The sequence below is a fragment of the Desulfosporosinus sp. I2 genome (assembly GCF_000960765.1).
GTDB lineage: Bacteria > Bacillota > Desulfitobacteriia > Desulfitobacteriales > Desulfitobacteriaceae > Desulfosporosinus.
This window is the reverse complement of the sequence record NZ_JYNH01000002.1, coordinates 57,672-115,342: the sequence shown is the minus strand read 5'-3', so window position 1 is coordinate 115,342 and position 57,671 is coordinate 57,672. Positions and strand designations below refer to the sequence as shown.

Here is a 57,671-nt window from a genome sequence, read left to right as displayed (position 1 = left end):
TAAAAAGAAAAAAAGTATCCCCAAAAGAGAGGATACAAGAAGGAAAAATCTTATCGTAATCGCGTAACTATACGCGTAACTATACAAGCTATATTTAATTTATTTCCTAAGGCTGAAACCCTTGGTATATCTGGTGGGCGATACTGGTCTCGAACCAGTGGCCTCATCCGTGTGAAGGATGCGCTCTACCGCTGAGCTAATCGCCCAAACTCGAAGCACGAGGTTCGAAGCTCGATGCTCGATAATAAACTCAGGAATATGATCTAACACCTTCGAACCTACAAAACGCATTTAAATGTTCTTCCACGCAATTCGAACTTCGAGCTTCGCACCTCGAACATCGAAAATGGTGGGCCCACTAGGATTCGAACCTAGGACCAACCCGTTATGAGCGGGGGGCTCTACCGCTGAGCTATGGGCCCTCAAAAAATTAAAAATGGCTCCCCGAGTAGGACTCGAACCTACAACCTACCGGTTAACAGCCGGTTGCTCCACCATTGAGCTATCGAGGAATGCTCTTGCACGGGTTATTATACGTAATTCATCCTCTATAGTCAAGTCTTTATGAACATATTTTTTCAAATTCTCATCTATTTCTCATCTATAGGGGAGTCCTGGTCACTTATTCTAGGTAATCTTTCAGTTTCTTACTGCGGCTCGGATGACGTAATTTTCTCAGTGCCTTAGCCTCAATCTGACGAATTCGCTCACGTGTCACACCGAATTCTTGTCCGACCTCTTCCAAGGTCCTTGTCCGTCCATCATCAAGCCCAAAGCGCAATCTAAGAACTTTCTCTTCACGCGGGGTCAATGTCTCAAGAACTTCTTCCAATTGCTCTTTTAAAAGAATGAACGATGCGGCCTCCGCTGGTGCTGGTGCATCCTCATCAGGAATAAAATCACCCAGATGAGAATCTTCTTCTTCTCCGATCGGCGTCTCTAAGGAAACAGGTTCTTGGGCAATTTTCATAATTTCCCTTACACGCTCAACTGGGATATCCATCACTTTGGCAATTTCTTCAGGAGCTGGTTCTCTCCCCAATTCCTGTAATAGTTGCCTCGAAACTCGGATCAACTTATTAATGGTTTCGACCATATGCACTGGGATCCGAATTGTCCGAGCCTGATCAGCTATAGCACGGGTAATCGCTTGGCGGATCCACCATGTGGCATACGTACTAAACTTAAATCCTTTAATATAATCAAACTTTTCGACAGCCTTAATCAGCCCCAGATTACCTTCTTGGATCAAATCTAGAAAAAGCATCCCCCGTCCCACATACCGTTTGGCAATACTAACCACCAGTCGCAAATTGGCTTCAGCTAATCGGCGCTTAGCTTCCTCGTCGCCTTGCTCCATTCGTTTTGCCAGTTCGATTTCTTCATCCGCTGATAGCAGAGGAACTCGACCAATTTCTTTAAGGTACATGCGAACAGGATCATCAATGCCTACCCCTTCAGGCACGGAAAGATCCACTTCAGCTTCTTCTTCGACCTCATCCTCCGCATCCTCTGGGATATCATCGTCGTCGTCATCTTTACCCTTTTTCAAGATTTCCAGTTCAACTTCACCAGGTTCTGGCACCACATCTATTCCCATTCGACCAAACTGTTGATAGATATCATCGATCTGATCCGCGGAAAGTTCAATCCCTTGGAGAGCATCCATAATCTCCCGATATGTTATGGAACCCTTCTTTTTGCCTTTCTGAATGAGGGCTTGGACGCTGTCCATTTTTTGCTCTTCGTTCACCTGTCCCCCACCTTCCCTCAGATCATTCTTTTGGGCGCCTTTAACCTTACTATTTGCCACGTTTCAACCGCTCTCCTATCTCTTTCAACAGAGCCATAGCCCCTGCCATGTCACCGGATTTTTCTAAAGTAGCCATGCGAGCTTGAAGATCTTCCACTCTTTCCTCTACCTGCGTAGAAAGAATGCCCTTTATGCAATCCTCTAAAAGTCGCTCACTTTGAGATATATCTAACTCTTCCAAGAGCAGGCTTGCCAAACAGCTTTGAACCGTTTCGTTGCCATATGCGGGCAAACCGCCATCCTGATTGAGAAAATTAAAAATTTGCTGATGTGCTGAAAGTTTCCAAAAAGATTCCCCAAGTTTTTCTATGACCCTTGGTAAAAGAACCTTATCTTCTAGTAATAAACGCAATAACATACGTTCGGCTCGATAAACCCCCAAATAGACGGTTGGTTGGGGCTGGGCAGCATCAGCTTGACATATAATGGTATCCTTAATATTATCTCTATTTTTCCCAGAACTAACCTGTTTTTGATGAGAATATTCCTGTTCTCGCTCTTTTTTGCCTTTTTTCTGTTCTTGACTTGCAATCTCGCGTTGTACCGCTTCTAAAGTAAGACCTAGTTCCAAACTTAAAAAGCGTTCATACCCTTCTCGTTCAACAGGACTGACCACTTTCAGAATGTCAGGAGCTAATTTAATGACTAATTCGGCCTTTTCAGGAATGGTCTGGGGAGGCCTATTCCGGACCAATATCCGATATTTGAATTCAACATACGTCAACGCTTGGCTTAACGATTTTCTAAACTCCTCCAAACCATAGCTTTTTAAAAATTCATCCGGATCTTTTGCTCCATTTAGGGTTAAGATATCCGCTCGAAGCCCAGCATCACGGAGAATTTCTCCCCCTCTTAAAGCTGCTTGAACCCCTGCCTCATCCGAATCATAGAGCAGCACGACTCGTTGAGCATGCCGCCTTAAAAGTATTGCCTGATCCCGCGTTAGAGCAGTACCTAAGGAAGCCACTGCATTCGGAAACCCAGCATTCTGGAGCGCAATAACATCCATATAACCCTCAACTAATAGGGCGTAACCTTCTTCACGAATTCCTTGATGCGCTCGATGAATCCCATAAAGATGATGTCCTTTATTATAGAACCTGCTCTCAGAAGAGTTCAGGTACTTAGGCAGAGAATCATCCAAGACTCGACCCCCGAACGCAATAGTATGGTAACGTCGATCGAGTATACTAAAGAGAACACGATTACGGAAACGATCATAGAACCGACTACCTTTACCTGATGCCTCTTTTTCTAAGGCCAGCCCCGCACCTACCAATTCCTGTGGCTGAACCCCTTGTTCCTGCATGTAAGTCAATAAGCCGTCCCAGCCTTCTGGTGCGTAACCAAGACGAAAATTTTTTATTGTATCAAGATCGACCCCACGTTGAGCAAAATAAACACGTCCAGGTTCTCCTTCAGGCAAGCTCAATAAAATATTTTGGAAATACCCGGTAGCTAATTCATGGATTTCTTCCCATCGCCGGCGAAGTCGATTTTCTTCCCGTTCATACGGAGATAGTTCTTTTTCAGGGAGGGATACGCCATATCGATTGGCTAAATTCTGAACACTTTCTAGAAAAGACCAGTTTTCCTTCTTCATAACAAATGAAAAAACATTTCCTCCAGCATTACACCCAAAACAATAAAACATTTGTTTCTCGGCTGCTACTGAAAAACTGGGTGTTTTTTCCGAATGAAACGGACAAAGCCCCCAATAGTTTTTCCCTTTGCGCTGTAAACTAACATATTCAGAAATTACCTCAACAATATCTGTGCGTAATCGCACTTCCTCAATTATCTCTTCCGGTATAAACTCTTCATGAAGTCGATTGTTCATTCTTCGCCTTTCGATTCTCAGCCACACATAATATAGTTTGTCAACCCATGTCCTATACAATTCTTCGCCGAGAATTCACAAAATCCTCTTTTTAAATTCTTTATTCAAGTTGTCAGTTAATTGTGGGCAAGGGACACCCTTACTGAGTATACTTAATTCTCTCTTTTTTTTAAAAATACCTGCTTTCTTCGACAATAATTTGCGCTAGTTTTTAGTTTTGCTCTCATAGACAAGTTGTTATCCCTTGGTCAAACCTTTCCCACATTTAAAAAGCATGATAGTATATAGATAATCAAAAACCCCTTACATGGTCTGTAGAGTGCAAATAATGAACCTTATGAGGAAGGTGGATACATTATGTATAAACAGCCCCTTAAATCATCGCTTATATTGATCGTTTGTCTTTTATTAGCTATCGCCTTTTTTATGGGCTTTCATTCAACTCAAACACAATCCGATAAACCATCAGATATTTCCACCACCCCAACAGCTCCAATAACCCCAACTTCTCCAGCGACAACCCCCTCGCAACCCACCCCGCAATCCGTAAACTTAACTCTTTATTATCCCAATTCACAGGCCACTGGTTTAATTGCCGCAAAGCGTACTGTTGAAGTAACGGATCAGGAAATAATCAACGCAATGTTTAGAGAGCTCGCTGTTCCTCCTGTAGGGTTGGAAAAACTACTTCCTCCGGGGACAAAACTCCTTAGCGCTTCAGTGAATACCGATGGCATGGCGACAATTAATCTATCACAAGAATTCCAAAAAAACTTTGGTGGCGGCTCTGCTGAAGAACAATTAACGTTATATAGTATCGTTAACACACTGACGACTCTTCCTAACGTTCACAGTGTCCAATTCTTACTTGAAGGCCAAATGCATCCCGGAATATTAGGTCACATAGATACTAGCGAACCCCTTAAGAGAAATGAGCGCCTTATTCTTAAGACACCCTAAAGCTTGCCCTATTTATAAAGGCTCAATAACCGTTGGAAATCACAAACAGACTGGCTAAGGCTTCCGCAAGCCTTAGTTTACTTCTGTTCTTTATAACTTATACGTTTCTTAGTTATTTTGTAAAATTTATCGTTGCCAAAATCTAAAGGCTTCACACTTAAAACGGTGTGAAGCCTTTATTGGCTCGACTAATGGAGGGACAAAAATAGCTCACTGCTTCTACTTTCGGGGAATAAATAAGCTTTGGAACAAATCAATCGCATAATTATCAGTCAGCCCAGAGATATAATCGACAACCGCTTGGGTTTTATTTCCGTCCGCCGAAATCAAAAAGTGCTCGGGTAATTTAGCTATATCTTTATAATAATACTCAAAAAGTGCTTGGACAATGTATTGCCCTTTTCGCCGTTCTTCACGTAAAGTCACGCTATTGTATACTCTCGAAAACATAAACTCTCGAAACTCCTGCATCGCGCCGTGCACCTCTACTGACTGAGCAATGTGATCGAGTCCCCGTGAAGCCTCAATCATATCAATCACCATCGTTGTAATCATATCACTCGGTTTCACGCCAAGCTTCCGTTGGACGGTTTCAGGCAAATCACTTACTGTCAGTAAACCTGCCCTTAAGGCATCATCGTAATCATGACATAGATAGGCTATCCGGTCCCCAGTTTTTACAATCTGCCCTTCGAGAGTTATGGGCAGACCTTCCCCAGTGTGAAATAAAATCCCATCAAGAACAGGCTCCGTCAGGTTTAACCCCTGACCCTCACGGGCTAAAACCTTTAAGATTCTAATCGACTGTTCATTATGCTCGAAGTGACTAATAATCCGCCGCAGAGCCTCCTCGCCTACATGTCCGAAGGGAGTATGACCCACATCATGCCCTAACGCAATCGCTTCAATAAGGTCTTCATTGAGTTGCAGACCCCGAGCGATTGTTCGACATATTTGGGAGACTTCCAAGCTATGCGTCATACGTGTGCGATAATGGTCTCCCGAAGGGGCAATGTAAACCTGAGTTTTATGCTTCAGTCGACGAAACGGATTGCTGTGCAATATCCGATCCCGATCTCTTTGAAATTTAGTGCGTATTGAGCACTCCTCTTCAAATCGTTCGCGCTTAGCCTCACAGCTCTTGGCTGCATAAGGTGATAAGCGTTCCTCTTCTTCTCTCTCGGTACGCTGTCGGATACATAGAACCTCACTCATTTTTCAACCCCCTTATTGATGCAGGTTGGGGACGGTTCTTGACTTGCATCTCTTTCTATACGTCCTCAAATTGACTATTTCACCACAATATTCTACTTATTTGCGACTTACTTATCCCTCCGAAAAGCTCCCCGAGATCTTTAAGATTGAGTGAATAATCTTTTCGAAGGGTTCGAACATCTCATTTCGTTTAAACTTATTCTTTAATAATTTATCCATACTCATTCTTTCTTCAGCTAATTTATGTTTTTGGCGCGGAACAGCCCTTCTCTTTTCTGCATCTTGTAACATATTCTAACACAAGCTATAGACAACTTCGTGTATAATTTTCGCACGGACGATTCTTGACTTTTTAATAGCCATAGTTAGTTCAAACTTTTGCCATATTTATGACACACTCTCTCAGTATTATAAGTCCAGAAGGTTATCCTCAACTAAGGCACATTCAAGAAACTAACCCGTCAGTAAGCCAGTCTATTTTGTGTGCGGTAAACATACCTTGCTTCTTACCTCATTTTTATTATTTTTGGAGTAATTTTAGGGCCCGAACCTAATTCAATGTCAACGGTGAAGGATATGATTTTCTCTTATGCGATCAAAGGAATTATTTTTCCGCCTAGGTTAATAGCACTTTTAGTATTTCTGCTTGTTGTTTTTTTAGCAAATAAATTCATTTGCGCCTGGGCCTGTCAGTTTGGAACTCTGCAGGATTTTATTTTCCAATCAAATTGCAACTCAAAGGATAAAAGAAAAGTTTACAGACAAGACCAACTAAGATCATAATTAGTTTGTCAATGAGGGTAATTAAATTCAAATAAAGGAGTTGCCTCTGATGACGAAAAATAAGATGCTAAAATATTTGAGATGGGGTTTATTAGCCTTATTCACTGTTCTTGTGAGCATTGCCGCCTATCTTCACCAAGTATTAGGAGGGACAAAGGCGCCTTCTATCCACGCACTGTGTCCCTTCGGAGGGCTTGAGAGCCTTTATCAGGTCTTCACGACTGGAAGCTTTATCGGTAAAATATTTGCAGGAACGTTGACCCTGTTTGTCATCACTCTCATTGTAGCGCTTCTATTTAGACGAAGTTTTTGCGGTTTAATTTGTCCCTTTGGTGTAATTCAGGAGTTCTTTGCAAAAATTGGTCAAAAGATCTTCAAGCGGAAATTGATAATGCCTGCTACAATCGATAAGCCTCTAAGATATTTAAAATACGTCGTGCTTGTTGTTACTGTGTTTTATGCATGGAAAACTGCGGGATTATGGATGGCGCCCTATGATCCATGGTCAGCATATGCCCATCTTCCAGAAGGATTGGCTAGTGTGTGGAAGGAATCTGCAATAGGTTTAATAATTCTGGTTATAACTGTTCTTGGTTCACTGATTTACGACCGTTTTTTTTGCAAATATCTTTGCCCTATGGGGGCGCTTTACGGAATCGTAGGTAAACTAAGTCCCTTTAAAGTGGTCAGAAAGGAAAATGTGTGTATCGACTGTGGAATATGCAATAAAGTCTGCCCTATGAATATTGATGTTCAGCACAGTTTAAAGGTTACAACGGCAGAGTGTCTAAATTGTCAGACTTGCGTCTTAAGTTGCCCCAAACCGGGGGCGCTTGAAAACCAAGAAGCCCATAAAATCATTAAACCCTTGACCGTAATTGTTCTGGTGATGGTGGTATTCTTTGGCACAATCTTTGCTTCACAGGCTGCTGGAATCTATAACCTCACTCCAGCCCCACTGAAAGCGGGAGAGTCCATTAATTATGACGAAGTCAAAGGATATATGAGTATCAAAGAAGCCGCTGAATCAACCAAAACAGACCTCAAAGTATTTTATGAAAAATTTAAGATTCCTGCAAACGTCCCTGCAGAAACAAAAATGAAAGAAATATCCACAGTCGTTACAGATTATGATTTTGATCAAGTTAAGGGATCCTTGGGAACTAAATAATCACTATCTTCCTCATTAAAAGCCCTCCCATGGTAATTTGATTTACCATGGGAGGGCTCTTTATGGTGGATTCGCTCCCTTCAAAGGGTACCGAAGTGTTCCATAACGGCTATTTTTCTTAAATCGTTAAAAGACAATGCCCATACTTTATTTCTACGTATACTTTCTAAACCTTGGTGTAAAAGGCTTAAAAAAGCTATGTCTATACTATTTCCCTGGATGTTTTATCGCAGCCTGGGCTACCACTATCATAAAGGACCAATCACTATTTTTTACTATTATGGAACACTTTTATTATCTGTTGTTCTTACTCGGTGGCTTTCAACACAACGGTCTCCTGCTTGTCATTCCATTTCAAGGTAAGTGTATAAACACTATCCTTTTGAGGTATTGCCCCATCCCCGCCAACGGTTCCGAAACCGAGAATCACGCCGCCATAGTTTGTAGAAGTATCTCTTTCTCTAAATTGCTGCGCATCAAATCCATCTGAATTCGTACCGCCGAATTCCCCAAAGGGGGACTCAAATTCATAACTAAAATTACCACGAATACCACTAGGATCCCCTTTAAACTCTAGCACCGGTTGTTTGTGACTCCAGCCGTCATAGCGTATAACACCCTTATCATCTGTCCAAAAGTGATTATAGTAATTAATAATCACTTTCCCTTTCCAGTTCTCCCCTTCTCCTTGGAATACAATTTGTTGTCCCCCATTTAAGTCGTAAAAGATAGCCTTTCCTAAATTCGTTATTACAGGCGAAATCTTCTGTGCATACTCCTCACTGGAAAATTGGCTTAAACTCATAACGAGGAGTGTATTCTTGGCACCAAAAGCTATATTATATTGCCACCTTTCTGAAAAGTTATTGGTGTTATTTCCACTATTGTTTTTCCTGTTGGTTTCTTCCCACTGATGATATGTTGTGTCCCTTTCTCCGACTGAAGCAAAGTGATAGATAAAAAGCACTCCGTCAAGATTATTAACTTTATAAATACTTGGCTCAGCCTGACCGATTTTATAATCCGCGGGGTTCACATTTGAATCGGAGTCCAATATCAAACCTGCCTGTTCGAGAGTTTTCGCAACATCTCTGGCCGATAGAATATCTTTTTCAACAGAACTTCCAGCCTTATAGCTTAAAACACCAATCCCTATGCCGGCGAGAATAATTAAAACAAGTCCTAGGACACCTGCTCCTTTAAGGCGCTTCAACCACCACTTAAATGTATCCACCTCGGGTAAGGATTCTTTTAGATCGGGCAACACAAGATCTGGTACTTTTAATTCATCACATAATTCTTGACAAGTTGGACATTCCTGTAAATGGTCATTAACAATTTCCATCGTCTTATTACTTACACTATCTTCTACATACAATGGCAGAATATCTTGAATCAATTCACATGGCTGTTTGTTCATTTTCAATCCTCCATTCCCCTATAAAGTTGTCGATAATTCATTCGTGCCCGATGAAGTGTTACTTTGACCCAGGTAACTGAATGCGAAGTAATCACAGCAATCTCTTCATAGCTTAATCCCTGCCATTCCCGTAGCCAAAGGACTTCACGATAATTTTCAGGAAGCTATCTTAGTGCTATTTTGGAATGAACTACTTCCCATCTCCTTCAAGAATGGGGTGTCTTTAAAAAAAGATACAATTTCTATGTGGTTTAAAATTGAAGTGACTTCTATCCCGACTGGTATCGTTGGTGTTTTATGGGAAGATGAATTAGATGCCCTTTTCTATAACTATCAGACGGTAGCAATCATGCTTATTTTATTTGGCACATGGTTTACAATGGAGTTAAGATAGACAGAGGATTGAAGAATGGGTAATTATGGAAATAAATATAAATAACTAAGTGATTTCTGAATAAAGAATCTTGCTTTATCAACCAATTTTGGTTATTGTAATTATTTTTGTCGAGATTGATGATGCTAAGGCTCTTTAAATATCTACAATTTTAGTATAATATCATTATTATAATTCCAGGAAGGAGGAATTACCATGGCAAGGGTTGATGTTAATCCAAATATTTTAAAATGGGCTGCTGACCGCTCAGGAAAAAGTGATTTAATCCATATTGACTTTCCTAATTGGCTAAAATGGATTAACAAAGAAAGTCAGCCTACTTTAAAACAACTCGAAAAGTTGGCTAAGGTAACCTCTACCCCTCTTGGATATTTTTTCCTTAATGAGCCACCAATTGAACGTTTACCAATACCTCACTATAGGACAATTGACGATGATCAAACATCTAATCCTAGCCCTAATCTTTTAGAAACCGTTCAAATAATGGAACGACGACAAAAGTGGATGCGTGAGTACTTTATTGATCAAGGGCATCATCCATTGAGCTTTGTTGGCGTAAAAAATGTAAATAGTAATCCGATCGAAATTGCAAAAGAAATTAGGGCAGAGCTAGGATTAAGAGATGGGTGGGCATCTAAATATCATACATGGCAAGACGCTTTACGTATGCTATTTCAAAAGGTTGAAGATATAGGAATTGTTTTAGCGGTAAATGGTATCGTTGGAAATAATACTCATCGTAAATTAGATGTGACAGAGTTTCGAGGGTTTGTACTCATAGATGAATATGTTCCGTTAATTTTCATTAATGGTGCGGATGGGAAAGCTGCTCAGATGTTCACCTTAGCACATGAACTAGCCCATATTTGGTTTGGAGTCAGTGCTGCATTTGATCTACAGGATTTGCATGCAGCTAATAATGATATCGAAAAGGTATGTAATATAGTCGCTGCGGAGTTCCTTGTACCCGAAATAGAGTTGCTCGAAATGTGGCAGAGTGCTAAGAATAAGGATCAAAGGTTTCAAGTATTAGCTCGGCATTTTAAGGTGAGTGAAATTGTTGCAGCTCGTAGAGCCTTAGATTTAATGTTGATTACCAGAGATGAGTTTTTAAAATTCTATCAAAACCGTCTTGCAGTAGAGAACCGTGAAAGTATGAGCGGTGGTAATTTCTATACATCTCAAAATTTTCGCATTGGTCGACGTTTCGGAGAGAGTGTCATAAGAGCGACAATTGAAGGAAAGCTTCTGTATAGCGAGGCCTATCGACTTACTGGGATTAGAGGAAAAACTTTTTCCGAATTTGCTGCACGTCTGGGCTTCGGAGGTGACGCGTGAGTAAATTTCTTTTAGATGCTAACATTTTTATTGAAGCGAATCAAAGGTATTACTCATTCGATATCGCTCCAGCTTTTTGGTATGCATTAGAACAGAACGCAGAAGAGGGTAAATTAGTGAGTATTGATCGTATACATCAGGAAATTAATAGATTTGACGATGGAGATGGCCTTAAAATTTGGGCTAATAATGAATTTATTAAATGGTTTGAATCAACTGATGATGAAGCAGTTTTTAACGCCTATAGTGATATTATGCAGTGGGCAATTAATCAGAATCAATTTACTGATGCAGCAAAATCAGAGTTTGCATCAGTAGCTGATAGTTGGTTGATAGCTTGTGCTAAAGCGCGTATTACACAATTGTCACACATGAAGTATATAACGGGGATATAAATGAAAAATTCCGATACCAAATGTATGCCGTGCCTTTAATATTTCATACATTAACACTTTTGAGATGCTACGCAGATTAAGTATAAAGTTTGGTTAGAAATTTTGATAATTACCGTTCGAAAATCGGATAAATTTCCTTCAAGAAAGATGAGTAGAAATAGTTTTCGATCGTATACAAAAGAGTTTTAAAATTTAAGTGCTGAATAGCATTCTCAGTTTGAGGATGCTTTTTATTATTTAAAAGGAAGATTACCATTAGGATGTCTTTATCAAGTAAACTACGTAGTTGAATATTTGTATATAATGGGTACTTCTGCTTTAATAAAGCCAAATCGCCAGTAACAAATGGGGTTGCCATAGAAGTGCCACTCATTGTGGCATATTGTTCGTTTAAATATGTACTCAAAATATTAACGCCTGGAGCACACACTTCCACTTCTTTCCCAGTGGATGACCAAAACGGTCTTTGGTCGTTCTCGTCTATTGCCGAGACAGCAATAACTGATCGAGTATATTTAGCTGGATAACTAACAGTCCCAACAATTCCAAGGTCGTTATTAATTGCACTTATTATCCCTGCGACATGAGTACCGTGACCATGGTCATCGCAAAATGATTGAGTATTATGCTCGTTATTACTAGAAGCATAGGAAGTCATTGGAAGTAACAGTGTTATGCATAGTAATAATATTGTGATTGGTTTAATATTTAGCTTTTCTTTGCTCATTTTCTTGCCCCTTCCCAATTAATACTGGGTTATATAGAAACTACAGATGGTCCAAGAACCTTGTAGTTTTGAAGCTCTCACAATCTAACTTTAAGTGCGACTTCACCATTTATCTTTTCCATCGTGAGGTAATAGTTTACTATCTCTTGGGTTTCAATGTTTTTGCTGTTATATCGACATAATTACTGCCTTTAGCTCCGCCATTTATTCCCGGTAAATATTCTTCTTGAAAGCTGCCGCCACCATAAAATCAGGGCATTGTCTCTTAATATCATAAAAGACAATACCCTCACTATTTTTGCACCTAAACCCTCAAAGCCTTGATGTATAAGGCTTTGAAAGCTATTTCTATACTATTTTTTGTTTTAATTTATTGCCCCTTGTTGCTTATGGCAGCCTGGGCAGCAGCTAAGCGCGCAATCGGTACGCGGAACGGAGAGCAGGAAACATAATCCAAACCAACCATATGACAGAATTCCACAGAATTCGGTTCCCCACCGTGCTCACCACAAATCCCTAGGCCGAGATCTGGGTTTGTACTACGCCCTAAGTTTACGCCTATGCCAATTAGCTTTCCAACTCCTTCACGATCTAACACGACAAAGGGGTCTGTTGTCATGATCTTTTTATCGAGATACACTGGGAGAAACTTTCCTTGAGCATCATCTCGAGACAAGCCCATAGTCATCTGGGTAAGATCATTAGTCCCGAAGGAGAAGAAATCTGCTACTTTTCCAATCTCATCAGCCAAAAGTGCTGCACGCGGCACCTCAATCATGGTTCCAACTTTATAGTGAAGCTGTACATTTTGTTCGTTCATAACCTCTGCTGCGGTGTCGTCTACCAACTTGCGCATCATCAGAAATTCTTCTTTTCCCATAATTAGAGGAATCATGACTTCAGGATGAATGTCATACCCTTCTTTTATCAAACGGGCGCTGGCTTGGAAAATTGCCCGAGCTTGCATGACCGTGATTTCCGGGAAGGACACGCCAAGACGACAACCCCGGTGACCAAGCATTGGATTTAATTCGGATAAGGCCCGAACATTACGTAACAAGGATTCTTTTTCATGTAAGGAGGTCGGATCACTTTTATTCATCCTCAGTTTTGTTATCTCCACCACTAACTCCTCAGAATGCGGAAGGAACTCGTGAAGGGGAGGATCGAGCAACCGAATGGTTACTGGAAGTCCCTGCATGGCCTTCAAAATCCCGTAAAAATCCTCTTCCTGCATGGGTAATAGTTTAGACAAAGCCACTTCACGTTCTTCAAGCGTTTGAGCCAAGATCATCTCTTGAACAATAGGGATTCGCTCAGGGTCCATAAACATATGCTCTGTGCGAGTCAACCCGATCCCGACCGCTCCAAAATCACGAGCATTCGTCGCTTCGGTTGGACTATCTGCGTTCGCCATAACACGAAGTCGAGCAATTTCATCCGCCCAACCCAAGAATTCCTTAAAGCCTTCGCTAAGTTCTGGATCGACCATGGATACTTCCCCTTTAATCACTCGACCGGTTGAGCCGTCGATCGAGATAATCGTTCCTTGAGGATAGTCAACCCCATCAATCACGAACAACCCTTGCGTATAGTCTATCTTCAAGGCATCGCACCCACAGACAGCTGGTTTGCCCATATGACGGGATACAACAGCCGCATGGCTCGTCATACCACCCCGACTTGTTAGAATCCCTTGTGCTGCCAAAATGCCACGAATATCGTCTGGGGTAGTTTCAGTACGCACTAAAATCACTTTCTCGCCAAGATTTCCTAACCGTTCAGCTTCCTCGGCACTTAAGACGATCCTTCCTGAAGCAGCCCCTGGTGAAGCAGGCAAGCCTTTGGCCAGAACTTGGAGCTTTGAACCCGTGTCCATACGGCGATGTAATAAATGGTCCAATTGATCCGGCTCAATCCGCATGACAGCTTCTTCTTTAGTAATGACCCCTTCATGGAAAAGTTCGATAGCCACTCGGATAGCCGCAGAGGCAGTTCGTTTGCCATTTCGAGTCTGAAGCATGTAAAGTTTACCGCGCTCGATCGTAAATTCGATATCTTGCATATCCCGATAATGGAACTCCAAACGTTTGGAGATCTCCACAAACTGGTTATAAATCTCCAAATTTTCCTGAGCCAAAGTAGCTATCGGGTTTGGGGTCCTTATTCCTGCAACCACGTCTTCCCCTTGAGCATTCATCAGGTATTCGCCATAAAGTGCACTTTCTCCAGTCGAAGGATTACGGGTAAAGGCCACGCCCGTGCCTGAATCAGATCCCATATTTCCAAAGACCATAGACTGAACATTGACCGCAGTCCCGATGTCATGAGGAATATTATTGATTTTCCGATAAACATTAGCACGATCATTATTCCACGAACGAAAAACGGCTAAAACCGCTTGCTCTAACTGAATCCTAGGATCCATAGGAAACGGGTTCCCGGTTTTACGTTCAATCTTCTTTTTATATTCACTGACCATCCATTTAAGGCTTTCCGAAGAAAGTTCGGAGTCATACTGGACACCCTGTTTTTCCTTGGCGATCTCAAGAATTTGTTCGAAATTGTAATGCTCCACTTCCAAGACGACATCAGCAAACATCTGGATAAAACGTCGATAACAGTCCCAAGCAAAACGTTCATTCTGTGTATTCTCGGCCAAAGCAACCACAGTCTCATCATTAAGCCCCAAATTGAGCACTGTGTCCATCATACCGGGCATTGAGAACTTCGCTCCAGACCTTACAGAAACGAGCAGTGGGTTTTTCGGATCTCCAAAGAGTTTTTCAGTCGCTGCTTCAACCTCGGCCAAAGCTGGCCAAACTTCTTCCCATACCCCATCCGGCAATTTCTCGCCATTGATGTAATACTCGTTACAAGCTTCCGTAGTAATCGTAAATCCTGGAGGGACCGGCAAACCAATTTGCGTCATCTCAGCCAAATTGGCTCCTTTTCCACCCAACAAATCACGCATAGCAGCCTTACCTTCTTGGAATAAGTAAACATATTTTTTACTCATTTCGATCCCCCTTAAATAAAATTTCTAAGATAATACTCGCGGTTTCTTCAACAGCTTTACCCGTAGCATCGATGATGGGACAACCTATACGTTTCATGATGCCTCGTGCATATTCCAACTCTCGCATAATTCGGTCAAGATTAGCATAATCAGAAGTTGCTCCCAGCCCTAAAGTCTTTAAGCGTTCAGTTCTAATCTGGTTGAGCAATTCCGGCCGCAAAGTCAAACCAATTACCTTCCGTGATGGAATTTGGAAAAGTTCCTCAGGCGGATTAACTTCTGGAACCAGCGGAATATTAGCTGCTTTGAGACCTTTATGCGCCAAATACATACTGAGTGGAGTTTTCGAAGTTCGAGAAACACCTATCAGCACAACATCAGCATAAAGTACCCCGCGTGAGTCTTTCCCATCATCATATTTAACAGCAAATTCGATCGCTTCTACCTTGCGAAAATACTGTTCATCAAGGCGATGGATAATGTTCGGTGTATGAGTGGGATCCATACCCGTTTGATAACTTAGAGCACCAATCAGCGGCCCTAAAATATCAACCGTTTTAAGCCCCTTTTCAAAGGCCTTTCTCTCTAAATAATCACGAAGATCTTTAAGTACAAGGGTATAGACTAAAATTGCTTGCTCGGCAATAGCCTCTTCCATTATATCTTCCAAATGGGCTTGATCCCGCACATAGGGAACCCGGCGAATCCGAGTCTTTACGCCAATAAATTGTGCTGCCGCAGCCCTACTTACAAACTCAGCCGTCTCTCCAAGTGCATCTGAAATGACATAAATTACCGCCATTTGAGTCGCCACATACACACCTCCGAATTTCGTTCAGTCGTGAGCCCCCACTTCTACACAAGTGGAGTGCTCGGTGGGCCTAAAGTTCTAACCTCAGCATCCTTACTTTTGGACTCTATGTACCAGGTTTCCTTTTTTGGCCTCTGGCTTCCGCTTTCAGAATTCTTATCGGATTTCCGCAATTTCTACAAAGAGCTTAGTGACATTTGTTTTGGTAAACCGGCCGACGACTTCATAGCATTCATTACCCTTCTCGTCCACATACCCTTCCACCACTGGCAAACTGTCAACTTGATGTTGTACCAATTTCTTAGCAGCACTTAAGACTGGTTCATCCGAGGTCGTCATATAAATGTTTGGCATACGCGTCATAATCACACCGACAGGCACTTGTTGAAGGTCAATTTTCCCCAAAGAAGCTTTCATTATATCTTTCCGAGAGATCATTCCTAAAAGGATCCTGTCTGGCCCAACTACGGTTAAACTTCCGACGTTTTGCGTAAACATTGCAACCGTCGCTTCATAGATACTGGCATTTTCCAGAACCGTAACAGGCATAGATTTAAACGAGCAGACCCGTAGCTGTAACATTCTCTCCATAATTGGGGAAGGCGCGAGATCTTCTCGATAGGAATACCCAACGCGCGGTCTGGCCACTAAGACACCGGACATCGTCAAAATGGTTAAATCCGGGCGGAGAGTGGCTCGCGTCAAATCCAGCATTGCCGCAATCTTTTCACCAGTGATGGGGCCTGAGGCTTTCACGATCTCTACAATTCGCTGTTGACGTTCCGTCCATTCCAACCCATTTCACCCCTTAATGTTTCTATCAAACCGTAATGTGACATACTAATGAAGCCTTACGCGCTTGATTATATCATATTATATTATTTTTTGACTAGATAGTGAGCATATAAAACCTATATTTTTTATATGCTCACTATTAATAATAACTTAACGTCAAAGATACGGCATGGTGCAAAGCTGCAAGGGGGTCTGACTAACCGAAAAAAGGGCTGTAACTTACATGCGAACAAAGTTTGAACACATGTAAGTTACAGCCCTCTATATTTCATGTTCCTGATCCACTCATAAGATTTCCGCTTTAACAAGTCGCTTTCACTTATGCTAAAACACTTAAATCTCCCAAACAACCCAAGATTTCCACACACTGACTTAGCAATGCCAAGCGAGCCCTTTTTAAAGTCTCATCTTCCACCATAATCATGACCGCTAGGAAAAGGGCTTCGATTTGCGGGACGAGTTCCCATGCTAAGTCATAAGCCTCCTCATAATCACCCTGCGCTATGCTCTGATCAAACCGCTCTCTACGCTCGACTATCCCTTTTGCCAACGCAATTTCAGTCTCATCTACCAGTATCGATGAATCTAACGTCAGAGCGGATTCTTTTTTAGTCAGATTAAAGCAACGCGTATAGGTTTGGGCATAGAGTATAAATGCTTCTTCTTCCCGTTTGACGGAAAGTAGCTGAGCTCTTTTCACAGCACGATTCACGTCATCACTCCCTGACGCCAATGCCGCGTCGACAGTATCATAACGGAGCCCTTTTTCCAGTAGCACAAAACGCACCCTCTGTTGGAAGAAGTCCAGTAATAAAGGCTCAATATCCGCTATAGGCAACAACTCTACCCCTTGCTCTTCGAGAAGGCTATAAGACTTCCTTAAAAGCTGAGTTAGGGAGAGATCCCATCCTGAATCTAAAAGGATAGCGATAATGCCCTGCGCTTGCCGTCTCAGTGCATAAGGGTCTTGGGACCCGGTAGGCTGAATGCCAATACTAAACGCTCCAACAATCGCATCCAATTTGTCGGTAATACTAACCACTCGACCTGAATCCGAGGCAGGCAACCCGTCACCTGTAAAACGAGGCTGATAATGCTCAAGTATCCCTTGACAGACCTCTGGGTTCTCTCCACTAGCCTTTGCATAATCTGCCCCCATAATTCCCTGCAGTTCTGGAAAATCGCTGACCATTAGAGTGACCAAATCCGCTTTCGCTAAAAAAGCCGTCCTGTCAATGACTTCTTGCTTGCTAACTTCGAACCCCAGCTCTTCTGCCATAAACTGAGACAGGCCACGTAAACGATTGACCCGTTGTTCGACCGTCCCTAGTTTTTCGTGATAAACAATTTTTCCCAACTTTGAAACCAGCTCTGCAAGGAGAACTTTTTGATCTTCTCTATAGTAGAAAGCGGCATCTTCTAAACGAGCCTTTAGCACTTTTTCATTTCCCGCTTTAACCGTATCTAAGGCAAAATCATTGCCGTTGCGCACCGTAATGAAATAAGGTAAAAGTTCTCCCGCTTTAGTTCTGACCGGGAAATACCGTTGATGCTCCCGCATAGGTGTTGTGATCACAGCCTCAGGTAAATGCATATATTCAGCCGCCACTTCACCTAATAAAGCGGTCGGGTACTCGACAAGGTGGATGACTTCATCCAAGAGTTCTTCATCTTCAGGCACCTCGCCACCCACCTTCTCGGCAAGGACCTTGATTTGGGTTAGGATATTAGCTTTACGTGCTTTTGGATCTGCAATAACATACGCCTGACGCAGAGCTTCACGATAATCGGAGGGTTCACCAATCAAGACACCGCCAGTCACCAAAGTGCGATGTCCACGCGAAATGCGTCCAGACTCAAGTCCAACAAACTCAAAGGAAACAAGCTCTGTCCCATAAAGCGCTACAATCCAGCGAATTGGCCGAGCGAAACGAAAATCAAGGGTCCCCCAGCGCATCGGTTTTGGAAAATGGAGAGCATTAATAAGGCCAATGGCTAACTGAGGGAGAAGCGTCCGGGTCTCCACCCCAATTTCCGATTTACGAGCAAAAACATAAGGCACCCCATTGACTTCTTGTACAAAGAGATCTTCTACTATGACTCCCTGCCCTCTGGCAAACCCTTGGGCTGCCTTCGTTGGTACGCCACTCGCATCATAAGCCGCTTTTAAAGCCGGCCCTTTAACTTCTATAGACAAATCCTTTTGTTTCTCCTCCAGACCTGTCACTAAAAGTGCGAGACGGCGTGGGGTTGCAAAGATGTTAATTTCAGTAAATGTTAAGCGGAGCTCGTTAAAACGTTTGCGTGCCTGTTCTTCCAACTGGGTCATTGCCCCTGGGGAGAATTTAGCGGGGATTTCTTCCATTCCAAGTTCCAGCAAAAAATCGTTCACCATCTTACTTCACCTCTTTCACAACAGCGTTCTTTAATAAAGGAAAGCCCAGTCTCTCTCGTTGCTCCACATAAGCCTGTGCACAAAGGCGAGCTAGCGCCCTCACCCGAGCAATATAACCTGTTCGTTCCGTGACACTGATTGCCCCGCGGGCCTCAAGCAGATTGAACGTATGCGAGCATTTCAACACGTAATCATAAGCAGGAAGCACCAGTCCTTTTTCCACGACCCGCTTCGCCTCACGCTCGTACATCTCAAACCAAGTCTGTAAGGCCTCTATATCTGCCACTTCAAAGTTGTAATGTGAGTAATCGATTTCATTTTGCAGATAGATATCACCGTAGGTGATATCTCCGACCCACTCTATATCGTAAACACTATCTTTGTTTTGAATATAGGTGGTCAGACGTTCCAGACCATAGGTGATCTCAGCGCAAACTGGTTTACAGTCAATCCCCCCGCACTGTTGAAAATACGTAAACTGTGTCACTTCCATGCCATCCAACCAGACCTCCCAGCCTAGCCCCCAAGCACCTAAAGTTGGAGACTCCCAGTTGTCTTCTACAAAACGGATATCATGCTCTTTGGGGTTAATCCCCAAGCGCTCTAAACTTTGCAAATAGAGCTCCTGAACATTGTCAGGTGAGGGCTTCAGAATAACTTGGTATTGGAAATAATGCTGTAAGCGATTAGGATTTTCTCCATACCGTCCGTCCGTGGGTCTACGTGACGGCTCAACATACGCCACATTCCAAGGCTCTGGTCCGAGAGCACGTAAAAAGGTCGCGGGGTTCATGGTACCGGCCCCTTTTTCTACATCATAGGGTTGGGCAATAATACAGCCTTGTTCTCCCCAAAACTGGTTAAGCGTAAGGATAATGTCTTGAAACTTCATAGTCTGCCTCCTCGTATAATTATTATTAATTACGTGTGCAAGTTGGGGACGGTTCTTGACTTGCATTCTTTTGACTTGCACTCTTTCGATTTGTACTCTTTCGATTTGTACTCTTTCGATTTGTACTCTTTCGATTTGTACTCTTTCGATTTGTACTCTTTCGATTTGTACTCTTTCGATTTGTACTCTTTCGATTTGTACTCTTTCGATTTGAAACTTGCATCAGCCGATTTCATACTCAGTCAACTACTTTTTACTTACTTGTAACTCGCTTACCCTCCAATTAGCTTTCGAGTTGGGATTGGCTAAGCTTATGTGCTGACCATGACCCGAACAAGGACGTTCGAATTTAAATCGCTGGCCATGGATGACAAGGCATCGCGATGACTAATACCAAGGATGGCGAGAATGACCTTGTAGAAAGCTATCTTATATATGGCCCTTGGACAAAAACGAATAAAAAAGCCCTCACCCCCGTAGCATTTTAAAGCTACAGGGACGAGAGCTTGTTCCCGCGGTTCCACCCTGTTTGACCCCTCAGGGTCCCCTTCGTTGTTATGTGCTCAGAGTTGCCCCATCCACTTTTCTCATTCGGCTTCCACCCACCCGAACTCGCTTAAGAGAGGATTCGTGAACTTCTTTCTCATCATCGCATATTAAGGTATCAATTTAAATTATTATATGCTGAAGAAGAAATTGTGTCAAATTTACCTCTTTACCCAACTGTAATATATAAAGAAAACAAAATGTGAAGTGACTTTTTGTAATTTTGAGCATACACGACGATAACCGGAGTTATATTAGGGAAAGTCAGATATCTTATGGAGATCTGGCTCCCTTGCGGTTGCACGGTAAGATAATAGGTGGTAAAATATCACAGACAACTTCACTCAGTGAAATGAGTTGTAAGATGTAATATAAATAAATCTAAAGTTAGTGATTTTGATTCAAAAGGAGGTGTTAATAATGATACGGTTTGATAAAGTATCCAAAGTATTCTCGGACGGATTTCAAGCCTTGGATAACCTATCTTTTCACATTGATGAAGGGGAACTGTTTGTGTTGATCGGTCCCAGTGGCTGTGGTAAAACGACCACAATGAAAATGATTAACCGATTAAACGAACCTTCACAAGGTATAATCTGGATAGGGAATAAGGATATCAGTAAGGAAAATCCCGTTGAGTTACGGCGTAATATTGGGTATGTCATCCAGCATATTGGACTCTTACCCCATATGACAATTGGTGAAAATGTAGCCTTAGTACCGAAACTCAAAAAAGTAAATCCTTCAAGCTACCAACAGAGAGTAGATGATCTTTTATCTATGGTCGGCTTAGATCCGAATGTATATCGCGATCGTTATCCCGCAGAACTAAGCGGTGGTCAACAACAAAGGGTAGGAGTGATTCGAGCTCTAGCCGCTGAACCGCCAATTATATTAATGGATGAGCCCTTTAGTGCCTTAGATCCAATCAGCCGCGAACAACTACAGGATGAGCTGATTCGACTGCAACAGGAAATTAAGAAAACTATCGTCTTCGTCACTCACGATATGGATGAAGCCCTTAAAATTGCGGATCGTATTTGCATTATGCAAGACGGCAAGATAGTCCAACTAGACAGCCCTGACCACATCCTACGCCACCCGGCCAATGATTTTGTACGCTCCTTTATAGGAGAAGACAGACTCAATGCCGCCGGAATCCTACCTGATGTTGAAGAGGTAATGATTAAACCCGTTACAGCCGGTCCTAGCCGCGGTTTGGCAGAGGCTATCAAGCTTATGCAAAAACAAAAAGTTGATAGCTTACTCATAACTGGACCGTCAAATAAATATCTGGGTATTGTCAAAGCATGGGATATCCAGCAACATTACCGTGACGAAAAGTTAACCCTCAAGGATATTATGGTAACGGATTTTGCTACAATTCAGAGAAACCGGCCCTTAAGCGAGGCCATAGATATCATCAGTGAAAACAATGTCTCCAACCTGCCTGTGCTCAGTGCTGAAGGAGAGCTGGTAGGTGTTATTACCAGAGCGAGTTTAGTCGATGTCATGGCAGATAAATACGGAAATGGAACAATGGATTCCTAGAAAGGAAGGAGCTATGGAATTTTTGTCAATTCTCCAGGAGCGTTGGCCGGCTATCGCTACAGCTTTTGTTGAGCATATTGAGTTAACATTTGTTGCCCTCTTTTTCGCGATTATTATTGCTGTTCCATTAGGAATCATACTAACCCGTTATCGCAAATTAGCCGAAACGATCATTGGCGTGACGGCCGTAGCACAAACAATTCCAAGCCTTGCCCTGCTTGGTTTAATGATCCCCCTAATAGGCATAGGATTTTTCCCTGCTATTGTGGCCTTAACTATTTATGGATTATTGCCCATTATTCGTAATACTTATACGGGTATAGTGGGGGTAAACCAAGCTGCTATTGAAGCAGGAGTCGGTATGGGTATGACTTCAAGCCAGGTATTAATTATGGTAGAAATACCTCTTTCTCTCTCTGTTATTATCGCTGGGATCAGGACATCTACCGTTCTTATTGTAGGTGTTGCGACTCTTGCTGCCTTGATTGGAGCCGGCGGGTTGGGAGATCTGATATTCAGAGGGGTTTCAATGTCAAGCAATGAGCTGATTCTAGCAGGGGCACTCCCGGCTGCACTGTTAGCCTTAATGTTTGATTATTTGTTCAAATGGATTGAAGTAAAGGTAACGCCTAGAGGCAGCAAGGGCTAAGTAGTAAATTAAAGCAGAACTCTAAATCGCTTTAGAGGAATCAATAACTTAAGGAGGAAATTTATGAAAAAGACAAAGATGTATGGGGTTTTAGCGGTTGTATTGCTATTGGTTCTTAGTTTAGTTGGTTGCTCAGCTAATGATAAAGTAGGAGCGGGGGACACTATAAAAATTGGTGGAAAGAACTTTACGGAGCAAGACATTTTAGTCTACTTAATGGCTGGAGTGGTTGAGGCTAAAACTGATCTTAAAGTCGAACCTAAACCCTGGCTCGGAGGAACAATGGTTGCCTCGAAAGCATTAGATGCTGGAGATATTGACATCTATGCTGAATACACAGGGACGGCTTTGACTGTACAACTTGAACAAGAGGTCATAACTGACCCAGATGAAGCTTATGCTAAGGTAAGCAAAATGTACAAAGAAACGAAAGACATTACTTGGCTCAAGCCTTTTGGGTTTAATAATACCTATACGCTGACGATGCGAAAAGCCGAGGCAGAAAAGTTAGGTGTTAAAACCTTCAGTGATCTGGTAAAGCATGCACCTGATTTAGTAATGGCGTCTGAGCCGGAATTCCTTGAGCGGGATGACGGATATAAGGGTATTCAAAAATTGTATGGCATACAATTCAAGGATGTTAAGGCAATGGATGCAGGCCTTATGTACAGTGCCGTCAAAGACGGTAAAGCGGACGTGTGTCCTGCCTATGCTACAGACGGAAGAATTGTGGCCTTTGATCTGCAAGTGCTAAAGGATGACAAGCAGTTCTTTCCACCCTATTATGCTGCTCCTATTGTGCGTAATGATACTTTAACCAAACATCCGGAGCTTGCAGATGCTCTTAACTCTTTGTCAGGCAAGCTGGATGATTCAGTAATGCAGCAGCTAAACGCTAAAGTTGATCTGGATAAGAAAGCGGCTAAAGATGTTGCCAACGAGTGGCTTAAGGCCCAAGGCCTAATTTAAATGCCACGTCAATTGGCAAACAGGTCTAGTCTAATCCGCTTTTTGAGCAAACGATTAGCAGTACTAACCTGTAACAATAAATCCTGCCTTCATAAACTGAAGGCAGGATTTATTGTCATATGGAAGAACCTAACTCCCATACTCTTTAATTTTAGAAATAAACTTGTCATACACCTTGTGCATATGAGGTTCATTACTGTAGACCTTTAATTCCTTTAACGGAATCCATTTGACCCCACTATTTTCATCTTCTTTAATACTCAAAACGTCAGTTTCATCCGCTTCAATCAAAAAAGCAACAGATAAATGTAGATGAGGGGACACATATTCTCCTCGTTTAATATGTCCTAACACTGGGAGTATATCCAAAGAGAATATTCCTGGAGTAGCCAAGTGACAATTTTCCACTCCGGTCTCTTCCTTTAATTCTTTAATGGCAACCGCTAATAAATCAACTTCCCCGTCCGCATGACCACCTGTCCAAGACCATGAATTATAGATATTGTGATGAACCACGAGCACTTTTTCTTTGGTACTATTAACGACAAACGCCGAACTCGTAACATGAGTAATCTCATTATCCCTAGTTAAAACATCCTCGAATAGCTCAATACAGTGTAATATAACTGCTTTATCCTTTCTTTCTTGCTCATTGTAGGGGATATATTTCTTTATCAACTCGATAAAATGCATTTGTTTTCTCTTTCTTCTAAAATTCTTCCGTAGCCTCATCATAAGGATACTTTTGTTCAGACGAAACTTCCAATTCAAAATGGTTAATCGCTGCCCCAACAGCGCCTAAAAGCGCGAGCATTCTTAAACTCGGCTTCCTCCATACCGTATACGCCAAGGCTAAACCCAAAGGAGCCGAAAGGCTTACAATCGTATTTTCGTGTCTTTTCAGACTAATTGTGGAGTGACTAATATTTACCATCGAAGATCTAATGCCATCCCACATTCCATTCCCCGGACCTTTGAATTCCCACACCCGTCCTTCTCCCTTTTGAGCCTTGTCCAGATCATCTAAAGCCTTTACAACGTCTCCTTGAGCCAAATTCAGCGCATTACGAGCCTCTTCATACCCTATTCCCATACGCTCCCGTAAAATATCCACCTTTTCAAGTTCCGTCAACGGCTCAATCATTGTTTTTCCCTTCCTTTACATCATATTGTTCACTCACTTCAACCCGTGTCAAACTTCCCATCCGCCAGGATTTGAGAGGCCGTTCAAATCTATTCTCTAGGTAAATCCGCAACGTCTCCACAATTTCTTGTCGCATCCAATCATTCCAACGCAAGCGGTCCAACTTAGTAATATCCGCCCGAATCAGTTGACGCATAAAAGCAATACTTCCTGCCCGAATCCAACGGCCTGAATTGTTCTCTAAACAATTTCCACAGAGCGTACCACCCGCCACAGAACTAAAAAACATTCGCTCACCCTTTACAGCAACACCACACTCGGCACATTCCTCTAAACGCGGACGATAACCCAACAACGCCATCGACCTTAATGCATAAGCACTAAGGACAAGAGTAGGTTCAAAATGCTCCAGTAAAAACAAACAGGTCAATGTAAGTGCAAAAAGTTCTGAGTTTGGCTGTGCCGGAATCGTCGAAATATCTAAAAGTTCAACAATACCTGTCGCCGCAAACGATCGATCAAGATCATTCCAAAGATAAGGAAAACTTTCCCTCGGGCTGCACTGACTAATAGTATCCAACGTTTTCCCCCGATGGATCAGATAATCTCCATAAGTAAACAACTGAGCCCCAGCCCTTTGACGACTTTTAGGTTTAAGCACCCCTTTTGCTACAGCTTGAAGCTTCCCCATCTCACGAGAAAAAAGAGTGAGCACTCGATCCGACTCACCTAATTGTTTACTACGGATCACTAACGCGTCCGCATGATAAACGGCCACGCCCACTCACCCTTTCTATTTTATGTATATATGACAGCACTATACATTTAAGCTCGTTTTTCGGTCTTATTCAAGACGGTGCACATAAAATGTGCCGCCTCCCTAGTAAACGTAACTATCCCCGTTATTACGTTCCTCGTTCCAAGCCCCGGGACGCAGTGTGATACATCAGCGACGTCTTTACGTAAGCAGAATAGCAAACTCCGTGAAAGCGACCCCAAACACGGGGCAGTGCACAGGGATGTGCACTGCCGCCAACCGAGCCAAGGATGGCGAGTCTGGCACGATAGTCTCCAGTGGAGATTATCGCCGTAGGCGTGTGCTTTAAAAGAATACTATCGCCGAAGGATGTACCCCGCTCCCCATTTAGGAGCTTGAACGGTTAGTTTGCTCTGCGTCGTAAGACCGAGCGTTGTATCACACAAGGACGGCACTAGTTCCCAAGCGTTCCGCTCCTGCTTGGATAAGCTCAAGCGCAAACTCCTTAGTCCTGATTCCACCTGACGCCTTAACCTTAACATTTTCCCCTACCCACGCTTTAAGATTTCGCACATCCTCAACCGTGGCTCCCCCTCCGGCAAAACCAGTCGAGGTTTTAATGTAATCTGCTCCTGCACGTTTCACAATCTCAGCCACCATTTTTTTCTCATCTTCCGTAAGTAAACTAGTTTCAATAATTACCTTAATAATTAATCCACACCCGTGAGCCGCTTCAACCACACGAACAATATCTTGTTCTACCGCATCCCAATGGCCAGACTTAGCCCAACCGATATTGATAACCATATCCACTTCTTTACCACCATGTGCTTTGACCATAAAAACCTCTTGGACTTTCACTTCAGTAAACGTTGCCCCCAAAGGAAAGCCCACGACAGCAGCAACTCCAATCCCTGTGCCGTGTAGGAGCTTAGCCGCAGTTTGAACGTAAATCGGGTTGACACAAACCGTCGCAAACTTATGTAATTGAGCTTCATGACAGAGCGCAACAATATCCTTTTCCGCCGCTTGCGGCTTTAATAACGTATGATCCGTCATACCTGCAAGATTCATCTTACTCTCGTTCCTTTCCATATCCGTAATTACGTAAACTGTCCATTCGATTTCGCCAATCTTTTTTAACTTTAACCCAAACTTCTAAGAACACCTTACTACCTAATAAGGCCTCAATGTCCAGACGAGCTAAACTACTGATCTCCTTGAGCTGTTTCCCACCTGCTCCAATAACGATCCCCTTTTGAGATTCACGTTCAACCACAATCAACGCTCTCACTTTAACCAGGGTCTTCTTTTCTTCTACCTCTTCAATCACCACTGCAATCGAGTGAGGAATTTCATCGTGGGTCAGCTGAAGCACTTTTTCGCGCACCAGTTCCGCCATGATAAAGCGTTCCGGCTGATCAGTTACTTCATCTTCAGGATAATACATGGGTCCTTTAGAAAGTTGCGCAAAAATCACGTTTAACAGTTCATCCGAATTTTCCCCGGTCTTTGCCGAAATAGGAACAATCGCTTTAAAATCAACAAGAGCAGCAAATTGTTGAATTTTACGCATCAACAGATCCTTCGTCGCCAATAAATCAACCTTATTTAGGACTAGTACACAGGGAACCTTCGTTTGCTTTAGCATCTCAATAATATACTCTTCGCCCGGACCATATTCGGCGGAAAGATCCACAATATAAAGGATAAGATCCACTTCGCGCATAGATTCCTTGGCCTTACCGACCATATATTCCCCTAACTTATGTTTGGGTTTATGAATTCCTGGAGTATCCAAAAAGACAATCTGTCCTCGTTCTTCCGTCAAAATACACTGAATACGATTTCGGGTGGTTTGAGGCTTATCTGACATAATCAGCACTTTCTGCCCCAATAAATGATTAAGCAAGGTCGATTTACCCGCATTAGGCCTACCAATTACGGACACAAAACCAGAACGGAATTCTTTTGATGATGTTGAAACCAACTGTGAAGTCACTTCCCTATCTATTACTTTATTTATTTTCTAATGTTCATTACCATAACCTTAAGTCATGGCGACTATACAACTCGCATTTCGTACGCATATCTTAACACAAGCTAAGATCACAATGTACCTACATAAGGTCCCTAAGCCCAAACCAGGCGGTGCCCATAAATGGCCGCCAACCCACTTACGTACTCCTTCTTCAACCATCCTCAAAGCATTACCCAACCAGTTCCTAGCCCCGGGACGCAGTGTGATACATCAGCGACGTCTTTACGTAAGCAGACTAGCAAACTTCCGTTCAAGCGACCCCAATACGGGGCAGTGTACAAGGTCCCTTCTCGCCATCCTTGGCTACAGGGACACTCGGCCATCCTGCAAGAAGGCTAATACGTGCGAAGACAGTGTCTTCGGGCCAGCGGATGTACACTGCCGCCAATGCGCCATGGACGGCGCTTTTGGCACGATAGTCTCCAGTGACGATACTCTCCAGTGGAGAGTATCGCCGAAGCCGCTATTCTCCAAACAATACCTGCCGGCGTAGGATGATTATCGCCGTAGGCGCATTCTTTAAAATAATACTATCGCCGAAGGATGAACCCCGCTCCCCCTTAAGGAGCTTGAACGGTTAGTTTGCTCTGCGTCGTAAGACTGAGCGATGTACACGCAAGTCCCTCACACAAGTTCGATGAACTCCGGCCCAAACGCCTCCGGCAACAGCGCTTTCAAGCTAGTCACCCTCGTTTCACCCTGCCCATTAATTAAAAATACGGGGCAATCCTCAGCGAACTCGCGAATCACTTGTCGACAAGCACCACACGGGGATGGAAATACATCAGTCGGTACTGCAATCGCGATACCTATCAGTTTTCGCTCTCCCTGAGCCACAGCTTGGAAAATTGCGTTTCGTTCTGCGCAAACTGTTAAACCATAACTGGCATTTTCCACATTACAGCCACTATAAATCTTCCCAGATGAAAAAAGTGCCGCCGAACCAACGGGATAATGAGAATACGGTACATAAGCCTGTCCATATGCTGTTTGGGCCTGATTATAAAGTTCTTGCTTAAGCTTTGGATCAAGCATTTAAGCAAACAACTCCTTTCTAGAAAGCCTTACCCACAAAGCGATACAACAAAGGGGCAAAAATAGTGATCCCAATTATAACAGCCTGAATTGAAGTTACTAAGACTGCTCCTGAAGCCACGTCTTTAGCCATTCCCGCAAGAGGGTGAAAGTTTGGTTGTACCATATCCACAACAATTTCAACCGCTGAATTCATAACTTCTGCACCGAGTACACAGCCAATCGCTAAAATAAGAATCAGCCATTCAAAACGTGAAACCTTGGACCACCAAGCAAAGCCCAAGACAAGCGTCCCAGCGAACACGTGAAACTGCATATGTCCCTGGGTTTTCAATGTATAGAGTAATCCTCGCCAAGCTTGATTGAGACTGCGCCAAAATCCCGGTTTCTGGTATCTCCCCATACTTTCCTCCATCTCTCGTCCTAAACTAAAAGACTTGGTATTAGCTATACTCTCTCTAACCCTAATTTGGCCATTACCTCTTCTTCCTTGCTGCGCATCTCTTGCTTATCGTTTTCTTCTTCATGATTATACCCTAATAAATGAAGCGCCCCATGAACAGCTAGGTAAACAATCTCCCGCTCAAAAGAATGCCCATATTCCTCGGCCTGCTCCCTTGCCCTTTCAACGGAAATAACAATATCTCCCAGCATATCATCTTCAAACTCTGAATCGGGTTCCTCATCCATTTCCTCTTGCAAGGCAAAAGAAAGAACATCCGTTGCTCGATCCACTCCTCGATACTCCATATTTAACGTATGAATGCGCTGATCATTAACCAACATTAAGCTCACTTCAGCCTCATCAGGCCCACCGGATAAGTGGATAGCTTCATTAATAGCGTTATTTAGCAAAGCGGAGAGAACGTCCTGCTGTTCCAATAGAATAGACTCCTCTTCCCAAGAGATATCCAAAATCACGTCTTCGGACAAACCTTCTCTGTGCTTAAAACAGGAAGTGATTTATCCTTCCCCCCTTAAAAGATTCTTTTTTATCTTAGCACCTCTAAGAATTATCCCGAATAGGCCTACTGTACCTCTCTTGAGGAAGCTCAATTTCTGGCAGACCCTTCTCGATTCTCCAGTAAGTTATCCATTTGAGGACCGTTACCGTCCTCTTGATCAGCCTCTCCCAAGAGTTTCTTATTCAAACTGGCGCTTCCATGCTCCCGGGTACTTGGTATCTCCGGATATTCTACACGGGAGTGGAAAATTCCACTCAAAACACGGACAAAAGCCATCGCAATTCGATCTAAATCTTGAAACGTCAAATCACATTGATCTAATTGACCGTCATGTAGCTTGTCCTTAACAATCTTGCGAACTAGACCTTCAACCCGCCCCGGTGTAGGCTGTCTCATAGACCGCACTGCTGCTTCCACACTGTCCGCCAAGGCAACCAACGCGGCTTCTTTGGTCTGAGGCTTTGGGCCTTCGTAATGGAAAGCCTCCTCTGGAACATTTTCATTGTCCTCAAGGGCCTTATGATAAAAGAAACTGACCAGACTGTCTCCATGATGCTGGGAGATAATTTCTTGAATTTGCTGTGGAAGTTTATAATCCTTTGCTAATTCTAAACCATCCTTGACATGAGACGTTATGATAAGCGAGCTTAAAGTTGGAGCAATCTTATCATGTGGATTTTCCTGGGTAAACTGATTCTCAATGAAAAAATAGGGGCGTTTCAACTTTCCAATATCGTGATACATCGAGCCAACCCTTACCAAAGTCGAATCAGCATGAACTGCTTCCGCTGCGGCCTCAGCCAAATTGCCTACTAAAATACTATGATGATAGGTCCCTGGTGCCTCCATCAGCAAGCGTTTAAGCAACGGTCGATTCGGGTTCGATAATTCTAAGAGCCGTACAGAAGAAGTAATTCGAAATCCTGATTCAAACCAATGCAACGCCCCCACCGTTAAAAACGACGAGGCCAATCCATTCACGATCCCCAAAATCACCCCAACCACCCAGACCATCAACCGCATGTCCGAGCTAAAGGCAATTCCGCTAATCACCAAGATATTAACCCCTGATACAAATATCCCAGCCCGAGCCAAATCCGAACGCTGACTCAAATGGGACACACTATAAACTCCCACGATTCCACCAAAAAGAGCCACCAAACCTGCTTGCAAGCCGAAAGCAGTCGAAAGTGAAGGATCCACTAGGACAGCCGCAAACACCGCTAAGACAACGCAAACCAGCATTGCGACATCTACACCAATCAGAATCGCAACTGACATAGTCGCCCAAGCAACCGGAATGAGCATCCCTGACAAATTATTATAATCAGGCCCTAAATTTAAGGCCATTACCCCACGCCCTATGGCCAAAACAATACTCATTGTTAACCCAATAAGCACCATTCGATTGGTCAAACGCAAAATATCCCGTTTATACTGGAACAAATATACTAGAATTGTTCCCATTCCAGCAAGAACTATCAACGCAATCCCTGCTGCTGATTTCCAGGTATTATGACTATTAATCAAACCATAGGCCCTCAAGACTTGGTAAACCGATTCCTCAACAATCTCCCCGGGCCCGACAATTTTTTGATTTGCCTTGTAACGTAGCACATTTTTTTTAACTAGGTTTTTGGCCGTTGTTCTTAAAGCGTCTGTTGTCACCTCATCCACGATCAAAGTTGGTTTGGTAATTTCTTGGTCCACAAAGACCTTTAATAAAGCTTTTACCTCTTCATTCAACCCCGACTGACTAAGATCCGCTTTAGTTCGCTCACGAAACCCAGGCATTTCCGCATCAATCCGAGCTCCGGAATCCACATTGCTCGCTCTGCTTAGAATAATACCTTTACTGATCTGTTCGACTGCATTCAAATCATCCGGTTTTATTTTTACTAAAGACGATAATACTTTCTCTGGTAAATCCATAAACAGCTGTGCTTGTTTCAGTTTATTAATGCGAGTACGATCATCCCCTGTGGTTGACAAAGTATCACGCAAAGTGGTAAACGTTTTTTCTAAATCCTTAGTCAATAAGTTCAAATACTCCTCATCAGGCTGGTAAACTGGTTTAACCGCTTTCGCTGCTTTATCTTGATCTCGAGAATATCCTACAGTATCTTCGATGTCCTTATCCCATGGAGCAGTGATCAGTTGGGGACTGGGCTCCCCTATTTCTAATTGAAGCGTGGAGACAAAAATATTGGAGGATAATAGAACGACAAATAACAGAAAATACACCACCCCAACAATGGCGCGTAGCCATGTGGTGTGATGTTTAAGAAAATCTATACTACTTGATAACCTCATCCAAATACTTTTAACGGTTCTAAACTTCAATACCATCATCCTACTTCCAAGTGCCCCTACCAAGTTTAAACGCTTTCAAGCCTAAATAACCATCCAAAATCCTTATGGATTAGCGTATACTGCCAAATCTTCATAAGTTTCCACCTCAAGCCGGACGCGTACTGTATCGGTATTATTAGTTAACACCTTGACAGTTTCTTGCACAATCGGAACCTTAGGTGTTACTTTCTTCTGAACTTCTGCCCGAGCATCTTGTTCAGCCAATTGAAGGGCTTCTGAGACTGAACGTTCAAAATGCACTTTACGCTGTTCAATATACTTTACCTTAATACCTTCGACAGGGAATCGCCAATTCCTCCACAGTTTTACAGATACGTTCACCACTTCTTCGCTTCCTTGCTCAAAAGGAGAAACCTGCGTTGTTACCATTATGACGCGGGAACCAAATTTTATACCCCACCCTGTGGCAATTCTACCACTTTCCTCCACTTTGTCTTCCACCAACGGGATCTGAGTTTCGGCACTATACCATACTCTTGCACGAACGAAGCCTCTGGCTACCGAAGCAGGCAAGGCCTGTTTAGCATTCTTCACATTATTAGCTTCCGGCTTTCTAATGAGCACTTGCCCAGCTCGAACGGTTTCTCCTTCGTGAACCAGAGGGGTTCCTTCAATTACCATAATCTCCTTTACAACGCCTGCATGACTAGCGACAAGATTACCCACCTCTTCAGGAATGGACGGACGAATTTTCTCGGAAATCTTGATTTTAATACCCGTCCCCTGACGTTCGATCCCTACCCATGCGGCATCTGGCAATTGTTCTTGAAGTGTTCTAGCTATCCCGTTTAAATCCAAATTCCTTGAAAAGACCCCAGTTTTCAGCCCAATTTTCTCAGCACGTTCTAAAACGTCAGTCGACAATAAGTTTCGATTTCCCGTCACGGAAATTGAGAGTACTAATTGGGACATTACGCTTAACACCGAAGCTATTATGAAAATTCCAATTATAAGTCCTTTCCTCCGCCACCAACGAGCGGCAACAAAAGGCCAGCCATATTTGGCCACAATGTGTACTCTTGTATGAGTGAGTCGAGCCGCCTTACGCAAACGCCGGAAATCTGCCAATTTAATCTGGGCTCGCATTCCTCGGTTAGACCTTTGCGTATGATAAAAAATGACGCCATCTTTTAGGGCTTGATTAATGAAACGAGCCAATTGTTCTCCCCTAGCAAAGAAAAGAACTCGACCATACCAAAACGTCCGTATCCAATCAAACATTACTTTATCTCTCCCCGTCTAAAGAAAACCTGACTTGCGCCAAGCCTGCAGGCGCAGTCGGAAGTCTTTGGTTGCGCTTATGCCACCCAAAACTTATTCTTTCTGTCATGGTACAAACGATAAGGAAGAAAGTTCTCCTTCGATTTGCAGTTCGGTGGATAATATGACTTTGAGTACTAACCCCTTTCCTTTAAAACAGACATTTCCCTCAGCTGTTTCCAAACGAATTTCTTCTTCAGAGAAGTTAACAATGCTGTAATAATTTTCGACCAAGATTTGACCCCGCCCAATTATGGTAATTTTAGGACCTTCTCCCACCACATCTGGTGGTAAATCCAAAACTTCGCCCATACTTGTCTGAATTTTTTTGAACAAAAGAGCCCCCTCCTTCTCTCAATATTTATGAGGGAAGGAGCAAAAATAGTCCAAGCCTAACTATCTAATTCTTAGTAAAAAAGGGGAAAGGTCGGTTACAATAAAATTGCAACCGACCTTTCTTGCCAAAAACTAATAAGTTATGCGCCGAGAATTTCTCTTACAACCTGATTAACGAGTTTGCCATCAGCACGGCCTTTCGTCTTAGGTGTTAAAGCTCCCATAACTTTTCCGAGGTCTTTAGGGCCCGAAGCCCCTAGAGTGTTGATTGTCTCTTGAACGAGCTGGCGAATTTCCCCTTCGGAAAGCTGTTGAGGAAGGTAATCCATAAGAACGGCCATTTCTTCCTCTAGAGCCTTTACCTTATCGGGGCGATCCGCTTGTGCAAAAACCTCAAGCGCATCCCGACGCAGCTTCAATTCGCGTGCCAATACTTCAATGACTTGAACATCGTTAAATTCAATTTTCTTATCGATCTCAGCATTTTTTATGGCCGCCCTAGCCATTCGAATGACGGAAAGTCTTACCTTCCCCTCCTCTTTGGCCTTCATGGCAACCTTCATATCCTCAACGAGGCGATCTTTCAGGGTCAATTCGAGACACTCCTTACTTGAACTTGCGTTTCCGTGCAGCTTCAGACTTTTTCTTTCTCTTCACACTAGGTTTTTCATATGCCTCGTGCTTACGAGCTTCTGCACTAACCCCTGCCTTTTGACAAGTACGCTTGAACCGGCGGAGTGCGGCATCAAGGGATTCGTTTTTACCAACTTTGACTTCACTCATTGTCTTATCCCTCCCTCCACTGGATCATCATAAATATACTTTATTATTATACTGGATGAAGTGGGTTGCGTCAAGTTCACTTTGCCACTCGTACCAGTCGTTACTGGATTTCCACAGGTCAATGTGACTTTGCGTTCTCTAAAAATCACCCAATTGTTGCATTGAGAGCCTGCCCTCCCAGCAAATGAACATGTAGGTGTCCCACGACCTGTCCTCCATCTGTTCCAGTATTGGTAACCACTCTGTAACCGGTCTCAGCCACTCCTAATTCCTTCGCTAAGCGACGAATTACGCCGAAAAGGTGACCCATTAATCGTTCATGCTCCAGAGTTACATCATTAAGACTCTGCAAATGGATTTTCGGAATTACAATTAAATGCACTGGCGCTAAGGGTTGAATATCTTTGAAAGCAAGGATCTCGTCGTCTTCAAAGAAGATTTCGCTAGGAACTTCATGAAGGGCAATTTTACAAAAAATGCAATCCGACATTTTAATTCTATTCCTCCCATATCTTATTCCATCAAAGAATTTAATTGACTAAATTAAGCTTGGCATGGGGACGTTTTGTTTGCCAGGTATTTATTGTCGACAAAAACAAGGATTGCCCCCTTAACAAAGTTATTGCTTTGCGGAACACTGACCTTCCTCCAGAATCACCGTCACAAACTGCCCCGCTGACCACAGCTTCCCGTCCTCACATGACGGCAGATGAACCTGAAGATAATGGGGTGTATGCCCCACAGCACACCCTTTCGGATCAACCCACTCGATCAGAACTTCGACCGGTTTTCCAATAAAGCGGCGAATAAATGTTTCTTGACTATCTCGAGCGACCAACAATAGTTCCTTCACCCGTTGATCTTTGATCTTCTTTGGGACTTGATCCGGATAATCTGCTGCAGGGGTCCCTTTTCGTTTCGAATACGGAAACACGTGAATTCCGGAAAAGCCGCAGGACCTCACAAAATCAAGTGTCATGGCATGGTCCTCTTCAGTCTCCCCCGGAAAACCGACAATAATATCCGTCGTCACCGCAAGATCAGGAATCCTCTGGTGAAGTCTCTCTAAGAGCTCTTGATATTGTTTCAAACTATAAGGACGATTCATACGAGCGAGCACCTTATCACTACCACTTTGTAAAGGCATATGTAAGTGGGGGCAAACCTTATTGGATGTAACAATACTCTCAATTAACTCCGGCGTATATTCCATTGGTTCAATAGAACTCAGACGCAAGCGACCCAGCCCCGGTATTTTATCTAACTCGCCAACCAAACGAGCTAAACTCCAATGTCCTCCCAAATCTTGTCCGTAATACCCTGTATGAATCCCCGTTAAGACAATTTCAGGATATCCCTCTTTAACTAGCCGCTGAGCCTCAGCAATCGCATTCTCTGGAAGACGACTGCGCAAGGGACCCCTTGCATAAGGAATGATACAGTAGGTACAAAATTGATTACACCCTTCCTGAATCTTCAACATCGCCCGTGTCCGATGCTCTTCACTAAGTTGCGGAAGCTCTTCAAATTCCTCCGCATCCCAAATCCCACGCACAGCATTCTGGGGCTTACTCTCAGCTCTCACACGCTCGATCCACTCAAGAATCTTACCACGGTCCTGATTTCCTAGAACCAGATCGACCCCTTCAATCCCTAAAATTTCCCCCGGCGCCGTTTGAGCATAACAACCCATGACCACAACAACGCTCTCCGGATGAGCCTTTATCATACGACGAATGACCTGACGGGATTTACTATCTCCAGTGTTTGTCACCGTACACGTATTAACAACGACAACATCCGCTTCTTCCGAGGCACCCACTACCTGATATTTTGCCTCTCGAAAAAGTTGAGCCATTGCTTCGCTTTCGGTTTGATTTACTTTACAGCCAAGAGTAACGAAACACACGGCTTTTCGTGGTTCGTGGTTCGTAGTTCGTGGTTCGAACATCGCCGGATGTGTTTTAACCTGTTCAACTTCTTGAGACATAATACTCCACCTTTTTTTCGTGGTTCGTGGCTCGTCTAATCGGCCCCAGAGACAAGACGGTGCACATAAATGTGCCGTCTCCCAATCCCCTAAGTTATCCAAGCATGGTTTCCCAACTATCTCGAAATTAGGGCTATACTTTTCATGCCCGGGACGCATTCTCAACACACGTGTAAGTCAAGAACCGTCCCCGACTTGCATCCACATGGCAAACAAAGCCTCTTGGCGTGCTCCACCTTTTCCCATGTTCGTAATCCGTCTAATCGACCCCAGAGCAAGACGGTGCACATAAAATGTGCCGTCTCCTAAACCCCCAAATTATCTAAACATAAATTCTCAACTATCTCCAAAGTCGAACTAAACGTTCCAGTCCGTTCTATGCGTTCCTAGCCCCGGGACGCAGTGTGATACAGCAGCGACGTCTTTACGTAAGCAGAATAGCAAACTTCCGTTCAAGCGACCCCATACACGGGGCAGTGTACAAGGATGTACACTGCCGCCAATGCGCCCGAAGACACTGTCTTCGCACGTATTAACCCTCTTGCAGGACGGCGCTTTTGGCACGATAGTCTCCAGTGACGATACTCTCCAGTGGAGAGTATCGCCGAAGCCGCTATTCTCCAGACAATACCTGCCGGCGTAGGATGATTATCGCCGTAGGCGCATTCTTTAAAATAATACTATCGCCGAAGGATGGACCCCGCTCCCCCTTTAGGAGCTTGAACGGTTAGTTTGCTCTGCGTCGTATGACCGAGCGATGTACACACAAGTCCCCTACCCCAAATCCCCATAACTCGCCAAAACCATCGTCAACGCTGCCAACGCTGCCGTTTCCGCCCGAAGAATTCTAGGACCCAGCGTAACACTTTGAGCTCCAAGCTGCTCTTGCGCCCAAGCAACTTCGGCTTGCTCGAACCCTCCCTCAGGACCAATCAGCAGAGCAATAGGGCGCTGAGGATCCATCGTCTTAAGCACGGAAACCAAGCGTTGAGTCTTTTCTTCTTCGTAAGGAATAATCCACTGAGTTCCCTCTGGCAACTTACCCTCTAAATCCTTCCAATCACAAACCTTAAAAATAGTGGGTTCCTGAACCCTATGAGACTGCTTCGAAGCCTCTGAGGCAATTTTTTGCCAGCGAGCGACCCTATCCTGTGCTTTACTTCCTTCAATATGTACAATTGACCGTTTGGCTCGCAAAGGAATAAGACCCAGCATACCCAGCTCAGTCCCTTTCTGAATCACCCATTCCATCTTTTCCCCTTTGGAAAGTCCCGCCACTAAATACACAGCAGTATGGGCCTCTACATCCGGCTGATCCGTACTAAGGATCCGACAAGTGACACTTTTGTCTTCGATCTTCAGGATGACAGCAGTATACTCCCTCCCAGAATTATCAAACCCCACGACCAAGTCTCCCGGCGAAAGTCTAAGCACCCGGACAAGGTGCTCTCTTTCTGAATCGCGTAGCCAAAAGACATCGTTCCCAAGCTCTGTAATCTTAAACCGATTCACAGTTGGCCCACCTCGCTCGAAATAAAATCCACCCGGAATCTAAGACACGTTCAATAATCTCGAATCCGGCATCTTTAAGTCCTTCTTCAAGCTCATCCGCTCGATTATCAATGATGCCAGACGCTAAAAATTCGCCATCCGGACGCAACAATCGTTTTAAATCTGGAAGCAACATTAAAATGACATCTGCAATAATATTGGCAATGACAACATCCGCTTGCCCCGTTAGTACAGTGCCTAAGTCCCCACGTGCCACTCGAACACGATCGTTCACACCATTTAAATCGACATTTTCTTGGGCCACCTTGATTGCGACAGAATCAAGATCGACAGCCTCTACCTTTGCCCCGAGCTTTGCAGCTGCAATGGCCAAAATACCAGAACCGGTTCCCAAGTCAAACACAGTTTGTCCCGGCTTAATCATGCCCTCCATTGTCTTCAGACATAGTGTCGTCGTAGGATGGGTCCCCGTTCCAAAAGCCATCCCCGGGTCAAGTTCTAAGACAATATCCCCAGGCAAAATTTCCGCCTGCTCCCAAGTCGGCTTCACAAGAATATGTTTGCCAACCCGAATGGGTTTGAAATAGGCCTTCCAGGCTGTTTCCCAATCAACTTCCTTCAACGTTAACCCATGAGTCTGAATAACCCAATCGGGAAAACGCTCCAATAACTCTTGAATTCCTAAATTAAGCTTGCCCAGTTTCTCCATTAACTCATCATCTTCCGGAAAGTAACCTTTTACAACAGAAGTCCCAGTGAGTTCCACCTCTCCAAAATTATGATAATCCCAGATTCCAGATTCTATGTAGTTAAGCAGAAGTTCCGGGTCTTCTACACTGACACCTGGACAACCTAATTGATAAAAAAGATCGGCAACAGCTTCTTCTCCTTCGGATGAAACTGTTACCGCTACTTCACGCCAATCCATTGTGTATACTCCTTTTATCCCATCGCATCGCGTAGGTTTTCTTTGAACTTTTCAAACAATGATTTTTTGCCCATTTGTTGTTGCTCAGACGTTACTTCGCCAAATTCACGCAACAGCTTCTTCTGTTTTTCATTCAGTTTGGTCGGTGTTGTCAAAACTGCTCGAACATGCTGGTCACCGCGACCACTGCCTCTACGATAAGGGATACCATGGCCTTTGAGTCTAAAGACTGTGGAGGTCTGTGTCCCCTCGGGGACTTTCATCTTAACCACGCCATCTAAGGTTGGAACATCGATTTCTGCCCCTAAGGCTGCTTGGATAAAGGTAATCGGAACTTCGCAATAAACGTCATTACCCTCACGTTCAAAGAATTTGTGCGGTTTAACCTGCAAAATAATATAAAGATCTCCCGGGGGCCCACCTTTAGCTCCTGCTTCTCCATCTCCGCTGAGCCTTAAATTCAAGCCATCCTCTGAACCTTGAGGTATACTAATTTTAATTGTTTTGACCTTACGGACTTTCCCTTGTCCATGACACGATGAGCACGGGCTACTGACAGTACGCCCTTCTCCCTGACAGGTTGGACAAGTTCTGGCCGTTTGGATTTGACCAAAGGGTGTACGCTGAGTCACTTTGACCTGCCCGCTACCATGACACTGGGAACACGTCGTCGGATGAGTTCCAGGAGCAGCACCAGAGCCTTGACAATCCGTACAGGTTTCGTCACGAGGAATCTGAATTTCCTTTTCGACACCAAACACCGCTTCTTCAAAACTCAAGGACATTGAATAGCGTAAATCTGAACCCCGCTGCGGACCACCACGACGTTGCCCACCGCCGCCGCCAAAAAACATATCGAAAATGTCTCCGAAGCCTCCAGCGTCACCAAATCCCCCTTGGCTTGGATCGGCATGACCAAATTGATCATAGCGCGCCCTCTTCTCCGGATCACTTAAAACATCATACGCTTCAGTAACTTCCTTAAATTTCTCCTCAGCGCCCTTGTCCCCCGGATTGACGTCCGGGTGATATTGACGGGCTAACTTCCTGTACGCCTTTTTAATCTCCTGTTCGCCGGCATTCCGCTCGACTCCGAGCACCTCATAGTTGTCGCGTTTCATGATTTCCCTCCACACTCCTGCTTAACCCATCCACTAATAGTATCAAAGTACTATAGTATTATATGACCGCTCGCCCTCAAGCACAAGGTAATATCCATTTTTCTGGAATTTAATTTATTTTTTTACAAACAAAGGCGGGCACAAAGGTGTAAAACCTTTGTACCCTCGAAGCTTATATTTCACTCGAGCCTCTACTATTCCTTCTTCACTTCAGTAAACTCAGCATCTACAACATCATCATCTTTTTTGGCTTGTTCGGCTCCAGGTTGTGCACCTGCATTTTGTTCTTGAGCCGCTTGTTGTTGATACATCTTTTCGATGAAGGGGTGAAGAACTTTATTTAGAGCTTCGATTTTGGCATTAATCTCCTCAGTACTATCTGCAGCGGCTGCAGTCTTCAGATCCCCTACTGCCTTATTAACGCTTTCAACTTCAGCAGCATCTCCCTTACCTTCAAACTCTTTCATCGTCTTTTCAGTTTGATAGATTAGAGAATCCGCTTGGTTCTTAGCATCGATCAGTTCTCTGTTTTTCTTATCTTCTTCAGCATGGAGTTCAGCATCTTGCTTCATTTTTTCAATGTCATCTTTAGAAAGACCTGTGGAAGAAGTAATGGTTACTTTTTGTTCATTTCCAGTGGCTACATCTTTTGCCGAGACGTGAACAATACCATTGGCATCAATATCAAATTTAACTTCGATCTGCGGAATGCCACGTGGTGCAGGAGGAATTCCTGTTAATTGGAAACGTCCGAGCGTCTTATTGTAACTCGCCATTTCACGTTCCCCTTGAAGCACATGAATATCGACAGAGGTTTGGTTATCTGCAGCCGTTGAGAACGTCTGTGATTTAGTAGTCGGGATCGTGGCATTTCGATCAATAATCCGTGTGAATACTCCGCCAAGGGTTTCAATCCCTAAAGAAAGCGGGGTGACATCCAGCAAGATCATATCCTTTACTTCACCACTGAGTACGCCTCCTTGAATCGCAGCACCCATAGCAACGACTTCATCAGGGTTAACCCCTTTATGAGGCTCTTTTCCGCTCAACTTTTTGACCGCTTCTTGAACGGATGGGATACGAGTGGACCCCCCGACAAGAATGATCTGATCAATTTGACTCCAAGAGAGTTTCGCATCTTCAATCGCTTGACGTGTGGGACCAAGGGTAGATTCCACCAGGTCAGAGATAATTTCTTCAAACTTGGCCCGAGAAATATTCATATCTAAATGTTGTGGTCCTTCTTCGGTCATCGTAATAAACGGTAGGTTAATGTTGGAGTTCGTAACTCCAGAAAGCTCAATCTTGGCTTTTTCAGCAGCCTCTTTTAAACGTTGGAGAGCAACTCGGTCTTTAGAGAGATCTGCTCCATGACTTTTCTTGTATTCTGCCACCATATAGTCAATTAAACGTTGGTCAAAGTCGTCTCCACCTAAATGATTATTCCCACTGGTTGCTTTAACTTCAACCATTCCCTGGCTTAATTCAAGGACTGAGACATCAAATGTTCCGCCCCCTAAGTCAAACACTAAAACGGTTGAATCTTCTTTTTTGTCTAAACCATAAGCTAAAGCAGCAGCAGTAGGCTCGTTGATAATCCGTAGTACTTCAAGTCCGGCAATCGCTCCTGCATCTTTTGTTGCTTGACGCTGGGCATCCGTAAAATAGGCGGGAACCGTAATAACCGCTTGGGTTACAGGCTGACCGATATAGGCTTCAGCATCCGTTTTGAGCTTTTGGAGAACCATCGCGGAAATTTCTTGTGGGCTATATGTCTTATCGTCGATTTTTACTTTGAAATCTGAGCCCATGTGCCGTTTAATCGAACTTACTGTTTTATCTGGATTGGAAACGGATTGTCGCTTAGCGACCTGTCCTACTAATCGCTCGCCTGTTTTAGAAAAACCTACAACAGATGGAGTTGTGCGATTTCCCTCCGCGTTTGGGATAACAACTGCCTCTCCACCTTCCATAACTGACACGCAAGAGTTTGTTGTACCTAAGTCAATACCAATAATTTTACCCATTATTTTCTTCCTCCTTTAACTAGTTAGAAACTTTAACCATACTAGGACGTAATACTTTCTCTTTAAGGTAATATCCCTTTTGCAGTTCGTCTACAACAGTATTCTCAGGATGCTCCTCTGACTCCACCCGAAGTACAGCGTCATGAAGATTCGGGTCGAATGGCTGTCCAATGGCCTCAATTGCCTTGAGACCCTCCTTGCTAAGCGCAGTTTGTAGTTGACGTAAAATCATCTCTACGCCTTGTGAAAAAGCTGAGAAATCAGGATTGATTTGAGCAGCGCTGACTGCTCGCTCAAAATTGTCTAAAACAGGAAGCAAATCTCCGATAACACGTTCAGACGCATATTTAATGATTTCAGTTTTCTCTTTTTGTGTCCGTTTTCGATAGTTATCGAAATCCGCCTGCAAGCGCAGCAAATGATCGTAATGCTCATCTGTTTTTGCTTTGGCTTGGATAAGCTCCGCTTCTAGCGTCAGGATTTTCTCCAGAGGGTTCATATCCGCGCTATCCAGACTTTCTTCTTCGGATATGGATTTTTCAGCATATTCTTGTTTGTCTCCCAAATTATCGTCGTCCATACTTAGCTCTCGGCCTCTGAGAGTATCTTCTCTCATTCGCGCCATGCATGATCACCTCTCATCACTTAGTACCAAATTTTATATTGAAATGAACCAAAAGGTCCAATTACCCGCGTGAGCAGAGCAATTTCACACCATCTGCGGCTTAGTCACCGCCTGCGTTTCGTCAGAACTTCCGTCAAACTACGCGTCATAAAATCAACAATGGCAATGACTTTAGCATAATCCATCCGCGTTGGGCCAAGTACACCCACCGCACCGATGGTGAGACCATTCACTTTGTAAGTAGCAGAAATGACACTGCAATCCTTAAATTCCTTCATCATATTTTCTCCACCGATCGTGACATTTAGTCCCTCTTGGTGAGGATGTAATAGTTTTTTAAGAGACTCATTTTCTTCAAAAACTTTAAATAACGTTTTAACCTTCCCTAAATCCTTAAATTCAGGTTGATTTAGCATATTAAGAGTTCCGCCAAGACAGATACGTTCATCTTCCTCGCTGTCGTCCAGAATGGCTCTTAGCATATCGAGCGTATTATCAATTAAAAGCCTCTGCCTAGACAATTCGCTATAGATTTCATGCAGCATACTGCGTTTAACTTGGTTTAAAGAATACCCACGCATTTTTTGGTTAAAAACTTCTGCCACTTGCTGAAGCTCTTCCGCAGTTTGATTCTCCCCAACCTCAATAATATGATTTTCTACCGCACCGTTTTCCTTCACAATCACCATAATAACCTGTCCCGGCTGATACGGTAGGAAATGCAATTTTCCAAACGTACTTTTAGCTTTATGGGGTCCAAGTACCAGACTCGTCAAGTTCGTAAGCTCTGATAATAATTTACTGGTATGGGTTATGACCTCTTGAATCTCATGAATTCTTTTCGTGCTTTCCCGCTCAATAAATTCCATTTCTTCAGTGTTAAGAACCTTTGGATCCATCAGACAATCTACAAAATACCGATATCCCGCATCAGACGGAATCCGCCCTGCAGAAGTATAGGGCTGTTCAATGAACCCTAAATCTTCTAAATCTGCCATCTCATTGCGAATCGTCGCGGAAGATACCCCCAGATCAAACTTGCGCGCAATCGTTCGAGAACCAATCGGTTCAGCGGTAGCAATATAATCCTGAACAATCGCCCGTAGTATTTTGCGTTTTCGTTCATCCATTTGCATAATGCTTTCCGCCTTTCCATAGTCCTTAAGTAAGGAAGACTTACAACGAACTTAACCACTTCAAGTATCTAAGTTCGACGTTCATTTCGTTGTTAGCACTCTCTCTCGATGAGTGCTAACATTTGATGTCTTCACATTACCACTTCATTTTGGCTTTGTCAAGAATCATTTCAGATAAAATATCTTTTGAGTTTTATGGAATAACACTTAGCTTTACCAAGCTTTTGTTTGCCATTACGCATTTTAGTTTTATCCCTTATCCTATGACTAAGCACTCTGGGTATATTATCTATTGCCCGATGAAATTATGCGTAGAATACTCCGCCCTTTGTCTCGAACTGTTCTCGCATTGTCTAGAACTCATGTTTATAACTACCATATTTCCTTGTACGTGGCAGACAAAGCATCCTATATCCCAAAAGCAAGACGGTGCACATCATATGTGCCGTCTCCCAAAGAATGCAAGTCACGAACCATCCCTGACTTGCACGCCGTTCCCCGACCCCAGACCGGGACGCAGTGTCACACGAGCGCGACGTCTTTACGTAAGCAGACTAGCAAACTTCCGTTTAAGTGACCGACCCCTGATACGGGGCAGTGCACTGGGACGTGCACTGCCGCCAACCGAGCCAAGGATGGCGAGTCTGGCGGGAACCCCGCTCCCCATAGTAGGAGCTTAAACGGTTAGTTTGCTCTGCGTCGTAAGCACCGAGCGCTGTGTGACACAAGTCCCCCCCAAGTCCCCCTACACAAACTCCTGCAAAATAGTATTCGCGACAAACGCATATCTCGGATTCAAGCGAAGATAATCACCTTGAAAGACAAAAACATCCCCATAGTTATAACGTTCCAAAACGTCCCTGTAAATATCCCTGAGATCCGCTCCAAAATCATTTTGAAACGAGATAAGATTTACGCCTTCATCAAGCCTCAGCCCCAAAATCATACGTTCTGCCATACACTCGCGCAAAGATAAGGCTTCCTTTCCCTCTTCATCCATTGGGCTTTGCCCATTCAACAGCAGATTTGAGTAAGAATGTACATCTTCGATATTTTTCCAGCGTTCTCTTCCCAAGCAAGATACCCCTCCAGGGCCTAAGCCTAAATAGTCCTCTCCCCGCCAATAACCTAAATTATGCTGGCATTCAAAACCCGGCAGTGCAAAATTTGACGTTTCGTACTGCCTATACCCTGCCTTTTTTAACCTTACTACAGCCCATTCGTACATCTCCGCTTGTAAATCGTCTAACCTATCCTTCTCAGACTCTTTGATTTCCCTATATCGCACATAGAGTGGCGTACCCTCTTCTAACATTAACCCATAAAGCGATAAGTGCTCAGGAGTATAAGACAAAGCTTCTTCCACGGACGCCTGCCAAAACGCCATATCCTGCCCAGGAAGTCCAAACATCAAATCCAGATTGATATTCTTAAACCCCGCCTCCCTCAATCGCCGAATGGCTTCACGAGCTTGTTCCGCAGTATGAGCACGACCCACTGCTCGTAATAATCGATCCTCAAACGACTGGACTCCAAGTGAAAACCGATTGATCCCGTAACGCCGTAAAATAGTTATTTTTTCAACGGATAGAGTTCCCGGATTTCCCTCCACCGTTTTTTCAGTTCCTAAGTTCATTGCGAAAAACGAGTTAATCATCCCCAGCAATTGTTCTAGCTCTACCTCCTTAAGCGCAGTCGGAGTCCCACCTCCAATAAAAAGAGAAGATACCCCCTGAGGGGCATCTTTTTGTCGCTTAGAGATCTCGACTTCTAAACCCTCCAGATACAAGGAGATAAGCTCCCTGGGAGTATCCGTCAGTGCCTGAGAATAGAACGCGCAGTAATCACATTTTTGGATACAGAACGGAACATGAACGTATAACGAAGGCATAAATAGTACACTCCTAATCCTCAATCTGTAAAACAGCCATAAACGCATTCTGAGGTATTTCGACACTGCCGACCTGCTTCATGCGCTTTTTCCCCGCTTTTTGCTTCTCAAGAAGTTTTCGTTTCCGGGAGATATCCCCCCCATAGCACTTAGATAAAACGTCTTTCCTCATAGCGCTTACAGTCTCGCGGGCTATAACTTTATTTCCAATCACAGACTGGATCGGAATTTCAAACATATGCCTTGGGATAATTCCGCGAAGTTTCTCCACTAACTTTCGGCCCCGATTATAGGCCTTTGCCTTATGAACGATAAAGGAAAGCGCATCCACCAATTCCCCGTTCAGAAGAACATCAATCTTCACTAAATCCGTTTCTTTATATCCAGATAGCTCATAATCCAGCGATGCATACCCTTTAGTCCTTGATTTTAATTGATCGAAATAATCGAACACAATTTCACTAAGCGGGAGTTCATAAGTCAAACGAACCCGACTCGTTGAAACATAGTCCATGGCAGAATACGTACCGCGCTTTTCTTGATTGAGTTCCATAATCGCCCCAACATACTCCGCTGGCACTAATATAGTCGCTTTTACGACTGGTTCTTCAATACTCACGATTTGATCAACCGACGGAAGATTCGAAGGATTGTCGATACTCAGGATGTCCCCTTTGATTGTGTGAACTTTATAAATCACACTAGGAGCCGTGGTAATCATATTCAGATCATATTCCCGCTCGAGGCGTTCCTGGATAATCTCCATGTGAAGTAATCCGAGAAATCCGCACCGATAACCGAAACCCAAAGCAACAGACGTTTCCGGTTCAAAGACTAAACTTGCATCGTTAAGATGGAGCTTTTCTAAAGAATCGCGCAGCTTATTATAATCGCTCGCCTCAACTGGGTAAAGTCCACAAAACACCATCGGTGTGGCCTTTCTATACCCAGGTAGCGGTTCAAGGGCTGAGTTTTCCGCATCTGTTATCGTATCCCCAACTTGCGTATCCTTAACGTTCTTAATGCTCGCAGCAATAAATCCAACCTGACCCGCTTTAAGCTCTTCGACGATCCGCATCGCTGGAGCAAAAACGCCCACTTCCGTCACTTCAAAGGTTTTTCCGGTCGACATCATTTTCATAGTTGTGCCTTTGGAAACCCGTCCCTCGACAATCCGAACATAGGAAATAGCACCCTTATAAGCATCAAATTTAGAATCAAAAATCAAGGCCTTGAGAGGTGCTTGATCATCCCCTTTAGGAGGTGGAACCGTTTTCACTATTCGTTCGAGAATCTCCTCAATCCCGATTCCGGTCTTGGCCGAAGCCAGAATAGCCTCACTGGCATCCAAGCCGATCACATCTTCAATTTCTTGTTTAACACGCTCAGGCTCTGCACTAGGCAGGTCAATTTTATTAATAATTGAAATCAGCTCAAGGTTATTGTCTAACGCTAAATAAACATTGGCTAAGGTCTGAGCCTCAATCCCTTGGACCGCATCAACAACCAGCAGTGCCCCTTCACAGGCCGCTAAACTGCGGGATACCTCGTACGTAAAATCCACGTGACCTGGCGTGTCAATAAGATTAAGCTCATAAATCTCGCCATCTTTAGCCTGATAACTCAACCGTACGGCCTGTAGTTTAATCGTAATTCCACGCTCACGTTCTAACTCCATGGAATCAAGGACCTGCTCTTCCATTTCTCGTTTACTCAAGGCCCCGGTATATTCAATCAGCCGGTCAGCTAAAGTAGATTTACCATGATCAATATGGGCAATAATTGAAAAATTTCGGATACGTTGTGAAGCCTGTGCCAAGGTCCTGTCCTCATTTCTATAATCAAGTTTTAAGTTAGGCAAATTTAGATATTCTAAATACTTAGTATAACAGCTTAAGGGGGAATTTCGCAAGAATTCCTAGCCTAACAAAACATAACAGATTAAAGTCAACATACCCATTCTATCCTTAACCAATGACCTCTTTAGCTCGGCCGAGAATTAGTTGATTAATTTTATCCGCCTCTTCTTGTAACCCAAAAATCTTATCTCTTACACTTTGAATAAAAGTCTCATCTTTAATTGAATTTAAATTAATCTTAACGTTGAAAATTGCCCCTTGAAAACCTGCATAAGCTATGACCCCGGAAACTGCAGCATCGCAGGCAGTGTTTGGGTTGCCAATCGTTAAGACCCTTATCGAAAGTTTTAAAACTTCAATGCAAGACTCTGCTACTTTAAGGGGCAGCAGCGTTGCCTGTTTGGTTGCTTCCTGAATTTTTTCCACTCTCAAAGTCTTTTCGGCATCCGTTCCCTTCGGTAACTTATACGCCTTCATGACCTCATCGAAAGCATCCGTATCCCCATCAATATACTCCATTAGGCTATTCTTCAAGTCGATTCCCATTTTCATTACCAAAGAAATTTCTGCTTTGACATCACTGAACTTTGGATTATCAACAGTAAAATTACAAACCATCACACTCAATGCTGCACCTAATGTTCCAGCCAAAGCCGCTGTGCTCCCCCCACCAGGAGCTGGTGAATTGCTCGCTAATTCTTCCACGAATCCACTCACAGTTTTATCGATTAACATAACCTCTACCCCCTTATCGATGTTCGATGTTCGATATTCGTTGTTCGATTATTCAATATTTACTAAGATTTTCGAATTGACGCTTAGCCGTCAGCTCCCGAGAAATATCAGATTCCTTTGAAGTTTAGCCGGACCTATCTTATGAGCACGACAATATTTTATTAATATTCGAACCACGTACCTCGAGCCTCGAACCTCGATCATTGGTTTTCGTTTAAATTTTCTTCAAAGACCTGCTTGCGATCAAAGTTCTCTAAGCGCAAGTAAAACTCTGCCACATCCAAAAGCGCCTGCAGAGGGGTTACCCCGATTAGCTCACTGCCAATAATATTCACACCATACCGGGCTGCCTCCGATTTCACGGCTTCAAAAACCCTAAATAAGGGCGTCCCTGTGTAATCTACCATGTTGATCGATACCTGAGCAACATGGCGTTCCTCCAACATGACTCCCATCGCCCTGACATACTTAAAGCCGCCTTTAACCTCTCGGATAGAATTAGCAATTTTCTGGGCAATCCTTAAATCACTCGTTCCGAGATTAATATTATAGGCCACTAAAAACTGGCGCGCACCGACCACTGTGGCTCCTGCGGTTGGATGCATTTGGGGTTGTCCATAATCCGGATGACGTTCTGGCTTGCTTATTTCCTTCTTTAACCCTTCGTACTCTCCTTTTCTAACGTCAGGAAGTCTTTTTCTACTCGGTACTTTAGCCGCCTCTTCATACAGATAGACAGGAATCCCTAGTTTAGCAGCAATCTCCGCTCCTAATTCGTTCGCTAACTGAACACATTCCTCCATACTTACATCCTTAACAGGGATGAACGGTACGACATCCGTCGCTCCAACCCGTGGATGCCCTCCCTGTTGTTGCTCCATATCAATTAATTCGCAGGCTTTAGCACAGGCGTTAAAGGCAGCTAATTTGACACTTTGGGGTTCCCCTACAAAGGTTACGACCGTTCGATTATGACTGGCATCGGGTTTGACATCCAGAAGCTTTACTCCCTTGACCTTCTTGACTTCGGCCACAATGGCCTCAATAACCTCAGGGCGACGGCCCTCACTAAAATTTGGTACGCATTCGATGAGTTTTCCCATTTTATTTTTAACCTCTCTCCAACTTTAAATTTAAACTGTTGATAAGATACCCCTTAAGATTCCAAGCTTGTTTATAGATACTACCCACTCTTAATTAGAACCTCAGAGAAAAGATATCCATTTCTTCATTAAAGGAACTAGATAACTTATAAGCCCAACCTCAGCTAAAGCAAGTATAACTCCAATAATTTTTCATTTCAAATTCCATGCTACACCTTTTCGCTAAACCTAAACCAATCGTCCAATTCTACATAAAAATGACAAAAACCTTCTTTCAAGCAAATGTGCCTAAAGAAGGTTTTTGTCTTTATCTTTTTTTGTTCAGCATCCATTGCCCACGATCCTCATGACATCCTCTTCGTTCAAAGGTTTCTTAAGCTGTTGAGTTTGATGCAGAATTGTGATGGATAATTTATTAATAGCCTCTTGGTCGAAGTTAAGTCCTTTTGATTTTAAAAGCCGCAAGATGGTTTTGAGACCAGAGTATTTGCCAAAGGACGTTGAATGCTGCCTCCCGACGCTTTCAGGTGGGAAGGTTTGGTAGTTTGAAAAGTCCTTCTGGATTCCATCAATGTGGATGGAAGAAGTGTGAGTGAAAATGTCCTCCCCTATGATGGGTTTTGCCCGAGGGATTAAACGATCCGTTGCCAAGCTTACCATTGAGCAAATTGAATTTAAACGGTTCAAGTCAAATCGTACACTCTGATTAAGACAATATTTCAGAGCAACTGCCACTTCTTCAAGTGGAGCATTGCCAGCCCTTTCGCCCAATCCTCCCACCGTTACACTTACGGCCTGAAATCCGGCTTGAACCGCTGCGATAGAATTTGCCGTTGCCATTCCAAAATCGTTATGGGCATGAAGTTCTAACGGAATTCTAGATATCTTTGCAAATTCTTGCAGTGAAAAGAAAACTTTCAGGGGATCAAGGATTCCCAGAGTATCCGCAAAGCGTACCCGATCAACCCCTAGCTTCTGAGCCTCCACAAGGATCTCCAATAGAAAGGCGGGATCTGCTCGACTGGCATCTTCAAGTCCGAGGATAAGATAACCAACCTCCTTTTTAGCATTATGGATACAAAAGCCCATTTGCTCAAGAACCCAGGCGCGATCTTTTTTTAGTTTGTGTTTAATTTGTTGGTCCGAAGTCGGAATAGAAATACCGACTCCCTCAACCCCCGTTCGATAACTTGCTTGGAGATCAGACAGTACAGCACGATTCCAAGTAGTGAGACGAACTGGCAAATGGAGAGCAACTAACTTTGAAATTATACGAGTTTCTGCTTTCCCCATAGCAGGCACTCCCACTTCCAATTCGTCAATTCCTGCCTCTGTCAAGGCCCTAGCGATCTTTTCCTTTTCCGGCAGACTGAATGCAACACCGGGTGCTTGCTCACCATCTCTTAAGGTTGTATCACATAATAAAACCCTTTGTTCCATTTAATTAACTCCTTTTTCTATCATTAGAGCACTCCAATAGCATCTGCACGACATTGTTGACAGTGAGTCATCTGAGGAAGAAGTGAGCCAAGAATGCAACGGCTATTTGCTAAAAGCTCTTGAGTCGGAGCTTTAATGTGTGCAAGTTTTCCTTGCGGGATTAAGGGCATGACGTTGTGAAGGTGCGCGCCTCTTTTCTTGATTTCCATGCCCAAGCTGTATAAAAGCTGGTCGTTGATCCCAGGCATAAGCACAGTGTTAACCTTTATAGTCATTCCGGCCTTTGAAGCCAATTCAAGTCCAGCAAGTTGATTATTGATCAAAATCCTTGCAGCATCAGGCCCAATCAGAGTTTTCTCTTCCCAGCGAACGTAACTGTAGATTTTAGCACCAATCTTCTCATCTAAGGTGTTAATGGTAACCGTAATGTGGGACACGCCAATCTCAGCCAATTCTTCGATCTTTTCTGGCAAGAGCAGGCCATTAGTGCTTATACAAAGGATCATCTCTGGAAAATCTCTCTTTACCCCTCTCAGGGTTTCGAACGTTGCCTTGTTCGCTAAAGGTTCTCCAGGACCCGCTATCCCTACAACGGTAAGTTTTGATCCGATATCAGATGCTTTTGCCTTCCTGACTGTCTGAAGCGCTTCTTCTGAGTTTTGTACCCTACTGGTTACACCTGGACGGGATTCATTTGCACAATCAAATTTGCGCACACAATAATTACAAGATATATTACATCCCGGAGCTACAGCTAAGTGTATCCGTCCGGTTTTACCATGCCCCTTTGTTGAGAAACAAGGATGTCCAAGATTTAGGTGTGGGCTATTCATATTTCCTCGCGTACATTCTTTTTGCATCTTAATCCCTCCAGTCGTTTTGTTATTCGTTTATCCCATTCCAAGGCACACATACACTCGAGCCTCGTGCCTCGCAAGAATCAAGCTGATTTTTCCTTAAACGTATAGCAGTTACGTACACAAATACTGCCGCAAGCCTGGCAACCAATGCATCGGTCTTTATTGGCAATTTTTGCAATGTGCCGTTCTGTCCCCTCATCATCCTCGAAACTCTCTAGGCCTAAGCATTTTTGCACACATAATTTCACACACCGCCCACATCCCAGGCACAAGGTGTTATCGATCTCTTCCACATACTGTGGAGTCCAAGGTAATCCGCCATAGGTTTGGTAAATTAGTACTTCACTCACTTTAAATCCTCCTTCTGAGGTTCGATATCCCCCACGTCTTCCACTTTCTTCTTTAGCCAAGGTGGCAATTTTTTGGAAAGCAGCAATTTGTTGAGTCTGTTAAGTTCGTCGATAATTAATGTCCCTTCAAGCACTTTCAAAGGATGAATACCGCTTTGAACTAGACGCGCTGCTGCGGGACCACCAATCTGTGTGCAATAGACGATTGCACATTCTTTGAGCATTTTAATGCGTACATCAACTTTATCATCGGATTCCGCCATGTCTTCAGAGGATAGAGATGTATGGATAATCCCTTGAGGTTCCTTTGTGAATTTATACATCTCAAACGAAGGGGCGGAAGCAAAATGCGAATCAATTGTTAAGCCATCACTACTAGCAAAGGCTATAAGCATACCTGTACCCTCCCTCATCCTAAGACTATCTCCTTCATTCTTGTATTTGTTATGTGGAGCTATCGACCTTGTCGATTTTCTCCCTAACCTACTGCATTCAAAGTGTCAAAAAGAAATTGTTGAGTGCCTTCATAACTAATCCAACATTTTTGTGGATAGCCAACCCGGTCAAAGACTGGCAATCCCGCTCTTAAATGAGGAATTTTCAGCAGTCCTGCGGCTTGACGACCGTTCGAATTGGCAATAATTAGCGTACTCTGACCCGCTCGTTCCTCGAGGGTTTCCAAATCTCCCACTTCGATCGGGATAGGTAGGGATAGTTTGTGGATGCCTGCTTGGGATGCCGCCAAGGCTACAGAAAGGTCAGCACCTACCTCAACCAAGCAGGAGGCTAGACTATACATCAGATCCATCTCCAAGGCTATCGCTATTTTCAGACCGCCAAGTTGGTCATGGAAGTCGGCTAGAGTATCCAACAATCTGCTCCTTTGTCGGAGCAGCTTCGCCGGTATCGGCTTACCTGATATCTTTGCTAGAGTTAAAACGAACGTATCTGTTACTTCTAGGCCAGTTAAAGAAGGAAAATTAAAATGAGGAATTTCGTATGTTTGTTTTACGATTTCTCCCGCATCCTTCATACTTAGTCCAAACGACAAACAGGCCTTAGACTTTGCCAAACGCTGAAAATCTTCAAGTAAGGTTCCACCCTGAACCACCGGAGCCGCTTCCAGTTCAGCATGCCCATCTAGAGAAATTGAAAGATCAGGAATGGTAATGGGCCTAAATCCAAATTCCATCACGATCTCTTTTAGCTCATCGACATCGCCCGGGGTTAAATGACAACCAGGTAGCAAGGCTATGGAAGGGACTTCCTCAGAATAATCTTGTTCAAACCTCTTGGTTGGATGTCCAGCCAACGTCGTAATCAGAGCCTCTACCGTCCGCTGATACCCTTCTTGCATGGAACCGATATAGTCCGGCGTACTGGCCAGGACAACAGGCAGATCGTTTAAATCCGGTCTTTCTGAGCGCAGGCTAGACAGTGCGCTAACCATGTCATCTCCGAAAGTTTCAGTTAACCCAGTACTCATCACTCCGATAATTTGAGGCTTATATTTATCGGCTGCCACAGCAATTCCTTTTTTAAGATGTTCCCAACCGCCAAAAATGACCGAGTCTTCTAATAAGGCTGTTGAGTTAAGGGGAATCGGTTCCTTATAGTGCCTTGAAAGCTGTAACCGAATAAATGAGGAACATCCCTGAGAACCATGCAGCAAAGCTAAAAGTCCATTCACGCCAAGGTAAGCAAGAGTCGCCCCTAGAGCAGAGCTATTTTTCTGCGGGTTTCCTTCATAATGTCTTGTTTTAGTCATCTTGTTCACCCTCCTTTGGGGGAAATTCCTGCTTTAAAAGCCCCCAAACAGGACTCAGCACCGTACGAGTTAAGGTCTCTGCAAAGGTAACCATCCCTTGATAACCGGCATAAGGTAGTTTTCGACCATGATTAATATCTAAAAAGGGTGTTCTTGTTTTATGCGCTAGATATTTTGTCTTTCCTCCGGCTACGATCAGATCTGGTTTTTTCTCTGCAATAATCTTTAGAAAACCCGCCGAACTTGTATCTTCAATAATCTGGGCAGAGGGATCCATAAGTTCTTTCATGCGATGGAAATCCTCCGGTGTGGAGTTTTGCGTTCCTCCAGCTAAAATGTTAATTCCTAATTCGGCCAAGGTAGATACCATAGACCAGGTCTTAACCCCGCCCGTAAACAAGATGGCCTGTTTATTCTCCAGTAACTTTCTGTATCCCGCGATGGTCTTACGTGTTTCGTCCTCCCTCTTTTGAACATAGACAAGGGTTCTTTCCAGCAGGTCAAGATCATTGAGTGCTTTGGCGATATGGATCAGCGTTTCAGAGGTGTCATGAATCCCGTAGAACGACCCTTCTATAAAGGGAATACCATAGCAGATTTCCATTTTCCTGACTAGGTTGGTCAAACTTTTAGAACAGATCAGCACATTAAGGCTGGCCCTGTGAGCTGAACGTAGGTCATCGAATTTGGCATCCCCGGTAATCGCCGTTTGAAGTGTGATCCCTAAATTCTTCAAATCAGGTATAACCCCCCAAAGGTCCCCGGCGATGTTATACTCCCCGATTAGGTTAATGGAAAGGGGTATTTTCTCATCTGGCCCATCCCCTGTACCGATAACCCGTTCAAATAAAACTTCCCCCGCAATCCGATTGCCAATATTTTTGTCCCCTAAAAAGCCTGGGCAATTAACGGCAATCACCGGGATAGTCAGTTCAGCTTCCGCTTCTCGGCAAACCTTGTCGACGTCATCTCCTATTAACGAAGAAACACAGGTTGCGTAGACAAAGATGGCTTTGGGCTCATGTCTTGCCGCGATTTCCAAGATCGACTCTTTCAGCTTAATCTCTCCGCCGTAGATTACATCATTTTCCATAATATCTGTCGTCAGTCCCCGTCGGTAAAGTTGGGAACCGGAGGAGCGAGCTCCTCGGTTATCCCAAGAGTTTCCGGCACAGGCAATCGGTCCATGAACAAGGTGAGCAACATCCGTAATAGGCATGAGCACAACTCGTGCCCCGTCATAAGCGCAACTTCTCTCTGCGCCTTCGCCGGGCAGGGCCTTCATGCATAATTTAGGAGCACCGGCATCCGACATGCATTGTTTATCTTTGAGATCCAATTTTGTAAGATTGGTAAACACAAAGACCCCTCCCTTCCTTTAACGCATCATTTCAAAGTATGGGTCTGTAGAAGTCCTGTCTTTCTCCTCCAAAAACGTATTCACGATCATGGTTATCATATTAATAACTCCGGAATACCCAACGATGGGATAACGATGGAGATTTACCCGATCCGTGATGGGAAAGCCTATTCTGACCAGCGGAATATCAGCGTCACGTGCAGCCCATTTACCATGTGAGTCACCGATTAACATATCTACCGGTTCCGTAACCAGCAGGGATCTGAGGTGCCATAGATCTTTGCCGGCATAAAGTGTGGCCGTTTGACCATAAGGGCTTGCCGCCAGCATACTTTCCATAGCTTTCTTGAATAATGGGGTGGAATTTGTACAAACAATGTGGACCGGTTCTCCTCCCATTTCAAGCAAAAATGAAACGACTCCTATCAGAACATCCGGATCACCAAACAGTGCAAATTTCTTGCCATGAATATATTGATGGGAATCCGTCATGGCATCGATCGAACGTCCCCGTTCAATGGTAATTTCCTCTGGTACGTCTTTCCCCGTGAATTTGGCAACTGCTTCGATGAATTTGTCCGTCTTCTCTACCCCGATGGGCATAGAAATCACTTCGACCGGAACTTCCATACTGGCCAAATATTTACGGGTTGTCGGAGTAGAGTAAGTCTGAGCGAATAAGAAACTTGCAGCGTTTAAAGCATCATTCATTTCAGTAATCGGTGTCCCACCAGGGTACAATTCGTAGGTACCCAAATTAGGAGCATCCAGAACATCACTCTGGTCAGGTAAAAGAGTATAAGGCGCATCCATCACTTTAAGAAGTCGTTTATACTCACGAAGATTGGCGGTATAAGTGTCAAAACCAGGGACAACATAAAGCCGGTTGTTGATTTTATCCTCCTGTCTAGGCGTGGCTAAACACTCGATGAGACCTTTGAGCATAGTGTCATACCCGGTTATATGCGACCCCTTAAAGCTCGGGGTGTTAGCCAAGGCTACCGGAAGATCTTTGGGAATTGCCTCTTGTTCTTTGGCATTGCCTAAATAAGCATTGATATCGTCCCCAATAACTTCAGCCATACAGCTCGTGAACATAGCGATCACTTTAGGGCTGTAAAGTGCATTAGCATTCTTCAAACCTTCAATAAGATTAGACTGTCCGCCAAATACCGCCGAATCCTCAGTCATAGAATCAGATACTGCTGCGACAGGTTCCCTGTAATGGCGGGACAGGGTACTGCGAAAATAGGCAGCGCATCCTTGTGAACCATGAACAAACGGGAGGCTTGCTTCGATTCCTAAGGCACAAAGCAAGGCGCCAAGGGGTTGACAAGCTTTGGCCGGGTTAATGACCAGCTTTTCACGGGCAAAATTCTTTTCTCGGTATTCTTGAGTATTCAGCCATTCTTTTGTTACCTTAGTACAAGTTTCCATTGTGTGACATCCTTTCTGCCCGATTTATTTTGTCCAAGGAGCTTTGATTGATTTCCAGGTAGGGCTATTAATGGCCATATCCATATCCCGAGCAAAGATAGGAAATCCTTCGTATCCGTGATACGGACCTGAATAATCCCAAGAATGCATTTGACGGAAGGGAAGACCCATTTTCTCAAAGACATACTTTTCTTTGATCCCTGATCCAACTAAGTCTGGCTTTAGCTTCTTTACGAACTCTTCGAGCTCTAAAGCAGTCACATCGTCATAAATCAGCGTTCCCTCTTTTAAGGCAGGAATGGTTTTCTCGTAATCCTCATTATGAGCAAATTCGTAGCCTGTTCCGATAACCTCCATGCCCAAATCTTCATAAGCTCCCACAATGTGTCTCGGTCGAAGACCTCCTACATAAAGCATAACGCTTTTTCCTTCTAGGCGCGGGCGGTAGGTATCAATCACTTTTTGCATCGGTGCTGCATATTTCTCGATCACCTTTAGGGCTTTTTCCATAATATAGTCATCAAATTGGGCAGCAATTTTAAGAATTGATTCCTTAATTTTAGTGGGTCCGAAGAAATTAAATTCTATCCAAGGAGTACCATAGGTTTCTTCCATGTGTTTAGCGATGTAATTCATACTTCTGAAGCAGTGGATTAAATTAAGCTTGACAAGATGTCCATTCTGAAGCATTTCCAGCGTAGAGTCGCCCGTCCAAATATTTACAACCTTTAAACCCATCTCCTCCAGAATTTTTTTACTGGCCCAGGCATCTCCGCCGATATTATAATCGCCGATAATTCCAATATCGTACGGTCCAATTTCTCTAGCTGGACCTTTACCTAACAGATGATCCCGAATGGCATCATTAGCAATATGATGGCCCAAAGACTGGCTTATTCCCCTAAACCCTTCACAACGAACCGGGATGACTGGAAGTTCTATTTTCTCGCTCATGCGGCGAGCTACACTTTCAATGTCATCTCCAATCAGTCCGACAGGACATTCTGAGAGAACAGAAACACCTTTGGCGTTCGGGAAAAGCCCCACAACCTCGTCAATTATTTTCTCCAGTTTTTTGTCCCCACCGTAGATGATATCGCTTTCCTGGAAGTCTGAGGTGAAGAGAAAAGGTACAAAGTTGTCAACACCGAT

The 57,671-nt window shown here is 43.7% G+C and carries 53 protein-coding genes, 3 tRNA genes and 1 pseudogene (1 of these 57 only partly in view); 9 read left to right on the top strand and 48 right to left on the bottom strand.

Annotated features, from left to right (window positions below):
• Positions 1–131: 131 nt before the first annotated feature.
• From UF75_RS01265 to dnaG, 5 genes are all read right to left on the bottom strand, one after another.
• Positions 132–206 (bottom strand) — tRNA-Val (locus tag UF75_RS01265).
• Between the two features lie 141 nt (positions 207–347).
• Positions 348–422 (bottom strand) — tRNA-Ile (locus UF75_RS01260).
• A 15-nt stretch (positions 423–437) separates the two neighbouring features.
• Positions 438–512: transfer RNA gene (locus UF75_RS01255), tRNA-Asn, on the bottom strand.
• Positions 513–622: 110 nt separating this feature from the next.
• On the bottom strand, positions 623–1,813 hold the full coding sequence (rpoD, locus tag UF75_RS01250) for an RNA polymerase sigma factor RpoD (protein ID WP_045572784.1): 1,191 nt from the start codon (positions 1,811–1,813) through the stop codon (positions 623–625).
• The gene (gene dnaG, locus UF75_RS01245; protein ID WP_045572783.1) at positions 1,803–3,653 is read right to left on the bottom strand and encodes a DNA primase; all 1,851 of its coding nucleotides are present in this window, start codon (positions 3,651–3,653) and stop codon (positions 1,803–1,805) included. The genes rpoD and dnaG overlap by 11 nt, the downstream gene beginning before the upstream one ends.
• A gap of 357 nt (positions 3,654–4,010) precedes the next feature.
• On the opposite strand from dnaG, the gene UF75_RS01240 reads away from it, so the two are divergent.
• Complete coding sequence (locus UF75_RS01240) at positions 4,011–4,613, top strand: GerMN domain-containing protein (protein WP_045572782.1); 603 nt, start codon at positions 4,011–4,013, stop codon at positions 4,611–4,613.
• A 219-nt stretch (positions 4,614–4,832) separates the two neighbouring features.
• On the opposite strand, the gene UF75_RS01235 is transcribed toward UF75_RS01240, so the two are convergent.
• Positions 4,833–5,828 (bottom strand): deoxyguanosinetriphosphate triphosphohydrolase, encoded by a 996-nt coding sequence (locus UF75_RS01235; protein ID WP_045572781.1) that lies wholly within the window; start codon positions 5,826–5,828, stop codon positions 4,833–4,835.
• A 558-nt stretch (positions 5,829–6,386) separates the two neighbouring features.
• Between UF75_RS01235 and UF75_RS30640 the strand changes: the two genes are divergently transcribed.
• The gene (locus UF75_RS30640) at positions 6,387–6,611 is read left to right on the top strand and encodes a 4Fe-4S binding protein (RefSeq protein WP_045572779.1); all 225 of its coding nucleotides are present in this window, start codon (positions 6,387–6,389) and stop codon (positions 6,609–6,611) included.
• Between the two features lie 49 nt (positions 6,612–6,660).
• Positions 6,661–7,782, top strand: a complete 1,122-nt coding sequence (locus UF75_RS01220; protein WP_045572778.1) for a 4Fe-4S binding protein — start codon at positions 6,661–6,663, stop codon at positions 7,780–7,782.
• Between the two features lie 307 nt (positions 7,783–8,089).
• On the opposite strand, the gene UF75_RS01215 is transcribed toward UF75_RS01220, so the two are convergent.
• Positions 8,090–9,202 carry a zf-HC2 domain-containing protein gene (locus tag UF75_RS01215; protein ID WP_242860065.1) on the bottom strand — a complete coding sequence of 371 codons (1,113 nt, stop codon included), beginning with the start codon at positions 9,200–9,202 and terminating at the stop codon, positions 8,090–8,092.
• Between the two features lie 2 nt (positions 9,203–9,204).
• A pseudogene (locus tag UF75_RS29755) lies at positions 9,205–9,306 on the bottom strand (RNA polymerase sigma factor); the annotation flags it as partial.
• A gap of 68 nt (positions 9,307–9,374) precedes the next feature.
• Here UF75_RS29755 and UF75_RS01210 point away from each other — a divergent pair.
• The 3 genes from UF75_RS01210 (at position 9,375) to UF75_RS01200 (ending at position 11,329) form a co-directional block, all read left to right on the top strand.
• A complete protein-coding gene (locus tag UF75_RS01210; RefSeq protein ID WP_045572777.1) occupies positions 9,375–9,596 on the top strand; it encodes an undecaprenyl-diphosphate phosphatase in 222 nt (73 codons plus the stop codon).
• Positions 9,597–9,791: 195 nt separating this feature from the next.
• Positions 9,792–10,934: an ImmA/IrrE family metallo-endopeptidase gene (locus tag UF75_RS01205; RefSeq protein ID WP_045572776.1), complete on the top strand. Its 1,143-nt coding sequence runs from the start codon at positions 9,792–9,794 to the stop codon at positions 10,932–10,934.
• On the top strand, positions 10,931–11,329 hold the full coding sequence (locus tag UF75_RS01200; protein ID WP_197079290.1) for a DUF4411 family protein: 399 nt from the start codon (positions 10,931–10,933) through the stop codon (positions 11,327–11,329). The genes UF75_RS01205 and UF75_RS01200 overlap by 4 nt, the downstream gene beginning before the upstream one ends.
• Positions 11,330–11,438: 109 nt before the next feature.
• Here UF75_RS01200 and UF75_RS01195 read toward each other — a convergent pair whose 3' ends face one another.
• The 7 genes from UF75_RS01195 to UF75_RS01165 all read right to left on the bottom strand — a co-directional run bounded on the left by UF75_RS01195 (position 11,439) and on the right by UF75_RS01165 (position 20,492).
• The gene (locus tag UF75_RS01195) at positions 11,439–12,056 is read right to left on the bottom strand and encodes a S8 family serine peptidase (protein ID WP_045572775.1); all 618 of its coding nucleotides are present in this window, start codon (positions 12,054–12,056) and stop codon (positions 11,439–11,441) included.
• Positions 12,057–12,426: 370 nt separating this feature from the next.
• Positions 12,427–15,075, bottom strand: a complete 2,649-nt coding sequence (gene ppdK / locus UF75_RS01190) for a pyruvate, phosphate dikinase (protein WP_045572774.1) — start codon at positions 15,073–15,075, stop codon at positions 12,427–12,429.
• Positions 15,068–15,889: a pyruvate, water dikinase regulatory protein gene (locus UF75_RS01185; protein WP_045572773.1), complete on the bottom strand. Its 822-nt coding sequence runs from the start codon at positions 15,887–15,889 to the stop codon at positions 15,068–15,070. The genes ppdK and UF75_RS01185 overlap by 8 nt, the downstream gene beginning before the upstream one ends.
• Positions 15,890–16,042: 153 nt before the next feature.
• Complete coding sequence (locus UF75_RS01180) at positions 16,043–16,681, bottom strand: helix-turn-helix transcriptional regulator (protein WP_045572772.1); 639 nt, start codon at positions 16,679–16,681, stop codon at positions 16,043–16,045.
• Positions 16,682–17,000: 319 nt separating this feature from the next.
• Positions 17,001–19,076: a glycine--tRNA ligase subunit beta gene (gene glyS / locus UF75_RS01175; protein WP_045572771.1), complete on the bottom strand. Its 2,076-nt coding sequence runs from the start codon at positions 19,074–19,076 to the stop codon at positions 17,001–17,003.
• Position 19,077: 1 nt separating this feature from the next.
• A complete protein-coding gene (gene glyQ / locus UF75_RS01170; RefSeq protein ID WP_045572770.1) occupies positions 19,078–19,968 on the bottom strand; it encodes a glycine--tRNA ligase subunit alpha in 891 nt (296 codons plus the stop codon).
• A gap of 311 nt (positions 19,969–20,279) precedes the next feature.
• Positions 20,280–20,492, bottom strand: a complete 213-nt coding sequence (locus UF75_RS01165) for a hypothetical protein (RefSeq protein ID WP_045572769.1) — start codon at positions 20,490–20,492, stop codon at positions 20,280–20,282.
• Between the two features lie 442 nt (positions 20,493–20,934).
• Here UF75_RS01165 and UF75_RS01160 point away from each other — a divergent pair, with 442 nt between their 5' ends.
• The 3 genes from UF75_RS01160 to UF75_RS01150 all read left to right on the top strand — a co-directional run bounded on the left by UF75_RS01160 (position 20,935) and on the right by UF75_RS01150 (position 23,683).
• Positions 20,935–22,065 (top strand): betaine/proline/choline family ABC transporter ATP-binding protein, encoded by a 1,131-nt coding sequence (locus UF75_RS01160; protein ID WP_045572768.1) that lies wholly within the window; start codon positions 20,935–20,937, stop codon positions 22,063–22,065.
• On the top strand, positions 22,022–22,714 hold the full coding sequence (locus UF75_RS01155) for an ABC transporter permease (protein ID WP_282433747.1): 693 nt from the start codon (positions 22,022–22,024) through the stop codon (positions 22,712–22,714). The genes UF75_RS01160 and UF75_RS01155 overlap by 44 nt, the downstream gene beginning before the upstream one ends.
• Positions 22,715–22,777: 63 nt before the next feature.
• Positions 22,778–23,683: a glycine betaine ABC transporter substrate-binding protein gene (locus tag UF75_RS01150; protein ID WP_045572766.1), complete on the top strand. Its 906-nt coding sequence runs from the start codon at positions 22,778–22,780 to the stop codon at positions 23,681–23,683.
• Positions 23,684–23,812: 129 nt separating this feature from the next.
• Here the strand turns inward: UF75_RS01150 and UF75_RS01145 are convergent, their stop codons facing one another.
• The 33 genes from UF75_RS01145 to nifD all read right to left on the bottom strand — a co-directional run.
• The gene (locus UF75_RS01145; RefSeq protein WP_045572765.1) at positions 23,813–24,376 is read right to left on the bottom strand and encodes an NUDIX hydrolase; all 564 of its coding nucleotides are present in this window, start codon (positions 24,374–24,376) and stop codon (positions 23,813–23,815) included.
• A gap of 16 nt (positions 24,377–24,392) precedes the next feature.
• The gene (locus UF75_RS01140; RefSeq protein ID WP_045572764.1) at positions 24,393–24,827 is read right to left on the bottom strand and encodes a DUF4342 domain-containing protein; all 435 of its coding nucleotides are present in this window, start codon (positions 24,825–24,827) and stop codon (positions 24,393–24,395) included.
• Positions 24,820–25,605 carry a DNA repair protein RecO gene (gene recO / locus UF75_RS01135; RefSeq protein ID WP_045572763.1) on the bottom strand — a complete coding sequence of 262 codons (786 nt, stop codon included), beginning with the start codon at positions 25,603–25,605 and terminating at the stop codon, positions 24,820–24,822. Before recO ends, UF75_RS01140 begins: the two co-directional genes overlap by 8 nt.
• A gap of 417 nt (positions 25,606–26,022) precedes the next feature.
• Positions 26,023–26,658 carry a deoxyribose-phosphate aldolase gene (gene deoC, locus UF75_RS01130; RefSeq protein WP_045572762.1) on the bottom strand — a complete coding sequence of 212 codons (636 nt, stop codon included), beginning with the start codon at positions 26,656–26,658 and terminating at the stop codon, positions 26,023–26,025.
• 1 nt (position 26,659) lies between these two features.
• Positions 26,660–27,574 (bottom strand): GTPase Era, encoded by a 915-nt coding sequence (gene era, locus UF75_RS01125; RefSeq protein ID WP_045572761.1) that lies wholly within the window; start codon positions 27,572–27,574, stop codon positions 26,660–26,662.
• 675 nt (positions 27,575–28,249) lie between these two features.
• Positions 28,250–28,660 carry a cytidine deaminase gene (locus UF75_RS01120; RefSeq protein WP_045572760.1) on the bottom strand — a complete coding sequence of 137 codons (411 nt, stop codon included), beginning with the start codon at positions 28,658–28,660 and terminating at the stop codon, positions 28,250–28,252.
• A gap of 19 nt (positions 28,661–28,679) precedes the next feature.
• Complete coding sequence (locus tag UF75_RS01115; RefSeq protein WP_045572759.1) at positions 28,680–29,063, bottom strand: diacylglycerol kinase family protein; 384 nt, start codon at positions 29,061–29,063, stop codon at positions 28,680–28,682.
• Positions 29,064–29,107: 44 nt separating this feature from the next.
• On the bottom strand, positions 29,108–29,581 hold the full coding sequence (gene ybeY, locus UF75_RS01110; RefSeq protein WP_045572758.1) for an rRNA maturation RNase YbeY: 474 nt from the start codon (positions 29,579–29,581) through the stop codon (positions 29,108–29,110).
• Between the two features lie 131 nt (positions 29,582–29,712).
• On the bottom strand, positions 29,713–31,977 hold the full coding sequence (locus tag UF75_RS01105) for an HDIG domain-containing metalloprotein (protein WP_045572757.1): 2,265 nt from the start codon (positions 31,975–31,977) through the stop codon (positions 29,713–29,715).
• Between the two features lie 63 nt (positions 31,978–32,040).
• On the bottom strand, positions 32,041–33,219 hold the full coding sequence (gene yqfD, locus UF75_RS01100) for a sporulation protein YqfD (protein ID WP_045572756.1): 1,179 nt from the start codon (positions 33,217–33,219) through the stop codon (positions 32,041–32,043).
• A gap of 105 nt (positions 33,220–33,324) precedes the next feature.
• Entirely contained in the window at positions 33,325–33,594 is a 270-nt protein-coding gene (gene yqfC / locus UF75_RS01095) for a sporulation protein YqfC (protein WP_082074957.1), read from the bottom strand.
• A gap of 140 nt (positions 33,595–33,734) precedes the next feature.
• The gene (locus UF75_RS01090; RefSeq protein WP_045572755.1) at positions 33,735–34,187 is read right to left on the bottom strand and encodes a GatB/YqeY domain-containing protein; all 453 of its coding nucleotides are present in this window, start codon (positions 34,185–34,187) and stop codon (positions 33,735–33,737) included.
• 13 nt (positions 34,188–34,200) lie between these two features.
• Entirely contained in the window at positions 34,201–34,377 is a 177-nt protein-coding gene (rpsU, locus tag UF75_RS01085; RefSeq protein WP_009620268.1) for a 30S ribosomal protein S21, read from the bottom strand.
• 145 nt (positions 34,378–34,522) lie between these two features.
• Positions 34,523–34,867: a histidine triad nucleotide-binding protein gene (locus UF75_RS01080; RefSeq protein ID WP_045572754.1), complete on the bottom strand. Its 345-nt coding sequence runs from the start codon at positions 34,865–34,867 to the stop codon at positions 34,523–34,525.
• A gap of 129 nt (positions 34,868–34,996) precedes the next feature.
• Positions 34,997–36,328 (bottom strand): tRNA (N(6)-L-threonylcarbamoyladenosine(37)-C(2))-methylthiotransferase MtaB, encoded by a 1,332-nt coding sequence (gene mtaB / locus UF75_RS01075; RefSeq protein WP_242860066.1) that lies wholly within the window; start codon positions 36,326–36,328, stop codon positions 34,997–34,999.
• An 813-nt stretch (positions 36,329–37,141) separates the two neighbouring features.
• Positions 37,142–37,879 carry a 16S rRNA (uracil(1498)-N(3))-methyltransferase gene (locus UF75_RS01070; protein WP_045572752.1) on the bottom strand — a complete coding sequence of 246 codons (738 nt, stop codon included), beginning with the start codon at positions 37,877–37,879 and terminating at the stop codon, positions 37,142–37,144.
• Positions 37,866–38,807, bottom strand: coding sequence for a 50S ribosomal protein L11 methyltransferase (prmA, locus tag UF75_RS01065; RefSeq protein WP_045572751.1), 942 nt, complete (start codon positions 38,805–38,807; stop codon positions 37,866–37,868). Before prmA ends, UF75_RS01070 begins: the two co-directional genes overlap by 14 nt.
• A gap of 14 nt (positions 38,808–38,821) precedes the next feature.
• Positions 38,822–39,928 carry a molecular chaperone DnaJ gene (dnaJ, locus tag UF75_RS01060; RefSeq protein ID WP_045572750.1) on the bottom strand — a complete coding sequence of 369 codons (1,107 nt, stop codon included), beginning with the start codon at positions 39,926–39,928 and terminating at the stop codon, positions 38,822–38,824.
• Between the two features lie 194 nt (positions 39,929–40,122).
• Complete coding sequence (gene dnaK / locus UF75_RS01055; protein WP_045572749.1) at positions 40,123–41,955, bottom strand: molecular chaperone DnaK; 1,833 nt, start codon at positions 41,953–41,955, stop codon at positions 40,123–40,125.
• Positions 41,956–41,974: 19 nt separating this feature from the next.
• Positions 41,975–42,580 carry a nucleotide exchange factor GrpE gene (gene grpE / locus UF75_RS01050; protein WP_045572748.1) on the bottom strand — a complete coding sequence of 202 codons (606 nt, stop codon included), beginning with the start codon at positions 42,578–42,580 and terminating at the stop codon, positions 41,975–41,977.
• Between the two features lie 104 nt (positions 42,581–42,684).
• A complete protein-coding gene (hrcA, locus tag UF75_RS01045) occupies positions 42,685–43,716 on the bottom strand; it encodes a heat-inducible transcriptional repressor HrcA (protein ID WP_045572747.1) in 1,032 nt (343 codons plus the stop codon).
• Between the two features lie 745 nt (positions 43,717–44,461).
• Positions 44,462–45,607 carry a radical SAM family heme chaperone HemW gene (gene hemW, locus UF75_RS01040; protein ID WP_045572746.1) on the bottom strand — a complete coding sequence of 382 codons (1,146 nt, stop codon included), beginning with the start codon at positions 45,605–45,607 and terminating at the stop codon, positions 44,462–44,464.
• A gap of 13 nt (positions 45,608–45,620) precedes the next feature.
• Positions 45,621–47,426 (bottom strand): translation elongation factor 4, encoded by a 1,806-nt coding sequence (gene lepA / locus UF75_RS01035; protein ID WP_045572745.1) that lies wholly within the window; start codon positions 47,424–47,426, stop codon positions 45,621–45,623.
• A gap of 148 nt (positions 47,427–47,574) precedes the next feature.
• Complete coding sequence (locus UF75_RS01030) at positions 47,575–48,201, bottom strand: cyclodeaminase/cyclohydrolase family protein (RefSeq protein ID WP_045572744.1); 627 nt, start codon at positions 48,199–48,201, stop codon at positions 47,575–47,577.
• Between the two features lie 200 nt (positions 48,202–48,401).
• Entirely contained in the window at positions 48,402–49,304 is a 903-nt protein-coding gene (gene ftcD / locus UF75_RS01025; protein ID WP_045572743.1) for a glutamate formimidoyltransferase, read from the bottom strand.
• A 321-nt stretch (positions 49,305–49,625) separates the two neighbouring features.
• Positions 49,626–50,744, bottom strand: a complete 1,119-nt coding sequence (locus UF75_RS01020) for a citramalate synthase (RefSeq protein WP_045572742.1) — start codon at positions 50,742–50,744, stop codon at positions 49,626–49,628.
• A gap of 23 nt (positions 50,745–50,767) precedes the next feature.
• The gene (locus UF75_RS01015) at positions 50,768–51,604 is read right to left on the bottom strand and encodes a radical SAM protein (RefSeq protein WP_045572741.1); all 837 of its coding nucleotides are present in this window, start codon (positions 51,602–51,604) and stop codon (positions 50,768–50,770) included.
• An 80-nt stretch (positions 51,605–51,684) separates the two neighbouring features.
• Positions 51,685–51,954 carry a ferredoxin gene (locus UF75_RS01010; RefSeq protein WP_045572740.1) on the bottom strand — a complete coding sequence of 90 codons (270 nt, stop codon included), beginning with the start codon at positions 51,952–51,954 and terminating at the stop codon, positions 51,685–51,687.
• Positions 51,951–52,349 (bottom strand): NifB/NifX family molybdenum-iron cluster-binding protein, encoded by a 399-nt coding sequence (locus tag UF75_RS01005; RefSeq protein WP_045572739.1) that lies wholly within the window; start codon positions 52,347–52,349, stop codon positions 51,951–51,953. The genes UF75_RS01010 and UF75_RS01005 overlap by 4 nt, the downstream gene beginning before the upstream one ends.
• A gap of 83 nt (positions 52,350–52,432) precedes the next feature.
• Positions 52,433–53,722, bottom strand: a complete 1,290-nt coding sequence (nifN, locus tag UF75_RS01000) for a nitrogenase iron-molybdenum cofactor biosynthesis protein NifN (RefSeq protein ID WP_045572738.1) — start codon at positions 53,720–53,722, stop codon at positions 52,433–52,435.
• Positions 53,715–55,082 carry a nitrogenase iron-molybdenum cofactor biosynthesis protein NifE gene (gene nifE, locus UF75_RS00995; protein ID WP_045572737.1) on the bottom strand — a complete coding sequence of 456 codons (1,368 nt, stop codon included), beginning with the start codon at positions 55,080–55,082 and terminating at the stop codon, positions 53,715–53,717. The genes nifN and nifE overlap by 8 nt, the downstream gene beginning before the upstream one ends.
• A gap of 18 nt (positions 55,083–55,100) precedes the next feature.
• Positions 55,101–56,519 (bottom strand): nitrogenase molybdenum-iron protein subunit beta, encoded by a 1,419-nt coding sequence (nifK, locus tag UF75_RS00990; RefSeq protein WP_045572736.1) that lies wholly within the window; start codon positions 56,517–56,519, stop codon positions 55,101–55,103.
• 24 nt (positions 56,520–56,543) lie between these two features.
• A protein-coding gene (nifD, locus tag UF75_RS00985; protein ID WP_082074956.1) for a nitrogenase molybdenum-iron protein alpha chain crosses the window boundary here: on the bottom strand, positions 56,544–57,671 show its 3' portion. The gene runs 306 nt beyond the window's last position; 1,128 of the gene's 1,434 nt are visible here — the last part of the coding sequence; its start codon lies beyond the right edge, outside the window; its stop codon occupies positions 56,544–56,546.

What these genes read in the sequence shown, in the direction of transcription:
- dnaJ (WP_045572750.1), bottom strand. Translation starts at nt 39,928, where the DNA reads ATGAAACGCGACAACTATGAGGTGCTCGGAGTCGAGCGGAATGCCGGC.
- UF75_RS01115 (WP_045572759.1), bottom strand. Translation starts at nt 29,063, where the DNA reads ATGGGGAGATACCAGAAACCGGGATTTTGGCGCAGTCTCAATCAAGCT.
- UF75_RS01195 (WP_045572775.1), bottom strand. Translation starts at nt 12,056, where the DNA reads ATGAGCAAAGAAAAGCTAAATATTAAACCAATCACAATATTATTACTA.
- UF75_RS01030 (WP_045572744.1), bottom strand. Translation starts at nt 48,201, where the DNA reads ATGTTAATCGATAAAACTGTGAGTGGATTCGTGGAAGAATTAGCGAGC.
- dnaK (WP_045572749.1), bottom strand. Translation starts at nt 41,955, where the DNA reads ATGGGTAAAATTATTGGTATTGACTTAGGTACAACAAACTCTTGCGTG.
- UF75_RS01205 (WP_045572776.1), top strand. Translation starts at nt 9,792, where the DNA reads ATGGCAAGGGTTGATGTTAATCCAAATATTTTAAAATGGGCTGCTGAC.
- nifK (WP_045572736.1), bottom strand. Translation starts at nt 56,519, where the DNA reads ATGGAAACTTGTACTAAGGTAACAAAAGAATGGCTGAATACTCAAGAA.
- rpsU (WP_009620268.1), bottom strand. Translation starts at nt 34,377, where the DNA reads ATGAGTGAAGTCAAAGTTGGTAAAAACGAATCCCTTGATGCCGCACTC.
- UF75_RS01140 (WP_045572764.1), bottom strand. Translation starts at nt 24,827, where the DNA reads ATGATTGAGCCGTTGACGGAACTTGAAAAGGTGGATATTTTACGGGAG.
- UF75_RS01215 (WP_242860065.1), bottom strand. Translation starts at nt 9,202, where the DNA reads ATGAACAAACAGCCATGTGAATTGATTCAAGATATTCTGCCATTGTAT.
- ftcD (WP_045572743.1), bottom strand. Translation starts at nt 49,304, where the DNA reads ATGGGAAAACTCATCGAATGCGTACCAAATTTTAGTGAGGGCCGTCGC.
- glyQ (WP_045572770.1), bottom strand. Translation starts at nt 19,968, where the DNA reads ATGAAGTTTCAAGACATTATCCTTACGCTTAACCAGTTTTGGGGAGAA.
- UF75_RS01150 (WP_045572766.1), top strand. Translation starts at nt 22,778, where the DNA reads ATGAAAAAGACAAAGATGTATGGGGTTTTAGCGGTTGTATTGCTATTG.
- UF75_RS01120 (WP_045572760.1), bottom strand. Translation starts at nt 28,660, where the DNA reads ATGCTTGATCCAAAGCTTAAGCAAGAACTTTATAATCAGGCCCAAACA.
- hemW (WP_045572746.1), bottom strand. Translation starts at nt 45,607, where the DNA reads ATGCCTTCGTTATACGTTCATGTTCCGTTCTGTATCCAAAAATGTGAT.
- UF75_RS01240 (WP_045572782.1), top strand. Translation starts at nt 4,011, where the DNA reads ATGTATAAACAGCCCCTTAAATCATCGCTTATATTGATCGTTTGTCTT.
- hrcA (WP_045572747.1), bottom strand. Translation starts at nt 43,716, where the DNA reads ATGCAAATGGATGAACGAAAACGCAAAATACTACGGGCGATTGTTCAG.
- glyS (WP_045572771.1), bottom strand. Translation starts at nt 19,076, where the DNA reads ATGGTGAACGATTTTTTGCTGGAACTTGGAATGGAAGAAATCCCCGCT.
- nifN (WP_045572738.1), bottom strand. Translation starts at nt 53,722, where the DNA reads ATGACTAAAACAAGACATTATGAAGGAAACCCGCAGAAAAATAGCTCT.
- deoC (WP_045572762.1), bottom strand. Translation starts at nt 26,658, where the DNA reads ATGAATCTTGCAGGTATGACGGATCATACGTTATTAAAGCCGCAAGCG.
- grpE (WP_045572748.1), bottom strand. Translation starts at nt 42,580, where the DNA reads ATGGCGCGAATGAGAGAAGATACTCTCAGAGGCCGAGAGCTAAGTATG.
- UF75_RS01155 (WP_282433747.1), top strand. Translation starts at nt 22,022, where the DNA reads ATGTCATGGCAGATAAATACGGAAATGGAACAATGGATTCCTAGAAAG.
- dnaG (WP_045572783.1), bottom strand. Translation starts at nt 3,653, where the DNA reads ATGAACAATCGACTTCATGAAGAGTTTATACCGGAAGAGATAATTGAG.
- UF75_RS01015 (WP_045572741.1), bottom strand. Translation starts at nt 51,604, where the DNA reads ATGCAAAAAGAATGTACGCGAGGAAATATGAATAGCCCACACCTAAAT.
- UF75_RS01160 (WP_045572768.1), top strand. Translation starts at nt 20,935, where the DNA reads ATGATACGGTTTGATAAAGTATCCAAAGTATTCTCGGACGGATTTCAA.
- prmA (WP_045572751.1), bottom strand. Translation starts at nt 38,807, where the DNA reads ATGGATTGGCGTGAAGTAGCGGTAACAGTTTCATCCGAAGGAGAAGAA.
- mtaB (WP_242860066.1), bottom strand. Translation starts at nt 36,328, where the DNA reads ATGTTCGAACCACGAACTACGAACCACGAACCACGAAAAGCCGTGTGT.
- UF75_RS01020 (WP_045572742.1), bottom strand. Translation starts at nt 50,744, where the DNA reads ATGGAACAAAGGGTTTTATTATGTGATACAACCTTAAGAGATGGTGAG.
- UF75_RS01005 (WP_045572739.1), bottom strand. Translation starts at nt 52,349, where the DNA reads ATGCTTATAGCCTTTGCTAGTAGTGATGGCTTAACAATTGATTCGCAT.
- UF75_RS01145 (WP_045572765.1), bottom strand. Translation starts at nt 24,376, where the DNA reads ATGCATTTTATCGAGTTGATAAAGAAATATATCCCCTACAATGAGCAA.
- UF75_RS01220 (WP_045572778.1), top strand. Translation starts at nt 6,661, where the DNA reads ATGACGAAAAATAAGATGCTAAAATATTTGAGATGGGGTTTATTAGCC.
- UF75_RS01080 (WP_045572754.1), bottom strand. Translation starts at nt 34,867, where the DNA reads ATGTCGGATTGCATTTTTTGTAAAATTGCCCTTCATGAAGTTCCTAGC.
- UF75_RS01235 (WP_045572781.1), bottom strand. Translation starts at nt 5,828, where the DNA reads ATGAGTGAGGTTCTATGTATCCGACAGCGTACCGAGAGAGAAGAAGAG.
- yqfD (WP_045572756.1), bottom strand. Translation starts at nt 33,219, where the DNA reads ATGTTTGATTGGATACGGACGTTTTGGTATGGTCGAGTTCTTTTCTTT.
- UF75_RS30640 (WP_045572779.1), top strand. Translation starts at nt 6,387, where the DNA reads ATGTCAACGGTGAAGGATATGATTTTCTCTTATGCGATCAAAGGAATT.
- ppdK (WP_045572774.1), bottom strand. Translation starts at nt 15,075, where the DNA reads ATGAGTAAAAAATATGTTTACTTATTCCAAGAAGGTAAGGCTGCTATG.
- UF75_RS01105 (WP_045572757.1), bottom strand. Translation starts at nt 31,977, where the DNA reads ATGATGGTATTGAAGTTTAGAACCGTTAAAAGTATTTGGATGAGGTTA.